Genomic DNA, 57,671 nt, shown 5'->3' with positions numbered 1-57,671 from the left:
CCGGGGAACATCAGGTCCTCGTTGGTGTACTCGTGGTTGACCACGAGCAGCGCGCGCTTGCCGCGCCGGTCCAGCGGGAGCACCCCGACGAAGTCGTTGTTGTAGCCGAACTGCTTCGACTGGCGGGCCCCGGTCTGGTTGTGCACGTCCAGGTCGGGCGCGCCCGGCACGACCTCGTCGCCCCAGCGGATGACCACCGCGTGGTCGTAGCCGTTCGGCACCACGAAGGTGTCCAGCTTGTTCGGCGGGATGGCCCGGAAGGTCAACGCGCCGTTGCCGGTCCGCTGGCGGGCGGCGAAGTCCTCCACCTCGGGCAGCGTGGGAGCGGCGGCACCGGCCGGGGCGGCGGAGGCCACGCCGGCTCCGGCGAGCGCGCCGCCGACCCCGAGGACGAGCGCGCCGACCGCGCCGGCCCGGACGACACCGCGCCGGGACACCTCGGCGCTGACGATGTCACCGAGGTACGGGTTGTCGGAGGTGTTGGGTACCGGGTGGTCGCAGGCGTTGCCGCAGCGGTACAGGCAGGTCATCGAGTCGCGGCTGCCGTGGCGGTTCGCGCCCAGCAGGGGAAGCAGCCGGCGTCGGTCGCTCATGGGGAGGAGCCTCCTGGAGGGTGGGTGCGCGCAGGACACGTCTGGGCGCGCGTACTGCCGGACGCTAGGAGGGCAGGTTGAGCGGGCGTCGGCCGCAGCGTTAACCGGACGTGAACACCTCCAGCTCAGTGAACCGGTCCGGCGGGTGACGCGTATCTTCCGGCGTACGCCCCGCTGCGGCGACTGCGAGGAGACCGCCATCAGCGACCACGACGCCCACCTGCTCCGTGCCCTGCACGACGAGCACGCCGACGCGCTCCACGCGTACGCCCTGCGCCTGGTCGACGGCGACCGGCAACGGGCCGAGGACCTGGTGCAGGAGACCCTGCTCCGGGCCTGGCGCAGTCCCGCGTCCCTGGACCCGGAACGCGGATCGGTGCGTGCCTGGCTCTTCACCACCGCCCGCAACCTGGCCATCGACGCCTGGCGGCGGCGGTCCACCCGGGTCGGTGAGGTGGTGACCGACGAGGTGCCCGAGCCGCCACCGACGGTCGACGAGACCGAGCGGGCGGTGGAGGCGTGGACGATCGCCGAGGCGCTGTCCCGGCTCAGCCCGAGCCACCGGGAGGTGCTGGTGGAGTGCTTCTACCGGGGGCGGTCGGTCACCGAGGCGGCGGCCCGGCTGGGGGTGCCGCCGGGCACCGTCAAGTCCCGCACCCACTACGCGTTGCGGTCACTACGGTTGGTGCTGGCCGAGATGGGGGTGACGCAGTGACGGGCTGCGAGTTCGCGTACGACGACGGCGCGTACGTGCTCGGTGCCCTCGCTCCGGCCGAGCGGGCCGCGTACGAGCGGCACCTGGCCGGCTGTCCGGCCTGCCGGGCGGCGGTGGCCGAGGTCGCCGCCCTGCCGGGCCTGCTCGGCCGGCTCGATCCGGCCGAGGTGGAGCACCTGGTGCCGGCGCCGGAGCAGCCCCGGGTGCCGGCGTTGCTCGCCGCCGCCGACCGGCAGCGCCGGCACGAGCGGCGGCGGACCCGCTGGCGGTACGCCGTGACCGTGCTGACCGCCGCCGTGTTCACGCTGGTCGTGGGCTTCGGCGTGGCCGCGCTGCGCTCCGTCGGGGAGCCCGACGGTGGGCCCCGGATGGTGGCGATGCGGCCGGTCGCCGGAGCCGCCCCGGTGCGTGCCGAGATCGGGCTGACCGGCACCGAGTGGGGCACCGAGATCACCATGCGCTGTGGGTACGATCCGCGCCCCGACTACGTCAAGGCGTACGTCTTCCGGCTGGTGGCGTACGGCCCGGACGGCGCGTCCGAACAGGTTGGGTCCTGGCGGGCCGCCCCCGGCGACGAGGTCCGGTTCACCGGGGCGACCCGGTTCACCGACGCGGAACTGGTCCGGCTGGAACTGCTCCGCGCCGACGGCACGCCCGTGCTCGGCTACGACGTCCGCTGAGCTGGCCGGGGCGACCCACGGGACCCGCCGTCCGGGGGCCCGGCGGCCCGTCCCCCGCCGTCCGGGGGCCCGGCGGCCCGTCCCCCGCCGTCCGGGGGCCCGGCGGCCCGTCCCCCGCCGTCCGGGGGCCCGGCGGCCCGTCCCCCGCCGTCCGGGGGCCCGGCGGCCCGTCCCCCGCCGTCCGGGGGCCCGGCGGCCCGTCCCCCGCCGTCCGGGGGCCCGGCGGCCCGTCCCCCGCCGTCCGGCTCGGGTCCGGCGTGGTTCCCGGCAACGGCGTCCGGGCCGGGCCCGGCGTGGTCCCCGACCCCGGGGGCGGGGGCGGGGGCGGTCGGAACGGTGGCGGCGCGGCGGCGGGCGTGCCGGAGCGCGTCCACGGTGAACACCACCAGCGCCGCCCACACCAGCCCGAAGCCGGCCAGCCGGGCCGGCGGCATCGGCTCGTGCAGGATCAGCACCCCGCAGGCGAGCTGGAGGGTCGGGGTGAGGTACTGCATCATGCCCAGCGCGGTCAGCGGCAGCCGGTTGGCGGCCCCGGCGAAGCAGAGCAGCGGAACGGCGGTGGCCGCACCGAGCAGCACCAGCAGCGCGGTGTGCCCGGCGGAGATCCGGCCGAAGGTCAGCCCACCGTCGGACCAGAGCCAGGCCAGGTAGCCGACGGCGGGCAGGAGCAGCACCGCCGACTCCACGAACAGGCCCTCTGCGGCGGGCAGCCCGAGCCGCTTCTTGACCAGGCCGTACCCGCCGAAGCTGAGCGCCAGGATCAGCGCCAGGTACGGCGGGCGGCCGTAGTCGACGGTGAGCACGGCCACGGCCAGCCCGCCGACGCCCACCGCCGCCCACTGCGCCGGCCGCATCCGCTCCCGCAGCACGGTCACCCCGAGCAGCACCGACACCAGCGGGTTGACGAAGTACCCGAGCGCGGTCTCCACCACCTGGTCGGTGTCGACCCCGTAGACGTAGACGCCCCAGTTCACCCCGATCAGCGTGGCCGCGAGCGTGATCCCGGCCAGGGCGCGGGGACGGCGCAGCAGGTCCCGCAGGACGGTGATCCGGCGCAGCGCGGCCAGCAGCAACGCCACCACGGCCACCGACCAGACGATCCGGTGGGCGAGCACCTCGACCGGACCGGCCGGGCGTAGCAGGCGCAGGTAGAGCGGGAAGAAGCCCCAGACCAGGTACGCCCCGAAGGCGTACAGGTAGCCCAGCCGCAGCGGGGTCACGACGGGTCGCGCCGGTCGAGCTGCATCCAGCGGTCCGGGTGGTCCATCGGGGCGAAGCCGACCTTCGCGTACACCCCGTGGGCGTCGTTCGTGGCCAGCACGAGCCGACGTACGCCGAGCCCGGTGACGTGGTCGCGGACCACGCCGGCCAGCCAGGTGCCCAGCCCGCGACCCCGCTCGGCCGGGTCCACGTAGACGTCGGCGAGCCAGGCGAAGGTGGTCCGGTCGGTGACCACCCGGGCCACCGCCACCTGGCCGCCGTCACCCGGCCGGTACACCCCGAACGGCAGGGAGTTGGCGAACGCGCGTTCCACCGTCTCCCGGTCCCGCCCCATCGCCCAGTACGTGTCGGTGGAGAGCCAGTGATGGACGCGGTCCAGGTCGATGCGGGTCGGGTCGGTGGAGATCCGGTAGCCGTCGGCGCGGGTCAGGTTCAGCACGAGCGCAGGCTAACCCCGATCACCGGCGTGGCTGAACAGCCAGTTCCCGGGATGCGGCTCGCGCCACCCGGTGGCCCGGGTCAGTCCCGGTCGAGCAGAGCGCCGAGGAGCCAGGTGACCACGCTGACCAGAAGCGCGCCGAGCACCGCCTCCGGCCAGAAGCCGTCCACCTCGAACGGCAGCCCGGCCTGGCCGGCGATCCAACTGGTGAGCAGGAAGAGCAGCCCGTTCACGACCAGCGCGATGAGACCGAGCGTCAGCAGGTAGAACCCGCAGCCCACGGTCTTGATGATCGGCTGGAGGACGGCGTTGACCACGCCGAAGATCACCGAGACCAGGACCAGCGTGGTGACCGTCTCGGTGGCCGAGTCGGAATTGAGGGCGATCCCCGGAATCAGGAGGGTGGCCAGCCAGAGGGCCACCACCGTGCTTCCCAGCCGGATCAGCAGAGAGGTCATGGCGGCGATGGTGCCATGCCCGGCCAACCGGCGGAACCCGCCCGGTGCGGGTCAGCGGCGGGCGGGAGCGCCGACGAGCTGCGCCTCGATCGGGGTCGGGGCGATCAGCGCCCAGCGCAGCGCCCGCCGGTTCACCACCGCGACCATGTCCTTCCGGATCCGGGTCAGCCACTCGGTGGAGCCACCCAACCCGAGCGCGGCACCGGCGACGGCGGCCTCCGCCGGGCCCAGGGGTTGCAGCACGGCCAGGTCGGCACGGCCGAGGGTGTCAGCGTCGGACGGGGTCAGCTCGTCCCGGACGACGAGGGTGGCCTGCCAACCCGGCCCGGGTGGGGGCTCGGCGGTCACCGGGCCGGCGTCCACCACCAGGAGCAGCGGGCGTAGCGGCGTGCCGGCCGCCCCGTCCGGGTGCCGTCCGGGCGGGAGCATCATGATCGCGCCGCCGGGAACACCCACGCCCCGGACGAACGGCTCCCACGTGCGGGGGCGTGCGGTCTGCACCACGACCCGGGCGCCGAGCGCCATCGCCCGCAGGACCACCAACTGGGCGGCGCGGACCCCGCCGACCAGGACGATCCGGGTGGCCTCCGGGCGGAACATCCGCAGGGTGATCGGACGACCGTGCCGGTTCGCGCCGATCATCAGACCGGCGCTGCCGAGCGGCAGCCCCACCCCGTCGGGGGGAGCGCTGGTGGGATCCGTGACTCCGGCGCGGGCCAGCGGCAGGGTGGCGGTGAGTCCGGGAAGCTGGTCGCCGTCGAGCCGGCGTACCTCCCCGCCCAGGCCGCCGACCAGCCGGCGCAACGCCTGTTCGGCGACGGAGAGGCCGCCGGGGGTGTCGGCGGCCAGCCGCACCGTCAACTCGACCGGTGCCGAGGCCGGGTCGCCGCCGCACGGGCCGGCGCAGAGCGAGACGGTGATCGCCGAGGCGGGCAGTTCCCGCAGCCGCGGCACCAACCGTCGGCCACCCTCGGTGTGTGGGTCGGGCCAGCGCCGCAGCCGGTGGGTGGACTGGAGCAGGCCGCCCAGACGGAGCACCTGCCAGCTCTCCCGCCCCGGCTGGCCGCCGTCGTGGTGGGCCAGCTCGGCGAGCACGCGCAGCACGGCCTGCTCGCCCAGCGGGCGGGCGGTGACCGGCGCGAGGCGCCGGACCACCTTGCGTACCGCGCCGGAGAGGGCACGCCGTAGCTCCTCGTCGGACCAGCCCTCGACCCGCAGCGCCCGGACGGCCAGCACCGCCCGTTCGGATCCGGGCACCCGCCCCTCGGTGAGCTGGCGGTAGGAGATCGCCACCTGACTGCCACCCGCTCCCGGGGCGGGAGCGGGCGTGCCGGCGAGCAGCAACTGGATCCGTAACGGCGGTGTGTCCGGCCCGGCCGGAGGGAGCAACGCCGCCGGGGTGGGCAGGTTCCGCTCGCCGTCCCCGAGCAGCCCGCCCGGATCGGTCAGTTCGAGCAGGGCGGTCAGCCCCTCCGCGTCGCCGACCACGGCGGCCGGGTCACCGGCCAGTTCGGCACCGTGGACCGAGGCGTCCGGCGCGACCAGGGTGAGGAGCGCGGTCGGGGCGGCGGCCGACGGCAGGACCCGCCGCCGGGTCAGGTGACCGGCGGCGGTGCCCAGCCACTCGAAGAGCCACCGCCGGCGGATCCGCAGCCAGGCGACCGCCAGCAGCAGCACCGCGACCAGCGCCGCACCGGCGGCGGCCGGCACGCCCCGGCCGAGGGCGGCAACGAGCAGGGCGAACGCCACCTGGGCGGCGACGACCTGGCCGGCCCGTACGCCGTGCGCCGGGCGACGGGGCACGGTCCACCGCGCCGGCGGTGTTGACCGGGACACGGGACCGGTGGTGGGCATCCCGCTGGGGTCCGGTTGCCCGGCCGGAGCCGGTTCCCCGGCTGCCGGGGTCGGCCGCCCGGTCGTCGCCACCGTCACCGTGCGCCTCCTCCGCCGTCACGACCGGTTGGTACGACGGCCCATGGTAGGGGGTTCGAACGGTCGGGAAGACAGCGCGTCTGTCCACAGGCGACGGGGGTGGGGTAGCAGAAGCAGATGGGGACCGCTACCGTCAGCGACGAGTTCCGCTGACCCGCCGCGGCTCGCCGACCCGGCGGGCGGCCGACGCGTCCGCACCGGGCGTCGGCGGGCAGCCACGACCACACGAGACGAGGTGACGTCCGGGTGTCCCAGACCCAGGCAGAAGCCGCGGTGATGCAGCAGACCGCCGCGAAGTTCGAGCAGGTCGACCAGTCGTTGCAGACGATGCTGACCCAGCTCATGACCGAGTTGGAGGTGTTGCAGCAGGCCTGGCGCGGGGCCGGTGGCCGGTCGTTCGAACAGGTCCGGCAGCAGTGGTCGCAGGACCAGGCGGCGTTGCAGCGGGCCCTGCGGGAGACCGCCCAGGCGATCCGCACCGCCGGCACGCAGTACGACACCGCCGACGCCGAGGCCGCCAGCCGGGTGGCCGGCACCAACCGTGGCATCCAGCTGCCGCTCTGACCGATCCGTGACCGAGGGGAAGATCCGATGAACAACGGTGTGCTGGTCGTCAATTTCGCCGCGCTCCAGCAAGCGGGCGCGGACATCCAGCGGGCGCTGAACACGCTCGACTCGCAGCTCGGCCAGTTGGAGCGGGACGCCGCCCCACTGGTCGCGAGCTGGACCGGTGAGGCCCGGGAGGCGTACGCGGTGCGTCAGGCGCGGTGGCGTTCCGCCTCGCAGGACCTCCAGGCGATGCTGCGCGACATCAAGCTCGCCGTGGACGATTCCGCCACCGACTACCTCGACACCGAGAAGCGCAACGTCAACCTCTTCCAGTGAGGCCCGGCCGGTCCCGGCGGGATCCCCGCCGGGACCGCGCCCACGGTGACGTGCCCCGGTCGGCCCGGCCGCCGGGAAGAGCGAGGCCGGGACGCACCGCCGGAGCGTGACGCGTCCCCGTCAGCCGGGCCGCCAGCGGCGGCGGGAGCCACGCGGCACGATCATCGCCAGCAGCAGCGCGGCGACGGCTAGGGCGGCGGCCACGGCGGCGACCAGCAGTGCCCGGCCCCGGGCGTCGGCCCGCCGGGCGTCCCGGGCCACCTCCGCCGGGTCGACCCACCGGGCCGGGAGCGCGTCGGCCCGTCGGGGCGTGCCGGCCGTGCCGGCCCCGGTCTCGGTGACCGCCCGGTACGGGTTGAGCACCCCGGCGCCGTACCCGGCTCCCCGTCCGGGAGCGGGGTCGGCGGTGGCCACGATCCGCTGCGTGACCTGGGCTGCGGTCAGCTCCGGCCGGTAGCCGCGGAGCAGGGCGGCGGTGGCCGCCACGAACGGGGTGGCGTAGCTCGTCCCCTCCGCCCGCCGGTGACCCCGGTCCGGCGCGGCCATCAGCACGTCGCTGCCCGGGGCGACCACGTCGACGTAGCCGCCGACCTGGGAGAAGTCGGCGCGGATCCCGTTCGCGGCGATCGCGCCGACCCCGATCACCCCGTCGTAGGCGGCCGGGTACGGGAGGGGGTCGCCCTCGGCGTGCAGGTTGCCGGCGGCGGCCACCACCACGACGTCGCGGTCCAGCGCGTACGCGACGGCCGCCCGGACGGCCGGATGGTCGGCGTACAGCACGACGGAGAGGTTGAGCACGTCCGCGCCCCGGTCGACGGCCCACCGGATCGCCCGGGCGAAGACCGCCGCGCTGACCGTACGCCCCGACTCCCGGCCGTCGACGATCTGCTGTTCGCTGACGCGTACCGGCAGGATGCGGGCCTCGGGGGCCAGCCCGCGGAAGGCAGTCCCCGCCCGTGGCGCGGCGGCGATGACGCTCGCCACGCCGGTTCCATGCCCGGCGCAGTCCCGGCTGCCGTCCTCGCCCGGGTCGAGGTAGTCCGTCCCGTCGAGGACCCGGCCGGCGAGCTGCGGGTGCCGGCGGTCCACCCCCGAGTCGATCACCGCGACGACCGTTCCCGCGCCGGTCGCCAACGGAGCCAGCCGGTCGGGGGCGTACCGTACCTGTGGCCAGGGTGCCTCGGTGACCGGTCGGGTCGGCGTGAGCGGGGCGGTGCAGCCCGGGGCGGCCACGGCCGGTATGGCCGGGAGCGCGGCCGTGAGGAGGGCGGCCAGCGCGGCGGCGACCGGGCGCGGAGTCGCTCGCGGCATTCGTCGCCTCCGTATCGTGTCGGCTCCGGGACGGCATGTTATCGACTCGAAGTCATCGATGCGGATCGCGCCGGTCAGACATTGTGATCTTGTTACTACCTTGTAGGTTGTACGCGATGCCTATGGCCTGTTCACGGGAGGAGAGGTGGCCGTGACCGACTGGGAGCCGGCTACCGAGGCCGAGGCGGCGATGCGGGACGCGCTTCGCGCCAATGACCAGGAACTCTACTTCCGGATCCTGGCCCGGACGGACCTGCTGCTGCCGGTCTCCGCCGAGGCCCTGGCGGGGCAGGCCCCGATGGGCTGGGGTACCTGGACCACCAACGGCCGGACCCACGTGCTGGCCTTCACCTCCGACGTCGCGCTCCGGGCCTGTCTGGGTGCCAACGGCGGGTCGAGCCGGCGCTGCGCGTACCACGACTTGGCGGCGGGCTGGCCCAACCACGAGTGGTGGCTGGCGGTCAACCCTGGCCTACCCATCGAGGGCTACCTGCCGGCCTGGTTCGTGTCGCAGCTCTCCCGGGGCGATGTCCGGCTGCCCGGCCGCACGCTGGGCGCGCGGGCGCGTCTGGAGCAGGTGGAACAGCTCGCCCGTAACCGGGCGGCCGGCGGCGAGCCGCCTGCGCCGGAACCGTCCCGGGGGTCGCCGCCGGCACCGCCGTACGGAACCACCCGGCCGCCGGTCGCGACGCCGCCCCGCCGAGGGCTGCCCGACCAGTCCGCCGAGGACACCGAGGCGCTCCGGGTGGGTCAGCCCGACGCACGTGGCGCGGTCGAGCCCCCGTCGTCGAACGGGGCTCCCGAGCCGGGCTCGAGCTGGTTGACCAACCCGCGCCGTCAACTCCGTCCGGACGCGGCGCACCCCGATCCGGGAGCGACCCCGCCGGCCAACGGCCAGCCCACCGGCCGGAACTCCTTCTTCGAACCGGCGCCGTCGGCTCGCGGCACCGGGCCGGCACCGGTCTCCCCACTGCGGGCCCAGGACCGGGCTGTTCCCCCGTCCCGGCTGGGCGAACCGGGCCGCGCCTTCCCCCGGCGGCGGCCCTACCGGCCGGACCAGGCCGCAGACGAGCCCACCCGGGCGTTCCGGTTCACCGACCCGGCTCCCGCCGAGCAGCCCACCCCACCGCAGAACCGGATCGCGGCGGGGGCCCCGGCCGCCGACCAGACCCAGGCACTGCCCCGACGTCAGCCGCGACCGGAGCCGGCGGTCAGCGAGCCGACCCAGGCCTTGCCCCGCCGGATGCCGCCCCCACCGGCCGGCGAGCCCCTCCAGGCGCCCGGCGAGCCCACCCAGCCGTTGCCCTGGCGGATGCCGCCGGGCGGCAGCGATCCGGTGGGCCAGGAGCCGACCCAGTCGATCCCGCAGCCCGCCGGGCCGGTGCGCCCCACCGACCCCCTGCCGGCCGAGCCGACCGTCCGCCTCGACCAGTCCGTGCCGGCGGGGCACGCCGACGCCGACGATGCCATGTCGGCCGGTCACGCCGACGCCGACGGTGCCGTGTCGGCCGGTTACGGGCACGTCGACGGTGCCGTGTCGGCCGGTTACGGGCACGCCGACGGTGCCGTGTCGGCCGGTTACGGGCACGCCGACGGTGCCGCGTCGGCCGGTTACGGGCACGTCGACCAGGTCGCGCCGGCCGGTTACGCCGGGGCCGAACGGGCCACCGAAGCGGCGGAGTTCGCCGGGCCCGAACCGGCCCGGTCGCCGTCGCCGCTGGTCATCGAGGGGACCGTCGTCGAGTCCCGCGACCTCGCCGACGCCGCTCCCGGGTATCCGGCCGAGCCGGACGCCGGTGCCGGGTACCCGTCGGACACCGTCGGCCAACCGGACCCGGTGACCGGGCCGGGGCCCGAGCCTGCCGGGTACGAGACCGCCACCTCGGCGTACGAGCCCACCGGACCGGCGTACCAGACGGGCGTGGCGCAGCCGGACCCGGCGGACGGACCCGGCGTCGACCCGGCGGAAACGCCTCCGCCGGCGACCCCGGCGATCGACTTCCACGCCGCAAACGACGTGGAGGAGGAACTGCTCGCCGCCGCCGGCACCGGCAGTACCGACACGTTCCTGTCCACCCTCCTCCTGGCCCGCGTGCTGCTGCCCGTCGCCCCGGACGCCGCGCCGGGCAGCCGCCCCGGCGAGAGCGGCTTCGTCTGGCGGACCGAGCAACTCGACGGCGAGCCGTACGTGATCGTCTACACCTCGCCGGAACGGCTGGCCGACCACGTCGACACTCCGGTCGAGACGGTGCAGGTCAAGTTCGTCCAGCTCATCCGGAGGTGGCCGGACGAGCAGTGGTCGTTCGCCGTCAACCCGGGCACCCCGGTCGGCGCGAAGCTGCCCGGGGAACAGATCGTCGCGCTGGCCAACTGGGCCGCCGAGGTCGGGCTGGGCGACGACGTCGAGCCGGAGCCGGTGGAGTCGGCGGTCGCCGCGCCGGCCGAGGAGCCGGCCGGTCCCGCCCGGTACGCCACCACACCGGAGGACCCGAACTGCCCACCGATGATGCAGAAGACGGTCGCCCCCAGCCAACTGGCCTACTACCTGGAACGGGGCTACGACCGGGTTTCCGGCTTCGTGCACCGGGCCGGCGAGGTCGGTCACCTGAACACCCCGGCGAAGCTGTACGCGGCGCTCGGACTCGGCTATCCCGACTCCCCGTACTCGCCGGACGCGGACGAGATCTACGTGCTGCGTTGGCCGGCGTACCGGCCGAGCCTCTACCGGATCCCCTACGGCGGGCAGAACGAGAGCGCGATGCGGGCCATGGAGGGCTGGGTGATCGAACGGCCACCGTTCCGGGGCAACGGGTTCGCCCCGGGCGAGAGCAGCGACGTGGTGGCCGAGTTCAAGGTGGACAGCGCCCGGCTGCCGCACGGCACGCAGCTCTGGCGGATCGGCGCGGACGGCAGCGAGCGGGTGGTCGCCACCCTGGACACCGACGCCCTGCTCTGGCGTCCGACCGGGGAGCAGTGATGCGCGACGGTTACGTGGCCCGCTGGCGCGGACGGGAGTACCAGGCCAGCCCGGACGGCAGCGACGTCCGGATCTACCAGCCCGAACCGGGCGACGGCTTCGAGGAGGTCCGGTCCGGCCGGTACGTGCGGGTGCTGCCGGCGGACGAGGTGGACGAGGTGGCGTACATCCGCACCACCTGCACCTGGCAGGGGCAGCCGTTCATCGTGCTCGCCGAGCACGACGGCTGGCTCCGGGTGGAGTACACCGGCGGGCGCTGGCCGGTCGCGCAGGCGATGGGGCTGGAGGTCTTCGACTTCGGCGTCTACCAGGGCTGGGCCCCGGCCAGCGAGGTCGCCGACCTGCGCGAGCACCGGATCTGACCCGGCGGTTGCCGATGCCGGGCCGGGTCGGTCAGGACTTCGCCCAGCGGAGCACCTCGCCGAGCACCACGTCCGGTGCCTCCAGGTGGGGGAAGTGCCCGACGCCGTCGAGGAGCCGCCACTCGTATGGGGCGATCACGTAACGACCGGAACCCTGGGCGGTGCGCGGCAGTGAGGCGACGTCCTCCGCGCCGTGCAGTTGCAGGGTCGGGGTGACCAACGGCTTCTGCATCAGCTTGACGAAGCGGTAGCCGTGCAGCCGCAGCACCGAACGGAACGCCCACCGGTACGTCTCCAGGGCGCAGAAGGCGGCCTGCGGGATCCGCATCGCCTCCCGGCAGCGGGCCGCGTACGGGGCGAAGGCGGCACTCTCCACCCAGCGCTGGCCGCCCCACCGGCGCAGCATGTGCTCGACCCGGACCGCGTCGTCCCGGGTGAGCATGTGCTCGTAACGGGGAAGCTGGAACTTCAACGTCGGGGTGGCGGCGCTGAACTGGCCCCGGGGGTCGGCGAAGATGCCCGCCCGCAGCCGTAGCGGGTGCGGCGCGCCGAGCACCACCAGTCGCCGGACGAGTCTCGGGTGGAACGAGGCGGCGGTCCAGCCGAGCAGCCCGCCGGCACCGGTGCCGACCAGGGTCGCGGAGCGTTCGCCGAGCGCCCGGATCAGGCCGGCGACGTCGGCGGCGAGGGTGTAGCCGTCGTACCCACGGGGTGGCTTGTCGGTCGCGCCGTAGCCGCGCAGGTCCACCGCGACGGCCCGGAAGCCGGCGTCCGCGACCGCGGGCAGCATCTCGTGCCAGGCCCACCAGAACTCGGGGAAGCCGTGCAGGAAGAGGACCATCGGTCCGGTGCCGGCCTCGACCACGTGGAACCGGCTGCCGTTCGCCCCGACGAACCGGTGCGTCCACGGTCCGTCGGTCAGGACGCAGGACTCGTCGATCGGCCCGTCATGCTGGTCGGTCATGTCGACAGCCTAGGACCCGGAGGCATCCGGCCTGCTCCTGCGGGTCGGCGGACCGGCGGAAGGTCGTCCGCGCCGGGGTCCGCGACGCCCAGGTGGGGGAGAAACGGGGACGGCGCCCGGGGCGGGTGCCCCGGGCGCCGTCGGATGACCGGTCGGATCAGGAGAAGCGGACCTTGATGGAGGTCCCGTCCTGCTCCAGCACCTTGATCTTGGTGCCGGTCGCGGGGAGCTTGACGCCGTGGTTCGGCAGCTCCGGGTACCAGTACTGCTTGGTGTCGTCGAACAGCGGCTGCGCCGCCTGGCCGCGGATGTACTGCGGCTGGCTGTTGTGGTGCAGCGTGAACGAGTCCGCCTTCTTCAGGCTGAACGGCGCGTCGTAGACCTGGACGCGGGCCCGCCAGGGCTGCCCGGTCAGGTTGTAGATCGGCCGCGGGTGCGCGTCGATGATCATGTTGCGACCCTCACCCGGGTGCTCGAACGTGTCGTTGTCCGGCCACCGCAGGTTCCAGTACGAGATCAGCAGACCCTCCTGGTACGCGTAGTGGTCCACGTAGTCCGGGCGGGTGTTCGCGTAGCCGAAGTAGTACGGGCCGGTCTTCAGGTACTTGTCGTACGAGACGTACGAGCGGTGACCGGCGATGTAGTAGTTGTCGAAGAGGCGCTTGTAGGTCTCCTCGACGATCGACCAGCCGGCGACGGTCCAGTCGCCCGTGCCGTTCTCGGCGCCGTCGGAGAAGACGGTGCCACCGTCGGCGGTCACCGTGATGGCGTCACCGAAGAAGCCACCCGAGGAGACACCGCCGTCGGTCTGGTAGCGGAGCCGGAACTGCACCGTCTTGCCGGCGGCGAAGTCCATCGGGATGACGATGTCGACCCACTGGTTGTTGCTGGAACCGTCCAGCGCGGGGCGGCCCGGGGTGACCTCGGGGAGCGGCTCGCCGTCCACCGTGCCCGGCAGGGCGGACCAGGTCTGTCCACCGTCGACCGACGCCTCGAAGAAGAGGTAGTCGTATCCGGCCTCGATGTTGTAGCGGCCCTTCATCGACAGCGACGCCGACGACTTCCCGGTGAGGTCGATCGTCCGGGTCATCGTGTTGTTCAGGTCGTCGTCGTTGCCCGAGAAGAACTGCTTGGTGCCCTCGAACGGCTTGCCGTTGTCGAAGGAGTACTCCCGCTGCGGGAGGACCACCACGGCGGCCTGCGGCTTGTCGGAGTTGTACTCCTGCGGGCCGAGGGTCATGGTGCGCTTCTGCCCGGCCACGACCACCTCGTAGTCGAGCCAGCCGAGCTGGAGCTTGTTCCACGCGCCGAGGTCGCCACCGCGCTCGCCGATGCCGCCGTCGCCCGTGGCGCCGAGCCGGCTCTGGGCCATCAGGGTCCAGTGCTCGTTGTTGTTGTCGCCGCCGTTGTACAGGTTGTAGTCGTCCGGCAGACCCAGGTCGTGGGCGTACTCGTGGTAGAAGACGGCCCGGCCGCCGTTCTCCGGCTGGATGGTGTAGTCACCGACCCAGATGCCGGTGTTGCCGATCTGGGTGCCGCCGGCCGGGAAGTTCGGCGGGCCGGTCACACCCTGGTCGCTGGCGAAGGCGTACCAGCGGTGGCTCCAGATGGCGTCCTCACCCTGCCACGGGTCGCCGTCGGCCTGGTCGCCACCGGCGTGCACGATCTGGAAGTGGTCGATGTAGCCGTCCGGCTCGTTGAAGTTGCCGTCGCCGTCGTGGTCGTACCGGTCCCACTTGTCGAAGGACTTCATGTCGGCGGCGATCTGCGCGTCGGTGCGGCCGGCGGCCTTCTGGTCGGCGACCCACTGGTTCGCGGCGTCCCGGACCAGCGCCCAGACGTTGCTGCAGGTGGTGTCCGGGCACGGGTAGCCGTTGGAGCGGCCGTACCGGGCCTCGTTGTACCGCACCTTGACCCAGTCGGTGACCTTGCCGTCGACGCTGTACCGACCCGAGGACTGGGCCTCGTAGTACTGCTTGACCGACTCTTCGCCCTTACCGGTGCCGAAGTAGAGGTTGCGGAAGTAGTCCGCGCTGTAGTCCTCCTGCCAGACGGTGGAGTTGTCCACCGCGCGGTTCGGCTGGGGGATCTCGTTGCGCAGCGGACCGTCGAACCGGCGCGGACCCTCGGTGTTCGGGTCGGTGTCCTGGTCCGGGTAGCTCGGGTGCCGCTCGTTGCCGAACTCGGCGAGGATCACGAAGATCCGGTCGGTCTGCTCGCGGGCCAGCTCGACGTACTGGTCCTTGGTCTGGCTGCCGCCCTTGGCGGAACGGGCGGCCGGCCCGCTCGCGGCCTGGGTCTTGCCGACCTTGACCACGGTGCTGCCGTTGATCCGCTCGGCCGTGGCGCGGCCGGACAGGACCTCGCTGAGGCCCTCCTGGCGCAGCGCGCGCCGCTTGCTCTCCAACGGGTTGGGCAGGTCGTGCTCGGCGTGAGCGGGCTCGGCAGCCGACGGGGCCGATCCCGGCGCGGCGGCCGGGGGCGCGGCGCTGGCGGTCGCACCAACCGTCAGGCCGGTGGCCGTCAGCGTCAAACCGAGCAGACCCACTGCGACTTTGCGCACGTGGTACCTCCGGTGTGAAGGAAAAACCGACCCCGTTCGGGGTTGGGGGGTCGGCGGAAGAGATCCCGAACGAGGGACCTGTGGTGAACATAGACACTGCTGGGACTGGTGTGAAGACGCTGACGTCGATTTGTTGCACAACCTTGTGACGGCGATGCGACAGCGTCACAAGTCGAGACGGTGTATCGGTGTCGCGGTTCCGCGCGACCGTCGCGCTAAGCCGGACTGACGGGTGGGCCGGGCTGACGGGTGGGCCGGGACGCTTCCCCGGGGGTGGGGAAGCGTCCCGGCCGGAACTCAGGGCCGGGCCGGGGTCACGTACACCGAGGCGTACGCGTTGTCCCGTGCGGTGCGCTTGATGGTGATCGAGACGCCGTAGCTCACGCCCTGGTCACCGGGGTTCCCCGTGCCCAGGATGGTGAAGCCGAGGTCCTGTCCGTACAGTCCGGTCGCCGGGGTGCCGTCCGGGTTCACCACCCGGGTCGTGTACGGCGCGCCGTCGCGCGACGGCACGACCACCGACGCGTCGCTGTCCCGGGCGAACAGCTGCGATCCGTCCCGCACCTCGATGCCCGGGTACCAGCCCTTGGCGTCGGTGAAGGTCTTCACCGCCGGCTGGGCCGGGAAGTTGGTGCAGTACTCGCTGAACGGCTCGCCGGCCGCCTCCAGGCACTCGGTGAACGGGGACGTCGGACGCAGCCCGAAGGCGGCGTTCGACGACTGCGGACGGCTCGGCAGGTTGTCCAGCGTCGACGGGTCCTTCACGGCCGCCTCGCCGGTGCGGCGCAGCGGGTCGAAGTGCGAGTCGACGATGAGCAGCCCGCCCTTGGCCCCGTAGCTGGGCAGCGCGGTCAGCTGCGCGGTCACGTGGTTGACGTCACCGAGCATGGTGTCCCGGTACCAGACCAGCATGCCGGGCGCGTTGTACGCGATCCGGTCGACCTTCCAGGCGTCGTTGGAGTACACCGTGTCGTAGGTGTACTTCAGGCCCTTGTCGAAGCCGTCGAGGTTGCGCCACTCGGCCAGGTAGTAGTGCGCCTGCACCCGGGTGCCGCCGTCGGTGCGCCAGCCCGCGCCGGTGGTGTCGGTGAACGTACCGCCGGTCTGGGTCCAGCCGTTCGTGCCGCCCTCGACGTCGTCGCTCCAGGTGGTGGCCCCGCCGCCGGTGACCGAGAAGTCGTCGGCGAACCAGCCCCGGTCCACGAACGCGGCGTCGGTGGCGTGGCGCAGCCGCACCTGCACGGTGCTGCCCGCGTACGCGGACAGGTCGACGTAGTCGTGCCGCCAGCCGTGCGAGTCACCGGTCAGGCCGTACTTCTTGCCGCCGTAGTCGGCCATCCGGCCGTTCGGGTCGGCGTAGTTGTCGTTCGTGCTGACCAGGTTGCCGGCCTCGTCGTAGACCTTCAGCTCGGTCCAGGTGGACCCACCGTTCGTGGAGACCTCGACGAAGCCGTAGTCCCAGTCCTCCTCGATGGTGTAGTTGTTCCACATCCAGAACTTCGCGTCCGCGGCGGCCGGCACGGCCACCTCGCGGCTGAGCTTGACGTCGGCCCAGTCCTGGTCGTTGCCGCTGTGCCACATGTTCGTCCCGCTGTGCGGGGTGGCCAGGTTGATCACCTTGTCCGGCAGGTTGATCTTGATGCCGTCCTTGGTGCCGCGCGGGGTGCGGGAGGTCTGCCCGAGCAGCACCGTGCGCGGGTCCGCGCCGACCGGGATCTCCAGCGGGTCGGCCCAGCCCAGCACCCACTTGTCCCAGATGCCCATGTGGGTGGGCAGCGCCTGGAACACCTCGCCGGCGTGCGAGCCCGAGCCCATCAGGTCCCAGAAGTCGATGTCCGAGTCGGCGTTGCCGGAGGTGTCGTAGAGGTCCGGCAGGCCCAGGTCGTGCCCGTACTCGTGGGCGAACACGCCGACCCCGGCGTCCTCCGGCTGCACGATGTAGTTCGAGACCTGGAGGTCGGTGCCGGGGATGCGGTAGCCGCCGGCCACCGCCGAGGAGTGCGCCCAGATGGCGTAGGTGCCCTCCGCGCCACCGCCCCGGGACTTGCCCTGGCCGGCGTGCACCAGCACCAGGTGGTCGATCACGCCGTCCGGCTCGTTGACGTTGCCGTCACTGTCCCGGTCGCCCTGGTCCTCGATGTCGTAGTCGGCCCACGGGAAGTCGGGGTCCATCGCGGCCAGCGCGTCGACCGCGTCGGTGGCGAGCCGCCCCGCGCCGAGCGGGTTGTCCGGGTGCCCGTTCATCGCCTGCTCGCGGCCGGCCACCCAGTTGCCGTTCTCGTCCTGGAAGCAGCGGGACGCGGCGTACCAGCCCTCCGAGCGCGGCAGCTTGATCCACGGGCTGGCCTGCCCGTCGACCGTGTACGCCCCCTTCGACATCTCCAGGTACATGTTGCGCATGCTGCGGCCGGAGATGTCGATGCCCGGCTTGCCGTCCGGCCCGATCAGGTCGGTCCGGATCCGCTGCGTGATGCCCGTCTTGCTGTACAGCATCTTGTTGTAGTGGGTGGGCGAGAAGTCCGGCACCCACATCGAGTTGTTGTCCTCGTTGGCGTACGAGGCCGGATTCGGGATGTTGTTGTGCAACGGCCCGTTCTGGACAGTCCCGGGAACGCAGCTCCGGTCCCCGAAGACCGTCTTCGGCACCATCGTCCCGGTGAAGTCGTCGTTCGCCTGGTCGTTGAACTCCACCAGCAGGGTCAGCAGCTTGGCGGTCTGCGTCTGCGGAGCCTTCTTGAACTGGCGTGGGCTCTTACCGGTACGGATCGCCCGGGCCTCGTTGCGCGCCAGCTCACGGGCGGCGGTCGGGTTCCCCCGGGCGTACTTGCGGTCGTACGCGCGAGCCGACTCGACCGCCGGTGCGTGGATGCCGCCGGCGCCCTTGACCTCCCGGCCCCGGGTGTCCGCCTGGACGGCGGGTTCGGCATAGTTGATGTAGAACTCGTCCGTGCCGATGACGGCGCGGACCCCTTCGGCCTCCTCGGCCGAGGCGTTGCCGGGCACGATCAGTGCCGAGGCGGCGAGCGCGATCGCGGGCAGCGCGACGAGCAGACGTCGCCGCGACCCACGTTGCAGACCAGTTTGGCGCATGCCACTCCATTTCTGGACAGGGGAGAAAGGTCGGAATCGCACCCGTCCGTGCAACGATGGACGTCAACGGCTCCGACGGCGTGAACGTAATTCAGAAATCGACCGGGGGACAGATCCCCGGTCGGTCTCCACCCGATCAGCCTCCTCCGGCTCCACCGACCGTCCGAAGCAGACGGCCCTCCTGGTCGTGGCAGCCACTGGGTTGGTAGCAGGGGCCCCCTGCTACCGCTTTCTGCGTAGCAGGGGACCCCTGCAACCACCTGACAAGCGTGCCCAACCACAGCAGAAACGACGGTGGGTGACGGTCCACGTGGACCGTCACCCACCGGAAGGGGTACGCGGAGCGTCAGTCCTCGTCGGACTTTCCGCCGCTCATGCCCGAGGAGATCAGCTCCATCACCGAGGAGTCCTGGAGCGTGGTGACGTCACCGAGAGAGCGGTTCTCCGCCACGTCCCGCAGCAGCCGCCGCATGATCTTGCCGGAGCGGGTCTTCGGCAGCTCCGGCACCAGCATGATCTGCCGGGGCTTGGCGATCGGGCCGAGCGTCCTCGCCACGTGGTTGCGCAGGTCCGCGATGAGCTGCTCGCCCGCGTCACCGGCGGTGTCCACGGTGCCGCGCGGAATGGCGAACGCGACGATCGCCTGCCCGGTCGTCGGGTCGGTCGCGCCGACCACCGCCGCCTCCGCCACCGACGGGTGCGACACCAGCGCCGACTCGACCTCGGTGGTGGAGATGTTGTGCCCGGAGACCAGCATGACGTCGTCCACCCGGCCGAGCAGCCAGATGTGCCCGTCGTCGTCGCGCTTCGCGCCGTCCCCGGCGAAGTACATGCCCTCGAACCGCGACCAGTACGTCTCGATGAACCGGTTGTCGTCGCCCCAGATGGTGCGCAGCATCGACGGCCACGGCTCACGCAGCACCAGGTAACCGCCTCCGCCGTTCGGCACCGACTGGCCCTGGTCGTCCACCACGTCCGCGCTGATCCCCGGCAGCGGGGTCATCGCGCTGCCCGGCTTGGCCTCGGTCACCCCCGGCAGCGGCGAGATCATCATCGCCCCGGTCTCGGTCTGCCACCAGGTGTCGACGATGGGCAGCTCACCCCGGCCGACGTGCTGGCGGTACCAGATCCACGCCTCCGGGTTGATCGGCTCGCCGACGCTGCCGAGCAGCCGCAGCGACGACAGGTCGGCCTGCGCCGGAATGTCCTCGCCCCACTTCATCATGGTGCGGATGAGCGTCGGCGCGGTGTAGAGGATGGTCACCTTGTACCGGTCGACGATCTCCCAGAACCGGCCCTTGTGCGGGGTGTCCGGGGTGCCCTCGTACATCACCTGGGTCGCGCCGTTGGCCAGCGGGCCGTACACGATGTAGGAGTGCCCGGTCACCCAGCCGATGTCGGCGGTGCACCAGTAGACGTCGGTCTCCGGCTTCAGGTCGAAGACCGCGTACGTGGTGTACGCCGTCTGGGTGAGGTAGCCGCCGGTGGTGTGCAGGATGCCCTTCGGGCGGGCGGTGGTGCCCGAGGTGTAGAGGATGAACAGCGGGTGCTCGGCGTCGAACGGCTGGGCGGTGTGCTCGGTCGAGGCGGTCTCCACCGTCTCGTGCCACCAGCGGTCCTTCTCCGACCAGGCGACCTCCTCGCCGGTCCGGCGGACCACCAGCACGTGCTCCACCGACGGGCAGTTCGCCAGCGCCTCGTCCACGGTCGGCTTCAACGCCGACGGCTTGCCCCGACGGAAACCACCGTCGGCGGTGATCACCACCTTGGCGCTGGCGTCCTGGATCCGGTTGGTCAGCGCGTCGGCGGAGAAACCGCCGAAGACCACGCTGTGCGTCGCCCCGATCCGGGCGCAGGCCAGCATGGCGACCGCCGCCTCCGGCACCATCGGCAGATAGATCGCCACCCGGTCACCGGCCACCACACCCAGGTCGGTCAGCGCGTTCGCCGCCTGGCAGGTGAGTTTGTGCAGCTCGGCGTAGGTGATGGTGCGGGTGTCGCCCGGCTCGCCCTCCCAGTGGATGGCGACCCGGTCACCGAGCCCGGCCTCCACGTGCCGGTCCAGGCAGTTGTACGCCACGTTCAACTGGCCGCCGACGAACCACTTCGCGAACGGTGGGTTGGACCAGTCGAGCACCTGGTCCCACTGCTTCGTCCAGGTCAGCCGCTGGGCCTGCCGCTCCCAGAAACCCAGCCGGTCGGCTTCCGCCTCGGCGTACGCGTCGGCCTTGACGTTGGCGTTCGCGGCGAGCGCGGCCGGCGGCGGGAACTGCCGCGTCTCGTTCAGCAAATTGGCCAAGGCCTCGCTCATGGGCGTGACTCCTCGTTGCTCGGATGACCTGCGTCTCGTTGCAGAGAGGTTAACTTCGTCGGCCAGCCGCCGCGACCACGATCGTCGGTCCGACGCGCCCAGCGGCCCGCCGCGCGCGCTCACCGGTGCCGGGGAGGGGCGTGCGTGGTAGCAGGGGACCCCTCCTACCGCTTTTTGCCGAGGAAGGGTCCCCTGCAACCACCTCAGCGGCGTGCTGCGTGGCACGACCGCCTCCAGCGGGTGGACGCGTGCGATGGCGGTGACAGGGGGATGGGGGAGCGTCGCGTACCGCCGGTCCTGACCGGTCGCTAGCGTGACGGGGTGACCTCCGATCCGCTCGCCCCGCTCCTCGCGCTCGCCGACATCGCTCCCGCCGTCGAGCGGGCCCGCGACCACGTCGACCAGGCGATGCGGCACCGTGCGTTGCGCCGGCACGGCGGCCAGGTGGCCGCCGAGGTGAGCCTGCGGTCCGCGGTGGCCAGCGCCGCCCTCGAGGGGTACGCCCACGAGCGTGAGGCGGTCCGGGCCGGCACGGTCACCGACCCGGTGCTCCAGGGGGCGCTGCGGGTGGCCGGCGCGCTGCCCGGGTTGACCGAGCGTTGGTCGCGGGCGCCCCGGCAGGTCCTGGCGAGGTTGCACGTCCTCGCCGCCCGGGACGTCGTGGCCGAGGCGGAGCTGGGACGACCGGTGGCCGATCCGGTGGTCGGCGCCCGACTGGACGGCCTGGCCGGGCTGGTCGCCGGGGGCACCAAGGTTCCACCGCTGCTGCTCGCCGCCGTGGTGCACGGGGAGCTGCTGGCGCTACGGCCGTTCGCCGGCCCGTCCGGCGTGGTGGCCCGCGCCGCCGCCCGGTTGGTGCTTCTGTCCACCGGCTTCGACCCGCGCGGACTGGTCGCGATGGACGTCGGGCACCGGGAGCGGGAGCCCGAGTACGTCGGTTCGGCCGGAGCCTTCGCCACCGGCACCCCGGACGGGCTGCGCTCGTGGCTGCGCCACTACATGACCGCCACCGAGCTGGCCGCCACCCAGCTCACCCTCATCGGCGACGAGATCCTCGCCGCCGCCTGACCTGCCGCGTCGGCATCTTTCGAACCGCCGCGTCGGCACCGCCTGAGCAACCGTCCCGCTCTCCGCCGTGTCGGTGCCCAGAACCGGGCGGTGCGGGACGTCAGGGCCGGCGGGCGGCCTTGTTGACCCGCCGTTGCAGGATCTGCCGGGTGACGGGACCGAGTTCGTCCACGACCTCGATGAGCACGCCGAGCTGGTCGAGCGCGGCCATCGCCCGCTCCGCGCCGGCGCTGTCCACCCCGTCGTAGAGTTCCAGCCCGATGAACGCGGCCGACACGGCGCGGGCGAGACCGGCGACGTCGGCGACCTCGGCGAAGGGCGATCCGGCCAGGAGCCGGCGCAGGACGGCCTCGATCTCGTCCACCCAGAGCTGGAGCGCGTCGGCGGTCGGTGCGGCGAGCCGCTCGTCGCTCTGTGCGCCGGCCAGCATCTGGGCCAGGAACGAGACGTTGCCCAGCGCCCGCTCCTCCTCGTGCAGGGCCCGCCCGACCTCCAGCAGCTCGCGCAGGCTGCCCACCCCGGCGAGCCGGGCCGACCAGCTCGCGACCCGCTCGGCGGTGCCGGCCCGGCAGGCCGCCGACAGCAGCTCGTCCACGCTGCCGAAGTGGTAGAACACCAGCGCCTGGTTCACTCCGGCCGCGGCGGCGATGGTGCGCGCGGAGACTCCGGCGATGCCGTGCTGGCGGATGGCCGTCATCGTCCCGTCGACGAGGCGGCGCTTGGTGTCGGACATCGCTCTCCTGGCGGTCGGCACGGGTGGGGCGGTGCGATCATCGCATCGGTCACGAGCTGCGCCAGCCAGGCGATCCCGGGTAGCCGCATGAGCCAACCCAGCCAGGCCCAGCCGAGGTGCAGGTGCTCGAGTGCGCGGGCGACGGCGGCCACCCCCCGTTCCCGGTGACCGTCGCCACCCGTGTACCCGGCCCGCCACAGCACCCCCGCCGGATGCCGCGCGGCAGGCAGGATCGTGAGGTTCACCGGGCGACGGCGTTCGAGGAACCGCCGGACCGCCGCGCACGGTCCGCAGTCGTCGTCCAGCCAGAGCACCGCAGGTTCCCCGGGAAGGTACGGCCGCCACCGGGGCCACCAGGGCCGGACCCGACGACGGTGGTCCCGCCAGCGCTCTCCGTACCGGCCGTCGAGGTCGTGGTCCTCGTGCGGGCCCGCCACCGCGGCGCTGAAGGCCACCGCCAACGCCGCTCCCACCGCCAGCGCGGCACTGCCCGTGACCAGCGCGGTGAGCATCATCAGGGCCACCGCGCCGACCTGCATCGGGTTGGCGAGATAGGCGTACGGGCCGGTGGTGACGAACCGGCCCGGCGGGTCCCACGGGTACGGTGTCCCGCCGCCCCGGACCGCGAACTCACGTACCGCCGCCAACGCCGGCGTGGCGAGCAGCAGGGCCACCTGCGCGACGAGGACCAGCCGGGACGCCGGCAGCCCGGCGAGCCGCGCCCAGGAACCGCCGCCGAGGGTGAGGGCCAGGGTGGGCAGGAGCCACAGCAGCAGGACGCCGAAGAGCCCGAGCTGGAGCAGCACCCGGGCGGACAGGTGTCGCCGGTCGGCGCTCCACCGGCCGAGCAACTGTGCCGGCAACGCCACACCGAGCAGCCCGACCGCCTCCCCGACCAGCCAGTCCGGCCCGAGGCGCAGCAGCGGGTCCAGGGCGGGCATGGTCACCACGTCCAGCCAGCCCAGCAGGCCGAGGGCGACCGGCAGCGGCAGCACCCGGCGCAGGAGCACCGGGAGCGGCCCCCAGAGCGCCGCCCAGCCGATCCAGAGGTCCACCGGTAGCCCCCGGTACGCCCCGTCCACCGGTGCGAAGGCGTACCAGCCGGTCGTCCGGGACAGCTCGTGCAGAGCGGCGACGCCGACGACGGCGGCCACGAAGGCCAGCAGCGCCGCCGCGCGGGCGGTGCGGTCCCGGTCCCACCGGGCGGCGGCCAGCACCGCCAGCAGGGGCAGAGCCAGGCAGAGGTACCGGGCGGTGGTCACCGCAGCGCCAGCATGTCGAGCAGGTGCCCGCCGCCCTGGTCGAGCAGGACGTCCTGGAGCGGCCCGAAGTACCAGGACGGGTCGAGCCCCCGCCGGTAGGCGACGGTGAGCCGGACCTCGGTGTGGCCGGCGTCCACCGCCTGCCAGCGCAGGTCGGCCCGCTGCCAGGTGAACCAGCGTCCGGTGATGGAGGTGTCTTCGACGAAGCGGAAGGTCAGGTGTCCCGGTGCGGTGGTCGCGACCTCGGCGACGAGGTGACCGCCCGGCCCGTGCGCGCTGCCGTGGTAGCCGAACGTCCACCGGTCGCCCGGGTCGAGGCCGGCTCCGGTGACGTGCCCGGGGACGGGCACTCCCAGCAGCCGCAACGCCGGTGACCGGACCGGGGCGGGGCGGGGACCGGCCGCCAGGCCGGCGGCCACCACGTCGGCGGGGAGCGCCACCACTCGGACCACCTCGATCGACTGCTCCGGGGCGATCCTCGGCCCGATCCCGCTGCCCTCCAGGCCGGGCACGAGCAGCAGCGGCACCAGGATCACGGAGTAGGTGCGGGACGAGCGCCGGACCAGGTTGATCAGAGCCATCGCGCCGTGTGCCACCGCGTAGACCAGGGGCGCGGCCAGCACCACGCAGATCGCGCCCTCGTGCAGGGCCACCGCCGCCAGCAGGAGGGCGATGGTGGTGGTGACGAAGACCCGGCCGTGCGAGGTGCGCCCCGGGGTCAGGGCCAGGGCCGCGGCCAGCAGGACCGGCAGTGCCACGAAGAGCAGGGCGCTGTCCGCCCGACCGTCATAGACGGCGATGGTGAAGACCACCAACCCGAAGGCCCCGATCAGTCCGGCGAGTATCCAGTTCGCCGCAGTCCGGCGCGGTGGTGGTGCCTGCTCCGTCATGCCCCGTCCTCCCGTTTGAGCGTTCGCTCAAATCAGCTTAGGAGTGTTTGAGCGTTCGCTCAAGATGGCCGTGGCGCCCGTTCCTGGCGACGCTGGCCCACCGTTCGCCGGGTCGGCGGAGATGAGCGGGCGCCGACCGCGACGAAACGACCGTGCCCACTGCGCAGGCGGCTCTGCCGGGTCCGGACATGGCGACGCCCGGTACGCGGGGCGTACCAGGCGTGAGGGTGAAAGAGGAGGTGTTGGTCAGGCGACCGGGGTGACCCGGGTGCGGCGGTGCCGGCCGTACCAGGCGATGCCGATGGCGACCCCGACGCCGACGCCGAGCGCGGCGGCGGCCACCGGCACCGCCGGGCGTTCCCGCAGGCGGCGACCCAGCGGGACGGGGTGCCGGAACTCCAGCACTGGCCAGGAGTTCTCGGTGGCCAGCCTGCGCAACTGTCGGTCGGGGTTCACCACGGTGGGGTGGCCGACGCACTCCAGCAGCGGTCGGTCGCTGTACGAGTCGGAGTAGGCGTACGACTCGGCCAGGTCGTAGCCACGCTCGACGGCCAGTTCGCCGACCGCGTCGACCTTGCTCGGCCCGGCGGCGTAGAACTCGACCTCGCCGCTGTACCGGCCGTCCTGCACCGTCATCCGGGTGGCGATGACGTCGGTGACGCCGAGCAGCTCCCCGATCGGGCGGACCATCTCCTCGCCGGAGGCGGAGACCAGGACGACGTCCCGGCCGGCGGCCTGGTGCTCCTCGATGAGGGCGGCGGCCTCGGCGTACACGTAGGGGTTGATCAGCTCGTGGAGGGTCTCCGCGACGATCTGACGGACCTGTTCCACCTGCCAGCCCTTGCAGAGGGCGGCCAGGTAGTCGCGAGTGCGGGCCATGGTCTGCTCGTCGGTTCCGCCGAGCCGGAACATGAGCTGGGCGTAGGCGGACTTGACCACGTCCCGTCGGGTGATCAGGCCATCGCGGTAGAACGGCCGACCGAACGCCAGCGCGCTTGACTTGGCGATGACGGTCTTGTCCAGATCGAAGAAAGCGGCACCTCGGCCCACGGCGCGAAAGTCTAGCCCGATGGTCTAGGGTCGGCGGGTGCCCGGGGGTGGCGAACCTCACTCACCTGCGCACACGCTCCCAAGGCGCCTCGCGAGAGTGACCACGGTCACATGGCGTCGGCGGGATTTCGCAGGGAGTGGAGGTTACGCCACTCGACGTGAGCATGTCTGCTACGGCATGCTTGTACTTACGACGACTTTTCACATCTGTACAACACCGGCTCTCAGCGGTTGCACCCCCCGTAACCGCTGAGCGAGTTCGGCTCAATCCCCCCCGGAGCCGAACTCCCCGACGACCCCCGTCTCCCCCCGACGGGGGTCGTCCCTTTTCCAGCCCCGGTTCACGTTCCCGGTCAGCGCCACCTTCCGCCCCCGATCCAGAATCGGACCGCGTGACAGGCCGGAAAGTCAGCAGATCGTCAGCGAAGGTCTGTCGAACCCGGTCGGCGTAGTCGTCGGGGGTGTGGGTGTACCGGTCGAGGGTCGTCGACGCCTGCTCGTGCCCCATCACCCGCTGGACGAGGTTGATCGGCACCCCGTCGGTCACGAGCCACGTCGCGTACGAGTGCCCCAGGTCGTGGAAGCGCAGCCCGCCGTACGCCGCCGCTACCTGGGCCACGGCCGCCGCCTCGCTGGGAAACTCCGCTTGGTGCTCGACGCCGGCCCGGTCGGGCCACTGTGCCAACCACCGGCCCGGCGCGACCTCGACCACCGGTTGCCGAAACGACGGCGGCTGTCCGGAGTCGGGCGGTGTCGAGGTCTGTGCGCCAGCGGATGCGTGCGGAGATGGCGCAGAGGAGGCGGTGTTCCAGGGGTGGCACGTCGGGGTCTTCCGGTCGGGCGAGTTCGAACCGGTACCGCTTCGGCCCGTCCGCCTCGTTGACGGCCTGGTCGTGTTGGTTGGTGTCGGCCATGCCGCCGGCGAGGATGGCGCGGATCCAGGCCCGGTTGTCGGCGCGGTGGTCGGCGAGGGTTTTGCCGGACCACTGGCGGGAGACGAGGACGCGCCGGCCGGTGAAGCCGAGGGTGGTGCGTTGGTGGACCTTCCCGGTGCGCGGCCGGGGGGCAAGCCTGGCCTGACGCCGTCGGGTTGGACGCCGTCGGCGGCACCTGGAGTCGGTACGCGCGTGCCGACCGCACGCCGTCACCTTGACCGCCTGAGCCAGGGACTGAGCCGCGATCGGACACGACGGCCCCATCGGCCGACCAATCGCGAAACGGCTACAGCTCCGGCATCGCGCCTTGCGCTAACCGGCGCCTGGTACGTCGCCTGACGGTTTCCGCGATGATCAGCAGACCAGGGAGGGCGCCGAGCAAACAGATCGCGATCAGCGGCCAGTGAATCAGCGCGCTCACCGCTCCGCGGATCTGCGGGACTTCTCCGACGGTGTACGACGCCTGCTGGTCGTAGGTCTGGCATGACAGCGAATAGGTACCGGGCACGGGAACGTCGAAGGAAGCGACCCAGGTATAGGTGGCCGCGTCACCGCCGTAGTCCCCGGGCGCGATGGTGATCAACTTTGCCGGCACGACAGCCCGGTCGGCGCCGATGATTTGGCAGTCAGGATGGCTTGGGGAGAAGCCGACCGCGAAGATCGCATACTGGCCTGCCGCCGGCAGCCTCAATTCCCCCAGCTCATTGGCCGAGGCCGCATACCGGCCCACTGTCCCGTACTCGACCGGGTCGTACGACACGGTGCTGCCCTCAGCGCCAAGTTGCACTGTCGGCTGCGCGAGAAGGGCACCCACCATGGCGACAATTCCGCCAGTGACATAGCCACGTCGAGTCGACACTTGGCTACGCCGCACCCGACCTCGTTCGAGCAGGTGACCGACCGCCGCACCGCAGATTGCCAAGGGAATGCTGCCGAACAGGACTCTCCACCACTGAGCCGTGCCAGTGAGCGGGATTACCCACCGATAGACGGCCATCGTCGCGCCCACAAATACTGCACTGATCACCGTGGCCGCGACGACAGCCGCCACCGCGGCCGAGGCAGCGCGACGCTGACCGGTGTACCAGGTCCATCTCGCTGCCACCACGGCAGCGAGCACAGGCACTGCCCCCACGACCCACCACAGCGCCGTCGAAACCTTGATGTCCTCTTCCCACGGATGAGTCCCCTCGAAGAAGATCAATGGGGCCGGCGCAGTCACGAGCACCCACACCGCCAGAACCCTCGGGCCGGGAAACGCCCGCCCCACCACCCGCCAGGTTGCCGCGATCATCCACCGATCATCGGGCACGGTACTGCTTCTCGAAGGCCCCGATCTTGACCAACCAGCAGCGCCTGACACCAAAGGTGCTACACAGAGTCGTCGCGAACCCATCGAATCGCCGGAATTCGCCACGATCGAATACGCAGCTCTACCGGTCTATCACCTGAGGCATAGGCGAGCAGGGCGCCTATGCCCTGAGAGCGCGTTTCACTTCTCTGTCGGTCGGGTGTTTCACTTCTCTGTCGGTCGGGTGTGTTGAAGGTGCGGCGTTGCCGGCGGGTGGCGGGTCCGCCTCGGGTGAGGCGGGCGAGCATGCCGGCGATGGCGGCCCAGCGGATCATGGCCTCCGAGGTGGCGGGGTGGGTTTCGTAGTCGCGGGCCAGGCGGCGGTGGGCGGTCAGCCAGGCCAGGGTCCGCTCCACCACCCACCGGCGGGGATGGGCGACGAACCCTTGCAGGCCACAGCACAGCACAACCGCATCACCCTGTACCGGTCCGGCTCAGTCGGGAAGGGGGAACCGGGCCCAGGTAGAACCGTCCGTGGTGGTCATGACGTGGTCCGGGCCGATCGCCGACTCGTCGTCCCGGCCGTAGAGCCAGGCGTGACCGGGTGCGGCCCCCACCGATCCGTCGCCCCCGTGGTACTCCCGTGCCTTGGTGAAGTGCCGGCCCCCGTCCCGGCTCACCAGCAGGGACGTGACGAGAGCCGGCGACGTGGTTCCCGACTGGGCGACCAGCAGGCTGCCGTCCGAGCCGATGGTGAACGGCCTGTTCGCCGGTGTCGAGGGCAGGTCCGTGCCGACGTCCGTCCAGGTCGTTCCGCCGTCCGTGGTGCGCAGCACCTGAGACGGACCGGTGACCTCCACCGGCTGGGCGCCGGGCGGCGGCGGAGGCTCGATCAGCAGGTACGCCTCCCGCCCGCTGACCCCGGCCACCGCGACGACGTTCGCTCCCTTGACTGGTCGCCAGGTGTTCCACGTGGCACCCCGGTCGATGCTCCGGGCGACGACCATGACGCCGCCGACGTCACCTGGCCCGTAGGTCACCCAGATCGTCCCGTCCGCACTCGGGTAGATGCTGGACGGCGGATAGGGCGAGGGCGGTTCTCCGTTGAGCCGGTACACCGTCCCGGTCGAGGGATCCACGGCGAGTGGCTGGCGCAGTGCGCCACACCCTCCCTGACAGAAGACGGCACGGGCGTGCGGCGGGAACGTGGACACCGTCACCATCGCCTGCTCCGCGTCCCGCCAGGTCCGGCCGTAGTCGGTGGTGAGGCGGGACGTTTCGCCTTCGAGGACCAGGTAGGAGCGCTCGCCGAGGACGGAGAACTCATGGATGGAGACCGGGGGATACCCCTCCGGGTCCAGCGGAGGGCAGCTCGCCGCCTGGTAGCTGGCCGCGTCCCGGTCGCTCCAGGTCCGGCCGCCGTCCCGGGTGTGCGCGAACCGCAGGGTGCACCCGTTGCCGACCTGGTCGACGCCGACGGCGGAGTCCGGACCGGTCATGAAGAGCTGAGTGCCACGCACCCGGGCCTCCGGAAGCGGGGTCGGACCGGCCTGGTCGACCCGGTGCGGGCCAGCGGCCAGCGGCAGGGCCGCCATGCCGGCGAAGACCACCACGAGTGCCAGCGCGACCCCGCCGGTACGCCGTCGCCGCCGGGCCCGGGCCGCCGACCAGAGGTCGTCGAGAGGTGGCTGCCGGACGGCGGCGGCGACCGTGTCGACGTCGAACCCGGTGATTTCACGATCGGACATCGGCTCTCCCGTTGTTCGCGTAGTCGTTGACGTCGGGGTCGGGGTTGACGTCGGGGTCGGGATCGGAGTCGGTGAGAAGTTTCGCCAGCGCCTGCCGTCCCCGTGACAGGCGGGACTTGACCGTGCCGGCGGAGACGCCGAGGGTGGCTGCGACCTCGGTCACCGGCAGGTCGACCAGGTAGTGGAGAGCCAGCGTGTGCCGCTGACCCTCCGGCAGCTCGCGCAGGGCGGCCAGCAGCGCGAGGTGCTCCGGGGATCGGTCGACGACAACGGGTGAGGGGCCGATCCGGCGCATCAGCCTGTTCAGCACCTGGCGCCGGCGGTGTCGGCTGCGGACGACGTTCACCGCCACCCGCCGCAGCCACGCTTCCGGGTTCTCCAGGCGGGCAAACCGCCGGGGCGCGACCAGCGCCCTGACGAAGGCCTCCTGGACTGCCTCCTGGGCCTCGTTGACGTCCCCGCTCACCGCATACAACTGGACGACCAGCCGCCGGAAACAGCCTGCGTACAACTCGGAGATCAGATCATCGTCGGACACCGTCACCCCCCTCTCCACAACTCCCACTCACCAGCGGGGTGTGAGGTTCCGGGAGAATCGGTCACAGATTCCGGCCAGCGGGAACATGTCCGGAAGCGGTGCAGCCGGAGCAGAAAGTCGGCGATCGGTCAGCGACGGCCCGCTGGCCGGCACAATGACCCCTGGACGGCCGAAAGCCGAGCCCGGAGGGGGCGGCCCGTCCCGTTGGCCGTGCAGAGGAGCAACCATGTGGGACGCTGCGGAGCCGGGCCTCGTACCCGAGCACCTGGGGACCATCAGGTACCAGGGTGAGCCAGTCCTGCTCACTGTCGACGGGCAGGACTTCCGGGTTCGTACGCGTGCCGAGGAGCCCGGCGTGTACGACTTCGACTGGCTCAGCGGGCCGCACGAGTACGGCTTCACGCTCTCCGGACCGGCCGACCCCGTGATGAGCCGGATCGAGATGGAGCAGAACATCCGCGACTTCCTCGCCGGCATCGACCCCGCCACCGGATACCTGGCGGACTGACCGGCACTCCGGGCACGAGGGCGGACACCGGCTCGACCGCTGGGGCCGCCGGGACCGCCCGGGGCCGCCGGGACTGCCTCCTGGTGGGGACCGGCGAGTTGCCGGATCAGGGCAGGCTGGTCGGAAGGCCGAAGTGGGGGAAGACCCCGGGGTCCAGGAACGAGGTGATCGCCGCGACGCGGTCGCCGCGCAGCGTCAGCACGTTGATCGACCAGGCGAGGTGGGTACCAAAGCCGTCGGCGTCGAGGTAGCTCGCCACGGCGGGCTGCCCGTTGGCGTGCGTGGGCAGGTGGCGCCACGTCCCGCACCCGGTCAGCGGCACCCGTACCGCGAAGTCGGTGACCGCCCGGATGCCCGTGTACCAGGCGGGCAGCGGCGGCATGGACCAGGTGACGTCCTCGGTCAGCAGGGCGACCAGGGCGTCCGCGTCGGCGTTCTCCAGCGCCGTGGCGTACCCGTCGACGATCTGCCGCAGCCGCGCGTCACCGATTTTCCGCAGCGTGTGCTGCTGGCTGGCCGGGCCGACCCGGTCCGCGACGAGCCGGCGGGCGCGCGCGAGCGCCGAGTTCACCGACGTGGTCGAAGTGTTCATCATGGTGGCGATCTCGGCGGCCGAGAAACCGAGCACCTCGAACAGCAGCAGTGCGGCCCGCTGGTTGCCGGGCAGGACCTGGAGGGCGGCGACGAAGGCGAGTTCGACGGCTTCCCGCTGCTCGCAGCGCGCGTCCGGATGGGCCGGGCCGTCCGCCAGCTCCCGATCCGGGTACGGACCGAGCCAGGCGACCCGACCCAGCGGTACGTCGCCCAGGACGGCGCGGTCGCTGGCCGGCCCGAGATCCACCGGCAGAGCGCGTCGGCCCCGGGCTGCCACCGTGTCCAGGCAGACGCGGGTCACCACCGCGTACAGCCACGAGCGCAGCGAGGCGCGTCCCTCGAAACGGGGCAGCCCCCGCCAGGCGCGCAGCAGGGCGTCCTGGAGAGCGTCGTCGGCGTCGTGGGTCGAACCGAGCATCCGGTAGCAGTGGGCGTGCAGTTCCCGGTGCAGCGGCGCGACGAGATGGTTGAACGCCTCGTCGTCACCGGCCCGCGCCCGCTCCAGGACCGGATTGTTCGCCACGTCGGTGGGCCGCTCCAGGACCGGAGCGTTCGCCACGTCGGTGGGCCGGTCCGGGGCCGGATCGGTCGACACGTCCACGAGTTGGTCCGGGGCGGTTCGAGAAATGTTCCCCACGAGCGACGATTCTGCCCCACGGCGGGAGTCACCCCTTCGACCGAACGATCCGCACCGCACGCCGGAGGACCTGATGAACCGCACCGCGACCAGCGCACCCACCGTCGGAACCCTGCGCGTCCCCGACGCCACCCTCTACTACGAGGTACGCGGGCGAGGGCCGCTGGTGGTGCTGGTCGGCGCGCCGATGGACGCCACGTCGTTCGCGCCGCTGGCCGACCTGCTCGCCGTCGACCACACCGTGCTCACCACCGACCCCCGGGGCATCCGCCGGAGCCCGGTCGACGACCCCGACCGGGACTCGACGCCCGAGATGCGCGCCGACGACCTCTCCCGGCTGCTGGCCCACCTCGACGCCGGACCGGCGGCGGTCCTCGGCTCCAGCGGCGGGGCGGTCACCGCGCTGGCGCTCGCGCAGGCCCACTCCGGAGGGGTGCACACCGTCGTCGCGCACGAGCCTCCCGTCGACGAGCTGCTCGACGACCGGGAGGAACTGCGGGCGCGTACCGAGGAGATGGTCGCCACGTACCTGGCCGGTGACCCGGTCGGCGCATGGCGGCAGTTCCTGGCCGTGGCGAACATCCAGATGCCCGAGGAGGTGACCGAGGCGATGTTCGCCAGTGAGCGCGACCCGCAGGACGTGGCGGACGAGCATTTCCAGTACGCGCACATGCTGATCCCGACCACCCGCTGGCAGCCCGACCTTGCGGCCCTGCGCGCCGGCGCGACCCGGATCGTGGTCGGCATCGGGGAGGAGTCCACCGGTCAACTCTGCGACCGGACCTCGCGGGCGCTCGCCGCCGGGCTGGGCGTGGCGCCGACCATGTTCCCCGGCGACCACATCGGCTTCGTCGGCGATCCGGAGCGGTTCGCCGTCCGGCTCCGGGAGGTTCTGGCCGAGGGGTGAGGAACCCGCCGACCCGGGCGGTGCACCGCGACGGGCCGGCGTGGTTGGTTGCAGGGGTCCCCTCCTACCGTTTTCTGCCGAGGAGGGGACCCCTGCAACCACCTGACACCCCGGCCCACCACGGGAGAACGCCCCCGGTCTGACACCGGACGACGGCGCGGTTGCTACCGGACGAAGGGCGCAGGCGCTACCGGACGAAGGGCGCGGGTGCTACCGGACGACGGCGCGGGCCGGTGCGGCGACCGGCTGGTAGACGGCCAACGCCCGGCCGTCGCCGTCGGTCACCACCCAGGGATGACCGACCTGCGTGTCCCGCTGGTGGGACTCGCCCGGCGACAGCCGCTCGACGCGCACCCGGTACCCCCAGTGGTTCAGCCAGTAGACGGTCACCTGTCCGGTCCGCTGGTTGACGAACTCGACCGTGGTGTCCGCTCCGCCGTCGACCGAGCGGAGGTCGCGTTCCTTCTCGGCAGGAAGTGGGGTCAGCTCCACGACGTCCGGCGTGGCAGAGCGGGTCGGGGCGGAGGTGGGTCGGCCGCTCGCGGTGGCGTTCCGGTCGCGGGATGGCGTCGGACTGCCCGGTGACGGGGAAACGGAGGCCGGGGAGACGGTCGGGGAGGCCGTCGTGGCGGCCCGCGCCGGGGCTGCCGCCGGCCTCGGTGTCGTGCCGACGAAGGTGGGCAGCGGGAGCGCCGGCACCGACGGGTCGGCCACCGGCCGGGGTACGGGCTCGGTGGCGGTGCCGAGCGCCCAGATCACCGTGCCGGTCACCACTCCCACCATCGCCGCCACCAGCGAGTACGCCAACCAGGGCGAGCGGAACCGCCGTCCGCCGGTCTCCTGTGGCCCGGATGCTTCCGCACGAGTCATGGGTGGCCGATCTCCGCTCGGGTGCAGCCCCGGAAAGGCGGCACGAGTCCACGATTATCCAGATGTGATCTTTGCATGCGTCAATGGACCCCTCGGTCTCGGTCAATCGTGATCACGGCCGGGGGCTGCGGGGACAGACGATCCGACAGCCATCCCCATAGCAGATCGACTTCCCGAACGGGCGCTGTCCACAGGCGCTCCGGTTGTCCACAGGTACGGCCGTCGCACCAGCGGGAGAGGGGCATCTCGGCGCAGTCTCTCGGCAGCACCCCCGAGCCTGACTGCTGGAGGCCGCGATGCCACCCCGTACCGATGTCCGGCCGCGCCGACGACTTCCGCTGGTCGTCACCGCGGACGTCGACCTCCTCGACGACCTCCTCCGGCTCGCCGCAGCCGGCGGTACGGAGGTGGAGGTGGCCGCCGACCCGGCGGCGGCCCGGGCCCGGTGGTCGCCGGCGCCGTTGGTGCTGGTCGGGGGCGACCAGGCGCAACCGTGCCTGCGGGCCCGGTTGCCACGTCGGGCCCGGCTGGTGCTGGTCGGCCGCACGGGCGCGGCCGACCCCGGTTGGGAGGTCGCCGAGCTGATCGGCGCGGAACACGTCGCGACCCTTCCCACGGCGGAACCCTGGCTCATCGACCGGTTCGCCGAGTGCGTGCCACAGCAGGACGCCGTGGCCCGGGTGGTCGCCGTGCTCGGCGGTCGGGGCGGAGCCGGCGCGAGTGTCCTCGCCGGTGGCCTGGCGGTCACCGCCGCCCGGGCCCGGCTCCGGACCCTCCTCGTCGACGCCGACCCGCTCGGCGGCGGGCTGGACCTGGTGCTCGGCTGGGAGCAACTGGAAGGGCTGCGCTGGCCGGCGCTCACCGACGCCGACGGCCGAGTCGACCCGCCCGCCCTGGTCCAGGCCCTGCCCAGCCGGGGGGACCTGGTGGTCCTCTCCGGGGACCGGGGCGACCCGCTGCCGCTGCCCGCACCGGCGATGGCCGCCACGCTCGACGCCGCCCGCCGGGGCCGGGACATGGTCGTGGTCGACCTGCCCCGCCAGCTCGACGACGCCACCGTGCTCGCCCTCCAGGCCGCCGACCGGGTGTTCCTGGTGGTCCCCGCCGAACTGCGGGCCACCGCCGCCGCGGCCCAGGTGGTCACCTCCGCCGCGCCGCACTGCACCGACCTCGCGGTGATCGTCCGGGGGCCCGCGCCGGGTCGGCTCAAGGCCGCCGAGGTGGCCCGGGCACTCGGCCTGCCGCTCGCCGGCACGCTGCGACCCGAGCCGGGCATCCCGCGGGGCCTGGAACGGGGCGAGGCTCCGGCGGCGACCGGCCGTGGCCCGCTCGCTGCCCTCTGCCAGCGCATCGTCGCCGACCTGACCGGTCAGCACGTGGAGGGCGCGGCATGAGGGACCATCCCCGTTCGTCGGACCATCCGGCCGCCGTCGTCGGTGAACTCTCCGCCCGGGTACGCCAGCGCTTCGCCGCCGAGGCCACCCCGGTCACCCCCGCCACGGTCGTCTCCGCGGTGCGCGCCGAGCCCGCTGCCGCCGTCCTCGGTGACACGGTGGTGCTGCGGATGGCCGACCGGGTGCACGACGACCTCGTCGGTGCCGGGCCACTCGGACCGCTGCTAGCCGATGAGCGGGTCACCGATGTGCTGGTCAACGGAACCCGGGTCTGGATCGACCGGGGCGACGGCCTGCGGCAGGTGGCCGTCCCGGTCGGCACCGTGGACGACGTACGTCGGTTGGCGCAGCGCCTCGCGGCCGGCGCGGGCCGGCGACTCGACGACGGCTCTCCGTTCGCGGACGCCCGGCTCGCCGACGGCACCCGGTTGCATGCCGTCCTGCCTCCGGTGGCGACCAGTGGGCCCTACCTGTCGCTGCGGACGTTCCGGCAGCGTCCGTTCACCCTCGACGAACTGGTGGACCACGGCACGGTGTCCCGGCCGGTGGCCCCGCTGCTCGCCGCCGTCGTGGCGGCCCGATTGGCGTACCTGGTCACCGGCGGCACCGGCTCCGGCAAGACCACCCTGCTCAACACGCTGCTCGGGCTGGTGCCGACCACCGAACGGATCGTGCTGGTCGAGGACGCCGCCGAACTGCGTCCGGTGCATCCGCACGTCATCGGGTTGCAGGCGCGGACCTCCAACGTGGAGGGGTCGGGCGCGGTGGGCCTCGCCGACCTGGTGCGACAGGCGCTGCGGATGCGACCGGACCGGCTCGTGGTCGGGGAGTGCCGGGGCGGTGAGGTGGTCGACCTGCTCGCCGCTCTGAACACCGGCCACGACGGTGGGGCCGGAACGCTGCACGCCAACGCCCCGTCGGACGTACCGGCTCGGCTGGAGGCGCTCGGTCTGCTCGGAGGGCTGCCCCGCGCGGCCCTGCACGCCCAGGTGGCCGCCGCCCTCCAGGTGCTGCTCCAGATGCGGCGGGGGCGTAGCGGCCGCGTGCTGGAGTCGGTCTCGCTGCTCCTGCCCGACGGGCCGGACCGCCTGGTCACGGTCGTGCCCGCGTGGGTGCGCGGACGCGGTCCCGGGCCGGCGGCCCGTACCCTCGGCATGCTGCTCCAGCAGCGCGGCGTGCCGGTGCCGCAGATCCTGTCCGAACCGTGGCCCGGCTCGTCGGGGACGTCGTCGTGAGCACTGCGGCCTGGCCGGTGGTGGCGCTGGTGCTCGTGGCCACCGTCGTCATCGGCTGGCCGACGGGCACCGGGCGGTCCCGGTACCGTGCGCTGTTCCGGTCCGGGCGACGCGTCACTCTGCCGGCCGACGGGAACACGACGGCCAACTCGGGACGCGTCACCCACGTCCCAGGGTTCCGGCGGTCCGGCCCGTCGCGCGTCACCGGTCGGCGGCCCCTGGCGGGACCACCCAACCGCCGCGATCCGTGCCGCCCGGCCGGCGTCCCCGTGGGGCCGGCCACCGCTCCAGCCGGTGGGCACACCGGGAGCGGTCCGACCCCACCGGAGCCGGCCATCGAAGCCGCCCGACAGGTCGACGACGCCGGTGGCGGCTTCACCGGCCGCTGGGCGGTGTCGCGCAAGCGGAGCGTCGTTCTGGCGGCCGGTGTCGGAGCGGCCGGCGGCGGGCTGCTCGCCGGGCCGGCGGCCGCCGTGGTGGCTGCCGCGTACGTCGCCCTCGGTGTGCGGGCCCTGCTCCGGCGTCGTGCGATCCGATCGGCGGAACGGCTCCGCCGCCATCGGTTGGATCAGCTCGGCGCGCTCGCCGCCGACCTACGGGCCGGTCTGCCGGTCCCGACCAACCTCACCGACGAGCCCGCCCTGCTGGAGTCCGCCCTGCCGGAGCCCGGCCCGCCGGTCCCGGGCACCGCCGCCGACGGTCCCGCCGTCCCGGGCGGCACCGATCCGGCCGACCGGCGGCAGCGCTTTACCTCCGACACCGTCGGGCCGGTCGGCCCCGATCGGATCGACCGGCTGACCCGTGCGGCGATCCGCCTGGCAGACCGGACGGGTGCGCCGTTGGCGGAACTGGTGGAGCGGATCGAGGCCGACATGCGGGTGATGGACCGTGGCCTGGCCGCTGCGGCCGCCCAGGCCGCCGGGGCCCGGGCCACCGCCTGGCTGCTCGCCGCGTTGCCGCTCGGCGGCATCGCCCTCGGGTACGGCATCGGCGTCGACCCGCTCCGGGTGCTGCTGCACACCCCGGTCGGTGCCGGGTGCGCGGTGGCGGCCACCGCGCTCCAGGTCGTCGGCCTGCTCTGGGCCGAACGGCTCGGCGCCACCCCGGGTGGGGCAGCCTGATGTGCGCCCTGCTCACGGTTCCGGCCGACGGTCACGTCGTCCTGGCCGGCGGCTTCGCTGTGCCGGCCAGTGGTGCCACTGTCCTGACGGGCGGTTCCACCTCCGTCGGTGGTTCCACCGTGCTCGCTCCCGGTCCCGTGGTCGCCGCCGGTCCGGCCGGTGCCGGTACCGCACAGCTCACCGCGGCCGGCCTCCTGCTCGTCGCGGCGCTGGTCGTCGCCGTGACACACCCGCGCATCCACCGCCGGTTCGGCCGGCGGGCACGCCTTTCAGGTGCGGAAGTGAAGGCGACCTCCGGACGGCTGCCGGACGTCATCCGGCTCAGCGCCGGCCTGGCCGGCGTCGCCGTCACGGTGGTCGTCGGCGGGTGGGCCGGAGTGGCCGGGGGAGTGCTGGCTGCGGTGCTCCTCGACCGGCTGCTCCGGAAGATCGAGCCGCCCGCCGTCCGCAACCGGCGGCTCGTGGAGGTCGCCGACCTGCCGCTCGCCGCCGACCTCCTTTCGGCGGCGATGCGGGCCGGGGCACCCGTGGACCGGGCGGTCATCGCCGTGGCGGAAGCGCTCGGCGGGCCACTCGCCGACCGGCTCGGCCGGGTCGGCCGCACCCTTTTGCTGGGCGGAACACCGGAGGAGGCCTGGGCCCACCTCACCCCGGTGAGCGGGGCGGACCGACTGGTGACCGCCGCCGTCCGGTCGGCGCAGAGCGGGGCGGCGCTGTCCGGGGCCCTGAGCCGCCTCGCCGACGACCTGCGGACCGACCGGGCGGTGGCCGCCGAGGCGTCGGCCCGTCGGGCGGGCGTGCTGATCGTGCTGCCGTTGGGGCTCTGCTTCCTACCGGCCTTCGTTCTCGCCGGCCTGGTGCCGGTGATCGTCGCCGTCCTCGGTGACGTGCTCTGACAACTGTCGAGAAAGGACACCCACCGTGCGTAAACTGATGGCCCGCCTGCGCGGGGACGCCGGGATGAACACCGCCGAGTACGCCGTCGGAACCCTTGCCGCCGTCGCCTTCGCCGGCATCCTGTTGAAGGTCCTGACCAGCGGTAACGTGCAGTCGGCGTTGACTGCGGTGATTGACCGGGCGCTGAAGTGACCGGGCGCCGGCGGGTCGGCCGTGCCCGTGCCCGTGCCCCACACGTCACCACGCTGCCCGTCGGCGGTCGAGGAGCCGTCGCCGGGACGGCGGCCGGTGCTGGCCGAGGCTCTGTCGCCGGGGCGAGAGCCGGTGGCGACCGAGAGGCCCTCGCCGCACAGGCGGCGGCCGGTGGTGATCGGGGTTCCTTCACGGCCGAACTGGCGGCCGGCCTGCCGGCGCTGATGCTGCTGCTCCTGGCCGGGCTGACCGTGGTCAGCGCGGCGACCACGAAGGCCACCTGTCTGGACGCGGCCCGGGAGGCGGCGCTCGCCGCCTCCCGGGGCGAGAGCGGGAGGGCGGCCGGCGTCCGGGTCGCCCCGGCCGGGGCCGACATCTCGGTCGAGGTCGGTCAGGAGCGGGTGACCGTGACGGTGCGGGCCCCGGTGCGGACGCTCGGCGCGAACCTGCCCCGGATCACGGTGGCGGCGACCGCCGTGGCCGCCGTCGAGCCCGGCGTCCCGCTTCCCGCGTCGTGACGGTCCCATGTCGACGAGGGGGTGGCGGTTGATCGGCATGAGGAACGAGGAGACGCGGACGGCCGGCCCACACACCGGCCGGCACCCGTGCCGGGCCAACCCACACACCGGCCGGCACCTGTGTCGGGCCAACCCACATGCCGGCCGGCACCTGTGTCGGGCCAACCCACATGCCGGCCGGCACCCGTGTCGGGCCAACCCACACGCCGGGCGGCACCGGTGCCGGGCCGATCGGGGTGGGGCGAGCATCCTGCTGCTCGCGGTGGGCCTGGTCCTCCTGCTGGTCGGGTTGTTCGGTGCGGCGGTGGGGGCGGCCCGTGCGGCTCGACAGCAGGCGCGGGTGGCGGCCGACTTCGCGGCCCTGGCCGGGGCGGGCATCAGCTTCCGGGGCGAGGAGGCCACCTGCCGCCGGGCCGCCGAACTCGCCGCCGCCAACGGTGCCCGGCTGGCCGGGTGCCACCTGGACGGACTTGACGTCCAGGTCACGGCGGAGGTGACGGTCGCCCCGCTCCCCGGGCTGCACCGGAAGGCCGCCGTCACCTCCCGCGCCGGCCCGCTACGCGGCTGAGCCGGAACGCGGGCACTCCGGGGCGGCGGGGTCAGCGGCCCTGGAGGGCGTCCAGTCCGATGGCCATCGCGATGACGAGGCGGCGGTCGATCTGCGGGTGCGCCACCTCGACGGTGTACCGGTCGCGCAGCCCCCACTGCTTGACCACCGAGAAGACCGGCTGGCCACCGGCGGTGAAGTCGAAGTGGTAGGGCAGCCAGGAGAGCGACTCGACGAAGCGTCGCAGCAGGGCCACCGGCATGCTGCGTTCCTGGCCGGTCGTCGGGGGCAGGCCGGGCTGCTCGACGTGCCAGGTGGAGCGCAGCAGCGACTGGGCGAAGTCCTTGCGGAACAGCCCGATCGGGTTGCCGAGGTGGTCGGTGACGTCGTACGTGGCCCCGACGTCGAGCCGCTGGCGGGCCTTGAAGCCGAGCAGGGGCTGCTGCTTGCTGTCGTCGGTGTAGATGGTCACCTGCTCCTTGAAGGCGAGCCGCTTCTGCTGCGCGAAGGCGAGCAGCCCGCCCTCCGAGCCGTCCGGCGCGACCGCGTGGACCTCGTACTGGTTGACCATGAACCGCAGACGTTGCCGAATGTGGAACCGCTGCTGGGCCTGGAGCTGGTTGAGCTGCATGAAGGTTCCTTCCGTCCGATGCGCCCGACTCTCGCACACCTCTTACCCACCGGCACAGTCGATCATCAGATCGACACCGCGACCGATCATCAGATCGGCACCGCAGCTGATGGTCAGATCGGCACCGCGACGCCTCGGGCGGTGCGTACGTCACGGTTGGTTGCGCCGGGGCGGGAGCAGAAGTCAACGGGGGTCGGTGGTGGCGCGCAGGGCCCAGCTGTTGAGGACCTGGTGGATGGCACGCAGGCGTTCGTTGATCTGTTCCAGCCGTTCGGCCTGGGCAAGTTGGGCCAGCGCCGCGCCGAGGGCGATCTGCTGGTCACGGGTCAGGTTCTCCTGGTCGACCGTGTAGAGCAGGTCGACGGTCTCGGCGATGGTGTCGGCCACGACTCCTCCTCGGGGGCATGGAAGCGCTCCCAGAGCAGATGCCCCGAACGGGAGCGGTCTATTCCTGCGTCCTGTCGGCCAGGTTGGCCAGCACCACGTCGAGGACCCGTACCGCGTCCACCCGGCTGAGCGGGTTGTTACCGTTGCCGCACTTCGGGGACTGCACGCAGGACGGGCACCCGGTCTCGCAGCCGCACTCGACGATCACGTCCCGGGTCGCCCGCAGCCACGCCGTCGCCGTCCCGTACGCCCGTTCGGCGAACCCCGCCCCGCCGGGGTGGCCGTCGTACACGAAGACCGTGGGGGCCTCGGTGTCCGGGTGCAGCGCGGTGGAGAGTCCGCCGATGTCCCACCGGTCGCAGGTCGCCACCAGCGGCAGCAGGCCGATCGCGGCGTGTTCGGCGGCGTGCAGCCCGCCCGGCACGTCGGCCGGCTCCACCCCCGCCCCGGTCAGCGCCTCCGGCGTGACGGTGAACCAGACCGCGACCGTCCGCAGTTCCCGGGCCGGCAGGTCCAGCGGGCGGGTGTCGATCACCTCGCCGGAGGAGAGCCGCCGCCGCTGGTACGAGACGACCTGGCTGGTCACGTCGACCTCGCCGAGGAACAACCGGACCGGGCCGGCGTCGACGGACGAGCGGACCGACACCACCGACAACGAGGTGACGTCCCGGGCGTGGGTGGACCAGTCCGGCTCCTCGGCGTGCACCAGCGCGCAGCCGTCCGCCAGATCCAGCTCGTCCACCACGTACGAGACGCCCTGGTGCAGGTAGACCGCGCCGGGGTGGACCAGGAAGTGCGACGAGCCGCCGTCGACCGTGCCGAGCAGGCGTCCGGTCGCCGACTCCACCACGCAGACCGGGGCGCCCCCCTCGCCGCGCAGGTCCACGTCCGGTCGTTCCCGGTGCCGCCAGTACCAGCCGGTCGGCCGCTGCCGCAGCGCCTCCGCAGCGACCAGCGCGTCCACCGCCTCCTTCGCCCCGTCGCCGAAGAGGTCCAGGTCGTCGGGGGTCAGCGGGGCCTCCGCCGCCGCGCAGGCCAGTTGCGGGGCGAGCACGTACGGGTTGGCCGGATCGAGCACGGTCGCCTCGACCGGTGCCCCGAACAGTGCCTCCGGGTGGTGCACCAGGTAGGTGTCGAGCGGGTCGTCCCGGGCCACCAGCACGGCCAGCGCCTCGCCACCGGACCGTCCGGCCCGACCGGCCTGTTGCCAGAGCGAGGCCCGGGTGCCCGGGTACCCGCAGATCAGCACCGCGTCCAGCCCGACCAGGTCGACCCCGAGTTCCAGCGCGTTGGTCGAGGCCAGCCCGAGCAGGTCGCCGTCGAGCAGCGCCCGCTCCAGCTCGCGCCGCTCCTCACGCAGGTAGCCGGCCCGGTAGGCGGCCACCCGCGCGCCGAGCCCCGGCACCGCCTCGTCGAGGGCACGGCGGGCGGTGCTCGCCACCACCTCGGCACCCCGCCGCGACCGGACGAACGCGAGGGTGCGTACCCCCTCGGCGACCGTGTCGGCGAGCAGGTCGGCCGTCTCGCGCAGGGCCGACCGGCGGGTCGGCGTCAGGTCCGGCGACGCGTCGTCGGCGGTGGCGGGCAGCAGCGGCGGCTCCCAGAGGGCGAAGGTCACCCCGCCGCGCGGTGAGGTGTCCTCGGTCACCGCGGCCACCGGCAGGCCGGTGAGCCGTCCGGCCGCGGTCGCCGGGTCACCGGAGGTCGCCGAGGCCAGCACGAACGTCGGCGTGGCCCGGAACCGGGCACACTGCCGCCGCAGCCGGCGCAGCACGTGGGCGACGTGCGAGCCGAAGACGCCCCGGTAGGTGTGGCACTCGTCGACGATCACGTACGTCAGCCGGCGCAGGAAGCCGGACCAGTGCGCGTGCCCGGGAAGGATCCCGTGGTGCAGCATGTCCGGGTTGGTCAGCACGAACCGGGAGTGCCGGCGGATCCACTCCCGCTCGGCGCGCGGGGTGTCCCCGTCGTAGCAGGCGGGGCGTACCCCGGCCAGCTCCAGCCCGGCGACGGCACGGAACTGGTCGGCGGCGAGCGCCTTGGTCGGCGCGAGGTAGAGCACGGTGGCCCGGGGGTCGGCCAGCAGGGTGGCCAGCGCGGGAAGCTGGTAGGCCAGGGACTTGCCGGACGCGGTGCCGGTGGCGACCACCACGTGCTGACCGTCGTACGCCAGGCTCGCCGCCTCGGCCTGGTGCCGCCACGGCGCGACCACGCCGCGACCCTCGAACGCCGCGCGCAGTTCCGGGGTGGCCCACTCCGGCCACGGCACGGGTATCCCGGGCCGGGACGGCACCCGTTCGACGTGGGTGACCGGGTCGGCGACGCTCCGGGCGCGCAACCGGCGCAGCAGCTCGGCCGGGGAACGCCCGGGACCGGAGCCGGTCGACACGGTGGCGGCGGTGGTCACCCTGGCACTCTCGCACCGGGGACCGGCTTTCGACCACCCGGGCCCGGGGTAAGGAGGTGCCCGCCACCGGTGACCTGCTCGGCGCGGCGGCGGAGATGGTTAGATGCCCAGGAGAGTTTGCGGCTCTTGCGAGGGAGGACCGATGGAGCTGTCGCTGGCGACCCACGGCGAGGGCGAGCACACGGTGCTCGAGGTCGGCGGTGAGGTCGACGTCTACACCGCCCCCCGCCTGCGTGAGCGGCTCATCGAACTGATCGACGGTGGTGCCCGTAAGGTCGTGGTCGACCTGGGCCGGGTCGACTTCCTGGACTCCACCGGTCTGGGGGTGCTGGTCGGCGCGCTGAAGCGGCTCCGGTCGGTCGGTGGCAGCTTCGCCCTGGTCTGCGACAAGGAGCCGCTGCTCAAGATCTTCCGGATCACCGCGCTGGACCAGGTCTTCCCGCTCCACCCGACGGTCGCCGCGGCGATCGCCGCCGACCCGTCCGCCCCGGGGGCGTGATGGCGACGGTCCGGCTCTCCTTCTCGCCCGCGCCGGTCCACGTCCGTACCGCCCGCCTGGTGGGGGTGGCGGTCGCCCGGCGTGCCGGCGTACGCGAGGATCTGCTGGACGAGGTGCGGCTCGCCATCGGTGAGGCGTGCACCCGGGCGGTCGCGCTGCACCGGCAGTACGACATCCCCGCCCCGGTGCTGGTGGAGATGTCGGACGGCGGGACGTACGCGGTGCGGGTGGTCGACCGCGCCCCGATCGAGGCTGGTCTCGGGCTGGCGGCGCTGGACGCCGACCAGTTGGCGAACGAGTCGCTGACCGACGAGGCGCTGACGACCGGGGTGGGCTTCGCCCTGCTCGCCGGTTTCGTCGAGGACCTCCAGGTGCGGCCGGTCGACGAGGGAATCGGCACCGAGGTGCGGATGGTCTGGCCCGTGGGTCGCTGACCGGAACCCCCGAAGCCCCGAAGTCCTCGAACAGCAGACCGCCGAGCCCCGACGAACAGCAGACAACCGAAGGTCGTGTCCCCGCGCGGGGACACGACCTTCTTGTCGTGACGCCCGCCTATATCAGATTTCCTCACATATCACAGCGATGAAGATCATCCACATGAGGCGTACCCTCGGTGTGACCTCCGACACTGGATGGGGCTACAGTACGCGAGTTGTCAGCAAGTGTCCCGCCCGTCACCAGCGGCTATAGCTGATCTTCGCTGTCCGCGTCCCGGTGGTGGGCTGGCTCCGCTTGCGAGTCCGCATCCAGGCGTCCGGTCGGTACGTCCCATCGGCCGGCGCGAGTGTTCGGTACAGGAGGACACAGATGTCCGGGATCTTGGCCGCCGACGGCGGCGAGCTCTCCCTTACCGGCGCCAACGTGTCGTACGTCGTCATCGCCGCGGTCATCGCGCTGGTGGCGCTCGTCTTCGCCGCCGCCTTGACCAAGGCGGTACTGGCAGCCGGTAAGGGCACCACCAACATGCAGGAGATCTCCGGGGCGGTCCAGGAGGGCGCCTCGGCCTATCTGCTCCGGCAGTTCAGGACACTCGCGGTGTTCGTGGTCGTCGCCGTCGTACTGCTCTTCCTGCTGCCGGTGCACGACACCGACGGCAGCGAGACCATGGTGAAGATCGGCCGGTCGGCCTTCTTCGTCGTGGGCGCGGCGTTCAGCGCCTTCATCGGCGGGGCCGGGATGTGGCTGGCCACCCGCGCCAACCTGCGGGTCGCCGCCGCGGCCCGGGAGCGGCAGGGCGGTCGCGAGGCGGCGATGAAGATCGCCTTCCGCACCGGTGGCGTGGTCGGCTTCCTCACCGTCGGCCTCGGCCTCTTCGGCGCGGCGCTGGTCGTCCTCGTCTACCGGGGTGACGCCCCGACCGTCCTGGAGGGCTTCGGCTTCGGCGCCGCGCTGCTGGCCATGTTCATGCGGGTCGGCGGTGGCATCTTCACCAAGGCCGCCGACGTCGGCGCGGACCTGGTCGGCAAGGTCGAGCAGGGCATCCCCGAGGACGACCCGCGCAACGCGGCCACCATCGCCGACAACGTGGGCGACAACGTCGGTGACTGCGCCGGCATGGCCGCCGACCTGTTCGAGTCGTACGCGGTCACCCTGGTCGCCGCGCTGATCCTCGGCCGGGCCGCGTTCGGCGAGGAGGGGCTGGTCTTCCCGCTGATCATCTCCACCATCGGTGTGCTCGTCGCGATCATCGGCGTCTTCATCACCCGGCTGCGCGCCTCGGACCGCTCCGGCCTGACCGCGATCAACCGGGCCTTCTACCTCTCCGCCGTGATCTCGGCGGTGCTGGTGGCGATCGCCGCCTTCGCGTACCTGCCGGCGAGCTTCGCCGACCTGGACGGCGGCCTCACCGACGCCGACCAGAACCCGCGTCTGGTCGCCATCGGCGCGGTGGTCATCGGTATCGTGCTCGCCGCCGCCATCCAGGCGCTGACCGGCTACTTCACCGAGACCGACAAGCGCCCGGTGCAGGACATCGGCCGCAGCTCGCAGACCGGCCCGGCCACCGTCATCCTCGCCGGCATCAGCGTCGGCCTGGAGTCGGCGGTCTACTCGGCGCTGCTCATCGGGGCCGGCGTGTTCGGCGCGTTCCTGCTCGGTGGCAGCTCGATCACCCTCTCGCTGTTCGCGGTGGCGCTGGCCGGCACCGGCCTGCTCACCACCGTCGGCGTCATCGTGGCCATGGACACCTTCGGCCCGATCTCGGACAACGCTCAGGGCGTGGCCGAGATGTCCGGTGACATCGACGAGCACGGCGCGCGCATCCTCACCGAACTGGACGCGGTCGGCAACACCACCAAGGCGATCACCAAGGGCATCGCCATCGCCACGGCGGTGCTCGCCGCCACCGCGCTGTTCGGTTCGTACACCGACACGCTGCGCACCGCGTACTCCGACGCGGGGGTGGGCGACGTCGGCGCGGAGATCCTGAACGCGCTCAACGTCGCCAACCCGCGCAACCTGGTCGGCCTGATCATCGGCGCGGCGGTGGTCTTCCTCTTCTCCGGTCTGGCCATCAACGCCGTCTCCCGGTCGGCCGGCGCGGTGGTGATGGAGGTCCGCCGGCAGTTCCGCGAGCTGCCCGGGATCATGGACCGCACCCAGCGCCCGGAGTACGGCAAGGTCGTCGACATCTGCACCCGGGACGCGCAGCGCGAGCTGATGACCCCCGGCCTGCTCGCCATCATGGCCCCGATCGCGGTCGGGTTCGGCCTCGGGCCGGGCGCGCTCGCGTCGTACCTGGCCGGGGCGATCGGCGCCGGCACGCTGATGGCGGTCTTCCTGTCGAACTCCGGCGGCGCCTGGGACAACGCCAAGAAGATGGTCGAGGACGGCGCGTTCGGCGGCAAGGGCTCCGAGTCGCACGCCGCCACCGTGATCGGCGACACCGTCGGTGACCCGTTCAAGGACACCGCCGGCCCGGCGATCAACCCGTTGATCAAGGTGATGAACCTGGTCTCGCTGCTGATCGCCCCGGCCGTGGTGGCCTGGAGCATCGGCGACGACCGGAACACCCCGCTGCGGGTGACCATCGCGGTCGTGGCGACGCTGGTCATCGTCGCGGCGGTGCTGCTCAGCAAGCGCAAGGGCGTGACGATGTCCGACGCCGACGGCGGCTCGGGCGGCACCGCGTCCGGCAGCCCGGACCAGCGCTCGGAGCCGGTCCGCGCCTGAGTCGCGCCCCGGTTCCCCGGTCGGCACGCCGCCGGCCGGGGGACCGGGCGGTTCCGTCGATGTCCGGGACCCCGGTGGTCGTCGATGACCGGAGCTACGACGGTCCGTCGATCACCGGACCCGGCGGCCCCGTCGGCCGGGTGACCGGAGCGGGTCCGCCCTCGGGCGGCCCGGACGGGTCGACCCCGGGTCGGCATCGACGGGTGGGTGGCGCATCACGACGGAGGCCGTACGCTGCAACGCATGCGTACGTGCCGGGCGGCGACCGCCGGAAAGCTCACGGTGGTCCTGGCCACGATCGTCCTCGTGGCCGGTGCGTGCGGTGCCGGTCCGACGCCCCGGGTCTGGGCCGCGACGGTCTGCGAGGCCCTCACCCCCTGGCGTATCGAGATCAACAAACTCACCAGCAGCACCCAGCAGCAGATGACCGCGCAGACCACCCCCGCGCAGGCCAGGGAGAACCTGGTCCGGCTCTTCGCCGGGGCCGAGGAGGCCAGCGAGACCGCCCGCCGTGCGGTCGAGGCGGCCGGCGTGCCGGACACCGAGCACGGCGAGCAGGTCTCGGCCGGTTTCCTCGACTCGCTGGCGAAGGTCCGGGACGCCTACGGCCGGGCGCGGAGCACCATCGCGGGGCTGGGCACCGGCCAGCCGGCCGCGTTCTACGACGGGGTACGGGCCGCCGTGGACACCCTCAACAAGGAGTACGACGCGAGCGCGCTGGACACCAGCAAGCTCAACTCGGAAGAACTCAAACAGGCCTTCGACGAGGTCCCGGAGTGTCGCTGACGCCGCCATCCGACGCGCCGACCGGTCCCGGTCCGGTCCGGCAGCTCTCCCTGTTCGGTACGGAGGCGGCCGACCCGTCCCCCGCCGACCTGGCCGGACTGCTCGCCGGGCCGGCCCAGATCGTCCGGATGGGCGGCACCGCCCGGCTGTCGGTCGTGGTGGACGTCGCCTGGCGGGTGCACGTGCTCGTCGCCGAGCTGGCCCGGCGTGGACTGAACGCGAGCTGGGAGGCGACCGGGGACGGGCACCGGGTTCGCACCTCGTACACCAGCGCCCTGGCCCCGCTCGCGGCGTCCTGGCTCTCCGACGGCCCGGTGCCCGACGGGCCGCCGCCGGGCACCCCGGCGTCCCGTGCCGCGACGGCGGACGGGGACGACGGTGCAGGCGGGCGACCGGACGCGGCCGACCGGGCGGGCAGTGGACCCGACGGGGACGGTCGAACAGGCGGGCGACCGGACGGGGCCGACCGGGCGGGCAGTGGACCGGACGGGGACGACGGTGCAGGCGGGCGACCGGACGGGGACGGCCGCGTGGCGGGTCCACCGGCCGCTGCCGAGGATCCGGTGCGCAAGCGGCCTCCCGCCACCTTCCATCTCAACGGCCGCCGGCTCCGGCTCTGGGTGGCCGCGGCGGGGGTCGCCGAACCGTCCGGCTTCCGGCTGCACCTCGGCCCGGCCGACGAGCCCTGCTGGGAGACCGTCGGTCGGGCGCTGGCCGCCGTCGGACTCCCCTCGACGTTCCTCGACGCCGGAGCGGAGGGGCCGGCCTACCGGATCAGCGGGCGGCGGCGTCTGGCCCGGCTGGCCGAGCTGGTCGGTGACCGACCGGTGGCCGCACCGGTGACCGGATGGCCGTCCGGTCCGGCCTAGTGTCGGTGACTGTAAGTAGCGACTCGCCCGCAGAAAGTGCGAACCGGACCGGGTGTGGCCGCCCGCCGCGCCATCCGAACGATCTTGCCTCGGCGTCCCACGCATGGCCTGGCCTGCTGTCGGGTAGGGGACAGCGGGTGGTCGGACGGCCTCCCCGGGTGATCCCCCACGGTGTCGGTCCCGGGCCGACGTTCGACACAGTGGCCCGCCCGAGGGCGGATCCGCGGTGTACGGTGACGCCGTCCGGCACATGCGTCCGCGCCGCGTCGGGGGGCGACCGCCGCTGTCGGGTGGCTTCGCCGCCCACGAAACCCCGAACGCGGGCAGCGCGTTACGTTGGACATCCGGACCGTCGGCGGCCCGGTAGTACGGCGGCGCCGCCCGGAGGCGGTCGGCCACGAGCAGGAGTGAGGTCGCAGGAGACGTGCCGAGCAACGCCAGGACCACCCGTCTGGTCATCGTCGAGTCACCGGCGAAGGCCAAGACGATCTCGGGCTACCTCGGCCCGGGATACGTCGTGGAGGCCAGCTTCGGGCATGTCCGCGACCTGCCACGCAACGCCGCCGACGTGCCGGCGAAGTACAAGGGCGAGCCCTGGGCCCGGCTCGGGGTGGACGTCGACAACGGCTTCCACGCCCTCTACGTGGTCTCCGCCGACCGTAAGCAGCAGATCACCAAGCTGACCCGGCTGGCCAAGGAGGTCGACGAGATCCTCCTCGCCACCGACGAGGACCGCGAGGGCGAGGCCATCGCCTGGCACCTGGTGGAGACGCTCAAGCCCAAGGTGCCGGTCAAGCGGATGGTCTTCCACGAGATCACCAAGCCGGCGATCCAGGCGGCGGTGGCGAACCCGCGTGAGATCGACCGCGCCCTGGTCGACGCCCAGGAGGCCCGGCGGATCCTCGACCGGCTCTACGGCTACGAGGTCTCCCCGGTGCTCTGGAAGAAGGTCATGCCGAAGCTCTCGGCGGGCCGGGTCCAGTCGGTGGCCACCCGGATCGTGGTGGAGCGCGAGCGGCAGCGGATGGCCTTCCGCAGCGCCGAGTACTGGGACATCCTCGCCACTCTCGCGGTGGCCGAGCCGGGCGAGGGGCCGCGCACCTTCTCCGCCACCCTGATCGCGCTGAACGGCGACCGGATCGCCAGTGGCAAGGACTTCGAGCCGACCACCGGCCGGGTCCGGCCGGGCGCGGGCGTGGTGCATCTCGACGCCGGTGGGGCACGGGGGCTCGCCGCCCGCCTTCAGGGGCGGCCGTTCGCCGTCACCCGGGTCGAGGAGAAGCCCTACCGCCGTCGCCCGTACGCGCCGTTCATCACCTCCACACTCCAGCAGGAGGCGGCCCGCAAGCTGCGCTTCTCGTCGCAGCAGACGATGCGCACCGCGCAGCGGCTCTACGAGAACGGCTACATCACCTACATGCGTACCGACTCGGTGAACCTGTCGGAGACCGCCATCGCGGCGGCCCGCCGGCAGATCGTCGAGCTGTACGGCGAGCGCAGCGTGCCGCCGGAGCCGCGCCGCTACACCGGCAAGGTGAAGAACGCGCAGGAGGCGCACGAGGCGATCCGTCCCGCCGGGGACAACTTCCGCACCCCGGGCGACGTGCGCAACGAGCTGTCCACCGAGGAGTACCGGCTCTACGAGCTCATCTGGCGGCGCACCATCGCCTCGCAGATGACCGACGCGGTCGGCTCCAGCGTCTCGGTGCGGATCCGCGCGGTCTCCAGCGCCCAGGAGGAAGCCGACTTCGGCGCCACCGGCAAGACCATCACCGATCCGGGCTTCCTGCGGGCGTACGTCGAGTCCAGCGACGACGAGAACGCCGAGGCCGAGGACGCCGAGCGCCGGCTGCCCAACCTGGTGAAGGGCCAGCCGCTCACCGCCGACGAACTGGCCGCCCAGGAGCACCACACCCAGCCGCCGTCGCGCTACACCGAGGCGTCGCTGGTCAAGGCCCTGGAGGAGCTGGGCATCGGCCGGCCGTCGACGTACGCGTCGATCATGCAGACCATCCAGGACCGTGGGTACGTCGTCAAGCGCGGCCAGGCGATGATCCCGTCGTTCCTGGCGTTCGCGGTGATCGGGCTGATGGAGCGGCACTACCCGCGCCTCATCGACTACGACTTCACCGCCAGCATGGAGAACGAGCTGGACGAGATCGCCGGTGGCGACCACGCCGCCGTCGACTTCCTGACCGCGTTCTACTTCGGCAGCGCCAACGGTGCCGGTGACCAGGACATCGCCCGTTCCGGCGGGCTGAAGAAGCTGGTCACCGAGAACCTCACCGAGATCGACGCACGCAGCGTCAACTCGATCCCGTTGTTCACCGACGACGAGGGCCGCGAGGTGGTCGTCCGGGTCGGCAAGTACGGGCCGTACCTCCAGCGGGCGGTGCCCGGGGAAGCCCCGGTGGCGCACGCCGAGGGCGAGGAGGGCGGCACCCCCGGCGACCGGGCGCCGATCCCGGAGGGGCTGGCCCCCGACGAGCTGACCCCGGAGAAGGTGCACGAGCTGTTCCTCGGCGGCGGCGGTGAGCGCAAGCTCGGCGACGACCCGGCGACCGGTGAACCGATCCTGCTGAAGTCCGGCCGGTTCGGCCCGTACGTGGCCAGCGGGGAGCGCAAGTCCTCGCTGCTGCGCTCGCAGTCGCCGGACACGCTCACCTTCGACGAGGCGCTGAAGCTGCTCAGCCTGCCCCGACTGGTCGGCGTCGCCCCGGACGGCGTCGAGGTCTTCGCCAACAACGGCCGCTACGGCCCGTACGTCAAGCAGGGCGAGGAGTTCCGGTCGCTGGACTCCGAGGAGAAGATGTTCACGGTCACGCTGGACGAGGCGTTGGCCCTGCTCGCCGCCCCCAAGAACCGCCAGCGGCGGGCCGCCGCGCCGCCGCTGCGCGAGATGGGCGTCGACCCGCTGACCGAGAAGCCGCTGGTGATCAAGGACGGCCGGTTCGGCCCGTACGTCACCGACGGCGAGACCAACGCGTCCCTGCGACGTGGACAGACGCCGGAGGCGTTGAGCATCGAGGAAGCCTCCGAGATGCTCGCCGAGAAGCGGGCGAAGGGGCCGGCGCCGAAGAAGACCGCGCGGAAAACCGCCGGGGCGAAGAAGGCCCCGGCGAAGAAGACCACGGCGGCCAAGAAGACCACCGCCACGAAGAGCACGTCCGCCAAGGCCGGCGCGGCGAAGGCCACGTCCGCCGCGAAGGCCACCGCCGCCAAGAAGGCCCCGGCGAAGAAGGCCACGCCCCGCAAGGCGGCGGCGGAAGCGGAGTAGCGCCGGATCGTGGTGGCGAACGGCCCTTCTGCGGGCCTCTCGCCACCACGATCGGGTTGGTCAGGAGCCCCACCGGGACGGTCAGGAGCCGAGGACGCGGGTCAGGTAGGGGTTGGTGAAGACGCGGGCGGGGTCGAGGGTGTCCCGGAGGGCCTGGAAGTCCGCGAAGCGCGGGTAGGCGGGGGCGAGCGACCCGGCGTCGCGGTAGTGCAGTTTGCCCCAGTGTGGACGTCCGGCCAGGCCCCGGGCCACCTCCTCGAACGCCCGGAAGTACGGCTCGTACGGCATGCCGACGTACTGGTGCACGGCGATGTACGCGGACTCCCGCCCGTACCCGTGGGACAGCCAGATGTCGTCCGGCGCGGTGAACCGCACCTCGGCCGGGAAAAGTACCGGGAACGGCAGCCCGTCGACGATCCGGCGCAGCGCGTCGAGCGCCTCGCCCAGCGCGGCGCGGGGCAGGGCGTACTCCATCTCCACGAAGCGGACCCGGCGCGGGGTGCAGAAGATCCGGTCGGACCGGCCGGTGTACCGCCGTTCGGTCAGTGCCCGCGCGCTGACCGCGCTGATCGTCGGCACCAGTCGGGGCGACGCCCGGCCCAGCCGGCAGGCCCGCTCGAAGACGGTGTTCGCCAGGAACTCGTCGTCCAGCCAGCCCCGCCACCCCGGCAGCGGCCGGTCGTCGACGGCCACCCGGTCGTTGGTCTTGACCTGCACCCGGTCGGTGTACGGGAACCAGTAGAACTCGACGTGGTCGTGCCCGTCGACCAGAGCGGGCAGGTCGGTCAGCACGTCGGCCAGCCGCGCCGGGCGTTCGTGGGCGAGCAGCGTGAAGGCGTCCACGCAGCGCAACGTCACCTCGGTCAGCACGCCGAGCGCGCCGAGGCCGACCCGGGCGGCGGCGAAGACCTCGGGGTGCGTGTCGGCGGAGCAGCGCAGCACCTCCCCGGTGCCGGTGACCAGGGTCAGCGCCTCGACGGCGGTGGCCAGGCAACCGAGTCGCGCGCCGGTGCCGTGGGTGCCGGTGGAGATCGCCCCGGCGATGGTCTGCGCGTCGATGTCGCCCAGGTTGGGCATGGCCAGGCCGTGCCCGGCGAGCAGGTCGTTGAGCGTCCGCAGGGTCATCCCGGCGGGTACGCTGACCAGCCGACGCTCCCGGTCCACCCGGACCGGCTCGGTCAGGTCGGCCAGTTCCAGCCGGTGACCGTCGGTGGCGGCGATGGCGGTGAAGGAGTGGCCGCTGCCCACCGGCCTGATCCGTGCGCCCGCCTCGGCGGCGGCCCGTACCGCCTCGGCGACCTCGCCGGTGTCGCGTGGTCGGGGCACTGCCCCGGCGACGCTGCGCTGGTTACCCGCCCAGTTCGTCCAGGCGGTGCCGGCAGGAATCGTCCGCGTCATGTGCGCCTCCGTGCGCCAGGGAACCATCAGAACGTTGTGCCTGGTAAACACCACATTGCCGGCCGGCTCGTTAGTACCGGTAGCGTCACGCTTCCGTGACGTGCAGAAATGTTCATCCGTCGAAGGGGGGTGGCGTCGAGTGTCCACACCAGCCGCCACGACCGGTCCGCTGCGTCGGGTACCGGTGCAGGGGCGAAGTGTCGCGCGGGTTCAGCGGATGCTGGACGCCTGCGCCGAGCTCGTCGACGAGGTGGGGTACGAAGGGTTGACCACCACGCTCCTCGCCGAACGGGCCGAGGTCGCGATCGGGTCGGTCTACCAGTTCTTCCCGGACAAGCGGGCGATCGTGCAGGCGTTGACCCTGCGCACGATGGAGTCCTATCTCCAGCGGCTCGACGCGCGGTTCGCCTCGGACGACCTGACCGACTGGTGGGACGGTGTCGACGCGGCGATCGACGAGTACATCACCATGCACCGCACCGTTCCCGGTTTCCGTACCCTGCACTTCGGCGACGTGGTCGACCTGCACCTGCTCGACGAGCAACGGGACAACAACGGCGTGATCGCCGACCAGTTGGCCCGGGTGCTGACCGAGCGGTTCGGCCTGACCGACGGGCCCCGACTCCGCTTCATCCTGGAGATCGCCGTCGAGGCGGCCGACTCGTTGATCAAGCTTGCGTTCCGCCGTCAGCCGGAAGGGGACGAGCGGGTGCTGGACGAGGCGAAGGCGCTGATCCGGGAGTACCTGCACCGCCAGGTCAAGGCCCCCGAGGGGGCCGGCGAGGTGGGCGGCGCGGAGGGGAACGGCAGCGCCGGGACGGACGGCGACGAGCCGACCGGCTCCCCGGCCGCCGCGGTGACCGCCGACGCCGGGTGACGTCCGCCCGGTCACAGGAACGCCCATCCCGCACCCCGGTAGGTGGGGACGGCCTCGACCACGGTGTCCCCGTCCACCAGGTGCAGCTCGTTCACCCGTTCGCAGACCTCGCCGGCCTTGGCGTGGCGGAACCAGACCCGGTCACCCACCCGGAGCCGGTCGGCCGCCGCGCCGGTCAGCGGGGTCTGCACCTCGCCCGCGCCCTCGGTGCCGACCAGCCGCAACCCGGCCGGCAACCAGGGTTGGGGGAGGCGGCTGCGCTCGGCGGGACCGGAGGCCACCCACCCGCCGCCGAGCACCGTGGCCACCCCGGGGGCGGGGCGGCGGACCACCGCGCAGGCGAAGAACGCCGCCGGGGTGGGCCGCCAGGCGCGGTACGCGTCGAAGAGCGTCGGCCCGTACAGCCCGGATCCGGCGGTGACCTCGGTGACCGCCGGGTCGGCGCTGGTCGCGGCGAGGCTGCCGGTGCCGCCACCGTTGACGAACTCCAAGTCGGCGTGTTGCCGTACGGCGTTCACCGCCGCGCCGCGGCGGGCCAGCAGCTCCCGGTACGACCGGCGCTGCACCGCCCGGATCGCGGTGCCCCGCAGCGCCTGCCCCGGCGGGGCGTCGCCCAGCCCGGCGATCTGTGCCTCGTACGCCATCACCCCGACCAGCCGGAAGCCGCGTCGCCCGGTGACGGTGGCGGCGAACGCGCCGGCGGCCGTCGCGCTGTGCACCGGCGAGCGGCGCACCCCGACGTGCACCCGTCCGCGCAACGGTCGCCACGAGGCGTCCAGGTCTAGGCAGACCCGCAGGTCGGGGCGCTGCCCCGGGGCGCGTACCGCGTCGACGAGGTCGAGTTGTGCCGGGTCGTCCACCATCAGGGTCACCGCCGCGGCGAGTTCCGGGTCGCCGGCCAGCTCGGCCAGGGCGGCCCGGTCGGCGGTCGGGTAGGCGACCACCACGTCGTCGCTGACCTCGGCCCGGACCAGCCGGATCGCCTCGGGCAGGGTGAAGGCGAGCACGCCCCGCCAGCCGGGCCGGCGCAGGACCCGGGTGAGCAGGTCGTGGCTGCGGACCGACTTGCTGGCCACCCGGACCGGCTTGCCGGCGGCCAGGTCGACCAGCGCGGCGGCGTTGGTGTCGAGGGCAGCCAGGTCGACCACGGCGAACGGCGGGTCGAGGTGGGCGGTCGCCCGGTCGAGGCGGTCGCGGAGCAGGTCGCGTTCGATGGCCACGTGAGCACGCTAACTGTGGGAACGGGTAATGCGAAACACCCTCGCGTCCGACCGGGGTCGGTGATCGTGTGCGCCGAGGCCCTAGGCTCGCGAGCAGCAGGATGTCACTTCAGCGGGATGACTGCCCACCGCGACTAGAGTGTGACACCGGGAGACGCCCAGGGATGGGCCGCCACTGGAGGTACGGCCATCGAAAGCCAGAAGAACGGCGAGTCGGCCGGCGTGTCGTCGTCGAACCAGGTCGACCGGACGGGCTACGCCGCACTCCGCTCCGTGCTGCGCATCCGGCCGTTCCGCCGGCTGTGGATCGTGCTCAGCGCCGCCTCCTACGGAGACTGGCTCGGCCTGCTCGCCACCTCCATCTTCGCCGCCGACCAGGTCGAGGGAAGCACCGCCAAGGGCGCCGCGTTCGGCACCGTCATCGCGATCCGGCTGCTGCCCGCGCTGGTGCTCGGCCCGCTCGCCGGGGTCTTCGCCGACCGGTTCGACCGGCGCTGGACGATGGTCATCTGCGACGTGCTCCGCTTCCTGCTGTTCGCCTCCATCCCGTTGGTCGCGCTCCTCGGCGCCAGCGGCGGAGTGGTGGTCGGCTGGGCCACGGTGGCGACGTTCCTGATCGAGACGATCACCCTGATGTGGCTCCCGGCCAAGGAAGCGGCGGTCCCGAACCTCATCCCGCGCGCCCGGCTGGAGATGGCCAACCAGCTCAGCCTGATCAGCACGTACGGCCTCACCCCCGTCCTGGCCGCGTTGAGCATCGCCGGGCTGGACGCCAGCGTCCGGGCCGCCACCGGTGGTGAGATGCCCGACTGGGCCGAGCCCGCACAGCTCGCGCTCTGGTTCAACGCCTTCTCCCGGCTGGCCACCGCGCTGGTGGTGGCCTTCGGCATCAAGGAGATCAGCCAGGGCAAGGACGAGCGGGAGTCCCGCGCCGAGCAGAGCATGCTCCGCCAGTTCAAGGAGGGCTGGCGGTTCATCGGCCACACGCCGCTGGTGCGGGGGCTGGTGCTGGGCATCTTCGGCGCGTTCGCCGGTGGCGGCATCGTGATCGGCACCGCCCGTTTCTTCGCCGCCTCGCTCGGGGCCGGCGACGCCGCCTTCTACCTCCTCTTCGGTGCGATCTTCATCGGTCTGGCGATCGGTATCGGGCTCGGCCCGATGATCGTCCGGGACCTCTCCCGCCGTCGCTGGTTCGGCATGAGCATCGTGTTGGCCAGCGCGTCCGTGCTGGCGCTCGCCTTCGCCATCCACCTCTCCATGGCGATGCTCGGGGCGATCCTGGTCGGCGCGGGCGCGGGCATGGCCTTCCTCGCCGGCACCACCCTGCTCGGCGGGGAGATCGCCGACGAGGTCCGGGGCCGGGTCTTCGCCGTGGTGCAGATCGGCACCCGGCTGGTGCTGATCTTCGCGATCGCGCTGAGCAGCCTCCTGGTCGGCGTCGGCGGCTCCCGGGAACTGCGCATCGCCGACCTCGGCATCTCGATCTCCTCCACCCGGCTGCTGCTGCTCGCCGCTGGCCTGGCCGGCATCTTCGCCGGGATCAGCGCCTTCCGGCAGATGGACGACAAGAAGGGCGTCCCGGTCCTGGCTGACCTGTGGGGCTCGATGCGGGGTCGTCCGCTCACCCCCGCCGAGCCCTTCGTCTCCGCCGGTCTCTTCGTGGTCTTCGAGGGCGGCGAGGGGGCCGGCAAGTCCACCCAGGTCACCCGGATCGCCGAGACCCTCGGGGGGCAGGGGCACGAGGTGGTGGTCACCCGGGAGCCCGGGGCCACCCCGGTCGGTCAGCGGATCCGCACGCTGCTGCTCGGTGCCCCCGGCTCGGACACCCCGTCGCCGCGCGCCGAGGCGCTGCTCTACGCCGCCGACCGGGCGCACCACGTGGCCACCGTGGTCCGGCCCGCGCTGGTCCGGGGCGCGGTGGTGGTCAGCGACCGGTACGTCGACTCCTCCCTGGCGTACCAGGGGGCCGGGCGGACGCTGCCGGTCGACGAGGTCTCCTGGCTCTCCTCCTGGGCCACCGGCGGTCTCAAGCCCGACCTGGTGGTGCTGCTCGACGTCGACCCGCGCACCGGCCTGGCCCGGGTCGCGGCCCGGGGTGGGGAGGCCGACCACGTCGAGGCCGAGTCGCTCGCCTTCCACGAGCGGGTCCGGTACGCCTTCCTCGATCTCGCCGCCGCCGACCCGAAGCGCTACCTGGTGCTCGACGCGTCCCGTCCGGCCGAGGAGATCGCCGCCCAGGTGGCCGCCCGGGTCAAGGAGATGCTGGTCGACCCGTCCGCGATCGTGCACCCGGCTCCGGCGAAGCAGCCGGACACCACGACGCAGCCGGAGTTATCCGACGAGGAGCTGGTGACGATGGAGCAACGCCGCTGATGTCGGAGGTCTTCGCCGAACTGGTCGGGCAGGACGAGGCGGTCGACACGCTGCGCCGGGCCGCCGCGGCCGCCGCCGTGCTGCGTGCCGCCGGCGCCCACCCCGACCCGACCGGCGGGACCGGGCCGGACGGTGACGGCGGGACGGGACCGGATCCGGGTGCGGGGATGACCCACGCCTGGATCTTCACCGGCCCGCCCGGTTCCGGGCGTTCGGAGGCCGCCCGCGCCTTCGCCGCCGCCCTCCAGTGCGTGGACGGCACCGGCTGCGGCAGCTGCGCCGGCTGCCACACCACCAGGGCCGGTACCCACGCCGACGTCCGGCTGGTCGTGCCCGAGGG

General features: G+C 72.9%; 48 protein-coding genes and 4 pseudogenes (2 of these 52 running past the window's edge). 25 read left to right on the top strand and 27 right to left on the bottom strand.

Translation table 11 applies throughout. The features are described 5' to 3' along the window. Positions 1–593, bottom strand: partial view of a PhoX family protein gene (locus GA0070618_RS08010; RefSeq protein ID WP_088981069.1) — the beginning only. It extends 1,528 nt beyond the left edge of the window; the window shows 593 of its 2,121 coding nt (coding positions 1–593); the start codon lies at positions 591–593; its stop codon lies off the left edge, out of view. Positions 594–813: 220 nt separating this feature from the next. Here GA0070618_RS08010 and GA0070618_RS08005 point away from each other — a divergent pair, with 220 nt between their 5' ends. Then, entirely contained in the window at positions 814–1,308 is a 495-nt protein-coding gene (locus tag GA0070618_RS08005; protein WP_231931816.1) for a sigma-70 family RNA polymerase sigma factor, read from the top strand. After that, positions 1,305–1,988, top strand: a complete 684-nt coding sequence (locus GA0070618_RS08000; RefSeq protein ID WP_088981067.1) for an anti-sigma factor family protein — start codon at positions 1,305–1,307, stop codon at positions 1,986–1,988. Before GA0070618_RS08005 ends, GA0070618_RS08000 begins: the two co-directional genes overlap by 4 nt. Before the next feature lie 281 nt (positions 1,989–2,269). On the opposite strand, the pseudogene rarD reads toward GA0070618_RS08000, so the two are convergent. The 4 genes and pseudogenes from rarD to eccE form a co-directional block, all read right to left on the bottom strand. Continuing rightward, a pseudogene (gene rarD, locus GA0070618_RS07990) lies at positions 2,270–3,208 on the bottom strand (EamA family transporter RarD); the annotation flags it as partial. Continuing rightward, positions 3,205–3,648 (bottom strand): GNAT family N-acetyltransferase, encoded by a 444-nt coding sequence (locus GA0070618_RS07985; protein WP_088981066.1) that lies wholly within the window; start codon positions 3,646–3,648, stop codon positions 3,205–3,207. The pseudogene rarD and the gene GA0070618_RS07985, both read right to left, overlap by 4 nt. Before the next feature lie 80 nt (positions 3,649–3,728). After that, positions 3,729–4,106: a phage holin family protein gene (locus GA0070618_RS07980; protein WP_088985368.1), complete on the bottom strand. Its 378-nt coding sequence runs from the start codon at positions 4,104–4,106 to the stop codon at positions 3,729–3,731. Positions 4,107–4,157: 51 nt separating this feature from the next. Further along, entirely contained in the window at positions 4,158–5,960 is a 1,803-nt protein-coding gene (gene eccE, locus GA0070618_RS07975) for a type VII secretion protein EccE (protein WP_088985367.1), read from the bottom strand. A 324-nt stretch (positions 5,961–6,284) separates the two neighbouring features. Between eccE and GA0070618_RS07970 the strand changes: the two genes are divergently transcribed. Together GA0070618_RS07970 and GA0070618_RS07965 are read left to right on the top strand one after the other, a co-directional pair. Next, complete coding sequence (locus GA0070618_RS07970) at positions 6,285–6,602, top strand: WXG100 family type VII secretion target (protein WP_088981065.1); 318 nt, start codon at positions 6,285–6,287, stop codon at positions 6,600–6,602. 27 nt (positions 6,603–6,629) lie between these two features. After that, entirely contained in the window at positions 6,630–6,923 is a 294-nt protein-coding gene (locus GA0070618_RS07965; protein ID WP_088981064.1) for a WXG100 family type VII secretion target, read from the top strand. 120 nt (positions 6,924–7,043) lie between these two features. Here the strand turns inward: GA0070618_RS07965 and mycP are convergent, their stop codons facing one another. Beyond that, complete coding sequence (gene mycP / locus GA0070618_RS07960) at positions 7,044–8,234, bottom strand: type VII secretion-associated serine protease mycosin (protein ID WP_088981063.1); 1,191 nt, start codon at positions 8,232–8,234, stop codon at positions 7,044–7,046. 151 nt (positions 8,235–8,385) lie between these two features. Between mycP and GA0070618_RS33965 the strand changes: the two genes are divergently transcribed. Together GA0070618_RS33965 and GA0070618_RS07945 are read left to right on the top strand one after the other, a co-directional pair. Further along, entirely contained in the window at positions 8,386–11,211 is a 2,826-nt protein-coding gene (locus GA0070618_RS33965) for an SseB family protein (protein ID WP_231931653.1), read from the top strand. Next, positions 11,208–11,573, top strand: coding sequence for a hypothetical protein (locus GA0070618_RS07945; protein ID WP_088981062.1), 366 nt, complete (start codon positions 11,208–11,210; stop codon positions 11,571–11,573). Before GA0070618_RS33965 ends, GA0070618_RS07945 begins: the two co-directional genes overlap by 4 nt. A gap of 31 nt (positions 11,574–11,604) precedes the next feature. Here GA0070618_RS07945 and GA0070618_RS07940 read toward each other — a convergent pair whose 3' ends face one another. From GA0070618_RS07940 to acs, 4 genes are all read right to left on the bottom strand, one after another. Further along, complete coding sequence (locus GA0070618_RS07940; protein ID WP_088981061.1) at positions 11,605–12,537, bottom strand: alpha/beta fold hydrolase; 933 nt, start codon at positions 12,535–12,537, stop codon at positions 11,605–11,607. Positions 12,538–12,694: 157 nt separating this feature from the next. Beyond that, a complete protein-coding gene (locus GA0070618_RS07935; RefSeq protein ID WP_088981060.1) occupies positions 12,695–15,085 on the bottom strand; it encodes an immune inhibitor A domain-containing protein in 2,391 nt (796 codons plus the stop codon). A gap of 312 nt (positions 15,086–15,397) precedes the next feature. Continuing rightward, positions 15,398–18,190: an immune inhibitor A domain-containing protein gene (locus GA0070618_RS07930; protein WP_088981059.1), complete on the bottom strand. Its 2,793-nt coding sequence runs from the start codon at positions 18,188–18,190 to the stop codon at positions 15,398–15,400. Between the two features lie 346 nt (positions 18,191–18,536). Continuing rightward, entirely contained in the window at positions 18,537–20,501 is a 1,965-nt protein-coding gene (gene acs, locus GA0070618_RS07925) for an acetate--CoA ligase (protein ID WP_088981058.1), read from the bottom strand. 321 nt (positions 20,502–20,822) lie between these two features. On the opposite strand from acs, the gene GA0070618_RS07920 reads away from it, so the two are divergent. Further along, positions 20,823–21,569 (top strand): Fic family protein, encoded by a 747-nt coding sequence (locus tag GA0070618_RS07920; protein ID WP_088981057.1) that lies wholly within the window; start codon positions 20,823–20,825, stop codon positions 21,567–21,569. A gap of 100 nt (positions 21,570–21,669) precedes the next feature. On the opposite strand, the gene GA0070618_RS07915 is transcribed toward GA0070618_RS07920, so the two are convergent. The 10 genes and pseudogenes from GA0070618_RS07915 to GA0070618_RS07870 form a co-directional block, all read right to left on the bottom strand. Then, entirely contained in the window at positions 21,670–22,242 is a 573-nt protein-coding gene (locus GA0070618_RS07915) for a TetR/AcrR family transcriptional regulator (protein WP_231931815.1), read from the bottom strand. Next, a pseudogene (locus tag GA0070618_RS07910) lies at positions 22,197–23,564 on the bottom strand (methyltransferase). The gene GA0070618_RS07915 and the pseudogene GA0070618_RS07910 overlap by 46 nt, the downstream one beginning before the upstream one ends. Then, positions 23,561–24,454, bottom strand: coding sequence for a hypothetical protein (locus GA0070618_RS07905; RefSeq protein ID WP_088981054.1), 894 nt, complete (start codon positions 24,452–24,454; stop codon positions 23,561–23,563). The pseudogene GA0070618_RS07910 and the gene GA0070618_RS07905 overlap by 4 nt, the downstream one beginning before the upstream one ends. A 246-nt stretch (positions 24,455–24,700) precedes the next feature. Beyond that, positions 24,701–25,504, bottom strand: a complete 804-nt coding sequence (locus GA0070618_RS07900) for an HAD family hydrolase (protein WP_088981053.1) — start codon at positions 25,502–25,504, stop codon at positions 24,701–24,703. 61 nt (positions 25,505–25,565) lie between these two features. Further along, positions 25,566–26,039, bottom strand: a complete 474-nt coding sequence (locus GA0070618_RS34585) for a hypothetical protein (protein ID WP_331253131.1) — start codon at positions 26,037–26,039, stop codon at positions 25,566–25,568. Next, a complete protein-coding gene (locus tag GA0070618_RS35320; protein ID WP_331253130.1) occupies positions 25,924–26,703 on the bottom strand; it encodes a replication initiator in 780 nt (259 codons plus the stop codon). Before GA0070618_RS35320 ends, GA0070618_RS34585 begins: the two co-directional genes overlap by 116 nt. 22 nt (positions 26,704–26,725) lie before the next feature. Further along, complete coding sequence (locus GA0070618_RS07885; protein ID WP_088981052.1) at positions 26,726–27,733, bottom strand: hypothetical protein; 1,008 nt, start codon at positions 27,731–27,733, stop codon at positions 26,726–26,728. Between the two features lie 77 nt (positions 27,734–27,810). After that, a pseudogene (locus GA0070618_RS34580) lies at positions 27,811–28,185 on the bottom strand (hypothetical protein); the annotation flags it as partial. A gap of 39 nt (positions 28,186–28,224) precedes the next feature. Beyond that, entirely contained in the window at positions 28,225–29,478 is a 1,254-nt protein-coding gene (locus tag GA0070618_RS07875) for a hypothetical protein (RefSeq protein ID WP_088981051.1), read from the bottom strand. Beyond that, on the bottom strand, positions 29,465–30,016 hold the full coding sequence (locus GA0070618_RS07870; RefSeq protein ID WP_088985365.1) for an RNA polymerase sigma factor: 552 nt from the start codon (positions 30,014–30,016) through the stop codon (positions 29,465–29,467). The genes GA0070618_RS07875 and GA0070618_RS07870 overlap by 14 nt, the downstream gene beginning before the upstream one ends. A 226-nt stretch (positions 30,017–30,242) precedes the next feature. Here GA0070618_RS07870 and GA0070618_RS07865 point away from each other — a divergent pair, with 226 nt between their 5' ends. Next, positions 30,243–30,524, top strand: a complete 282-nt coding sequence (locus tag GA0070618_RS07865; RefSeq protein WP_088981050.1) for a hypothetical protein — start codon at positions 30,243–30,245, stop codon at positions 30,522–30,524. Positions 30,525–30,630: 106 nt separating this feature from the next. Here GA0070618_RS07865 and GA0070618_RS07860 read toward each other — a convergent pair whose 3' ends face one another. Next, positions 30,631–31,755: a sigma-70 family RNA polymerase sigma factor gene (locus tag GA0070618_RS07860; protein WP_231931652.1), complete on the bottom strand. Its 1,125-nt coding sequence runs from the start codon at positions 31,753–31,755 to the stop codon at positions 30,631–30,633. 73 nt (positions 31,756–31,828) lie between these two features. Between GA0070618_RS07860 and GA0070618_RS07855 the strand changes: the two genes are divergently transcribed. Next, positions 31,829–32,662 (top strand): alpha/beta fold hydrolase, encoded by an 834-nt coding sequence (locus GA0070618_RS07855; protein ID WP_088981049.1) that lies wholly within the window; start codon positions 31,829–31,831, stop codon positions 32,660–32,662. A 210-nt stretch (positions 32,663–32,872) separates the two neighbouring features. Here the strand turns inward: GA0070618_RS07855 and GA0070618_RS34575 are convergent, their stop codons facing one another. After that, positions 32,873–33,532, bottom strand: a complete 660-nt coding sequence (locus GA0070618_RS34575) for a hypothetical protein (protein WP_231931651.1) — start codon at positions 33,530–33,532, stop codon at positions 32,873–32,875. A 296-nt stretch (positions 33,533–33,828) separates the two neighbouring features. Between GA0070618_RS34575 and ssd the strand changes: the two genes are divergently transcribed. The 7 genes from ssd to GA0070618_RS35310 all read left to right on the top strand — a co-directional run bounded on the left by ssd (position 33,829) and on the right by GA0070618_RS35310 (position 39,457). Then, positions 33,829–34,926, top strand: a complete 1,098-nt coding sequence (gene ssd, locus GA0070618_RS07845) for a septum site-determining protein Ssd (protein ID WP_088981048.1) — start codon at positions 33,829–33,831, stop codon at positions 34,924–34,926. Beyond that, positions 34,923–36,161, top strand: a complete 1,239-nt coding sequence (locus GA0070618_RS07840) for a TadA family conjugal transfer-associated ATPase (protein WP_088981047.1) — start codon at positions 34,923–34,925, stop codon at positions 36,159–36,161. Before ssd ends, GA0070618_RS07840 begins: the two co-directional genes overlap by 4 nt. Then, entirely contained in the window at positions 36,158–37,282 is a 1,125-nt protein-coding gene (locus GA0070618_RS35315; protein ID WP_331253129.1) for a type II secretion system F family protein, read from the top strand. Before GA0070618_RS07840 ends, GA0070618_RS35315 begins: the two co-directional genes overlap by 4 nt. Before the next feature lie 281 nt (positions 37,283–37,563). Next, entirely contained in the window at positions 37,564–38,178 is a 615-nt protein-coding gene (locus tag GA0070618_RS33960) for a type II secretion system F family protein (RefSeq protein ID WP_231931813.1), read from the top strand. A 37-nt stretch (positions 38,179–38,215) separates the two neighbouring features. Further along, on the top strand, positions 38,216–38,371 hold the full coding sequence (locus tag GA0070618_RS07825; RefSeq protein WP_172900371.1) for a DUF4244 domain-containing protein: 156 nt from the start codon (positions 38,216–38,218) through the stop codon (positions 38,369–38,371). A 53-nt stretch (positions 38,372–38,424) separates the two neighbouring features. Beyond that, positions 38,425–38,889 carry a TadE family type IV pilus minor pilin gene (locus GA0070618_RS07820; protein ID WP_331253154.1) on the top strand — a complete coding sequence of 155 codons (465 nt, stop codon included), beginning with the start codon at positions 38,425–38,427 and terminating at the stop codon, positions 38,887–38,889. A gap of 151 nt (positions 38,890–39,040) precedes the next feature. Further along, the gene (locus GA0070618_RS35310; RefSeq protein WP_088985361.1) at positions 39,041–39,457 is read left to right on the top strand and encodes an Rv3654c family TadE-like protein; all 417 of its coding nucleotides are present in this window, start codon (positions 39,041–39,043) and stop codon (positions 39,455–39,457) included. Positions 39,458–39,488: 31 nt separating this feature from the next. On the opposite strand, the gene GA0070618_RS07810 is transcribed toward GA0070618_RS35310, so the two are convergent. The 3 genes from GA0070618_RS07810 to GA0070618_RS07800 all read right to left on the bottom strand — a co-directional run bounded on the left by GA0070618_RS07810 (position 39,489) and on the right by GA0070618_RS07800 (position 42,861). Continuing rightward, complete coding sequence (locus GA0070618_RS07810) at positions 39,489–40,067, bottom strand: LURP-one-related/scramblase family protein (RefSeq protein WP_088981044.1); 579 nt, start codon at positions 40,065–40,067, stop codon at positions 39,489–39,491. 183 nt (positions 40,068–40,250) lie between these two features. Then, complete coding sequence (locus GA0070618_RS07805) at positions 40,251–40,454, bottom strand: hypothetical protein (RefSeq protein ID WP_088981043.1); 204 nt, start codon at positions 40,452–40,454, stop codon at positions 40,251–40,253. A gap of 58 nt (positions 40,455–40,512) precedes the next feature. Next, entirely contained in the window at positions 40,513–42,861 is a 2,349-nt protein-coding gene (locus GA0070618_RS07800) for a DEAD/DEAH box helicase (RefSeq protein WP_143740439.1), read from the bottom strand. 142 nt (positions 42,862–43,003) lie between these two features. Between GA0070618_RS07800 and GA0070618_RS07795 the strand changes: the two genes are divergently transcribed. The 6 genes and pseudogenes from GA0070618_RS07795 (at position 43,004) to topA (ending at position 51,463) form a co-directional block, all read left to right on the top strand. Continuing rightward, positions 43,004–43,360 (top strand): STAS domain-containing protein, encoded by a 357-nt coding sequence (locus GA0070618_RS07795; protein WP_088981042.1) that lies wholly within the window; start codon positions 43,004–43,006, stop codon positions 43,358–43,360. Next, a complete protein-coding gene (locus GA0070618_RS07790; protein ID WP_172900271.1) occupies positions 43,360–43,794 on the top strand; it encodes an ATP-binding protein in 435 nt (144 codons plus the stop codon). Before GA0070618_RS07795 ends, GA0070618_RS07790 begins: the two co-directional genes overlap by 1 nt. Positions 43,795–44,167: 373 nt before the next feature. Further along, complete coding sequence (locus tag GA0070618_RS07785) at positions 44,168–46,531, top strand: sodium-translocating pyrophosphatase (RefSeq protein WP_088981040.1); 2,364 nt, start codon at positions 44,168–44,170, stop codon at positions 46,529–46,531. Positions 46,532–46,774: 243 nt separating this feature from the next. Beyond that, the gene (locus GA0070618_RS07780) at positions 46,775–47,317 is read left to right on the top strand and encodes a hypothetical protein (RefSeq protein ID WP_088981039.1); all 543 of its coding nucleotides are present in this window, start codon (positions 46,775–46,777) and stop codon (positions 47,315–47,317) included. 11 nt (positions 47,318–47,328) lie between these two features. Continuing rightward, positions 47,329–47,634: pseudogene (locus GA0070618_RS07775) on the top strand (hypothetical protein); the annotation flags it as partial. 976 nt (positions 47,635–48,610) lie between these two features. After that, positions 48,611–51,463: a type I DNA topoisomerase gene (topA, locus tag GA0070618_RS07765; RefSeq protein ID WP_088981038.1), complete on the top strand. Its 2,853-nt coding sequence runs from the start codon at positions 48,611–48,613 to the stop codon at positions 51,461–51,463. A gap of 81 nt (positions 51,464–51,544) precedes the next feature. Here the strand turns inward: topA and GA0070618_RS07760 are convergent, their stop codons facing one another. Next, entirely contained in the window at positions 51,545–52,861 is a 1,317-nt protein-coding gene (locus GA0070618_RS07760; RefSeq protein ID WP_088981037.1) for a D-arabinono-1,4-lactone oxidase, read from the bottom strand. Between the two features lie 217 nt (positions 52,862–53,078). Here GA0070618_RS07760 and GA0070618_RS07755 point away from each other — a divergent pair, with 217 nt between their 5' ends. Then, positions 53,079–53,738 carry a TetR family transcriptional regulator gene (locus GA0070618_RS07755; RefSeq protein WP_231931812.1) on the top strand — a complete coding sequence of 220 codons (660 nt, stop codon included), beginning with the start codon at positions 53,079–53,081 and terminating at the stop codon, positions 53,736–53,738. An 11-nt stretch (positions 53,739–53,749) separates the two neighbouring features. Here GA0070618_RS07755 and GA0070618_RS07750 read toward each other — a convergent pair whose 3' ends face one another. After that, on the bottom strand, positions 53,750–54,958 hold the full coding sequence (locus tag GA0070618_RS07750; protein WP_088981036.1) for an amino acid deaminase/aldolase: 1,209 nt from the start codon (positions 54,956–54,958) through the stop codon (positions 53,750–53,752). 309 nt (positions 54,959–55,267) lie between these two features. Here GA0070618_RS07750 and tmk point away from each other — a divergent pair, with 309 nt between their 5' ends. Beyond that, positions 55,268–57,331, top strand: coding sequence for a dTMP kinase (gene tmk, locus GA0070618_RS07745; protein ID WP_088985359.1), 2,064 nt, complete (start codon positions 55,268–55,270; stop codon positions 57,329–57,331). Then, on the top strand, positions 57,331–57,671 hold the 5' end (the start) of the coding sequence (locus GA0070618_RS07740; RefSeq protein WP_088981035.1) for a DNA polymerase III subunit delta'. 904 nt of this gene lie beyond the right edge of the window; 341 of the gene's 1,245 nt are visible here — the first part of the coding sequence; it begins with the start codon at positions 57,331–57,333; its stop codon lies off the right edge, out of view. Before tmk ends, GA0070618_RS07740 begins: the two co-directional genes overlap by 1 nt.

The organism is Micromonospora echinospora (genome assembly GCF_900091495.1).
Taxonomy (GTDB): Bacteria; Actinomycetota; Actinomycetes; order Mycobacteriales; family Micromonosporaceae; genus Micromonospora; species Micromonospora echinospora.
This window is presented reverse-complemented; position numbering and strand designations above follow the sequence as displayed.

Coding starts and splice junctions, on each gene's coding strand:
- GA0070618_RS07940 (WP_088981061.1), bottom strand. CDS start 12,537: ATGACCGACCAGCATGACGGGCCGATCGACGAGTCCTGCGTCCTGACC.
- ssd (WP_088981048.1), top strand. CDS start 33,829: ATGCCACCCCGTACCGATGTCCGGCCGCGCCGACGACTTCCGCTGGTC.
- GA0070618_RS07855 (WP_088981049.1), top strand. CDS start 31,829: ATGAACCGCACCGCGACCAGCGCACCCACCGTCGGAACCCTGCGCGTC.
- GA0070618_RS07885 (WP_088981052.1), bottom strand. CDS start 27,733: ATGATCGCGGCAACCTGGCGGGTGGTGGGGCGGGCGTTTCCCGGCCCG.
- eccE (WP_088985367.1), bottom strand. CDS start 5,960: ATGCCCACCACCGGTCCCGTGTCCCGGTCAACACCGCCGGCGCGGTGG.
- GA0070618_RS07755 (WP_231931812.1), top strand. CDS start 53,079: ATGCTGGACGCCTGCGCCGAGCTCGTCGACGAGGTGGGGTACGAAGGG.
- GA0070618_RS34575 (WP_231931651.1), bottom strand. CDS start 33,532: ATGACTCGTGCGGAAGCATCCGGGCCACAGGAGACCGGCGGACGGCGG.
- GA0070618_RS07965 (WP_088981064.1), top strand. CDS start 6,630: ATGAACAACGGTGTGCTGGTCGTCAATTTCGCCGCGCTCCAGCAAGCG.
- GA0070618_RS07875 (WP_088981051.1), bottom strand. CDS start 29,478: ATGTCCGATCGTGAAATCACCGGGTTCGACGTCGACACGGTCGCCGCC.
- GA0070618_RS07825 (WP_172900371.1), top strand. CDS start 38,216: ATGGCCCGCCTGCGCGGGGACGCCGGGATGAACACCGCCGAGTACGCC.
- GA0070618_RS07790 (WP_172900271.1), top strand. CDS start 43,360: ATGGCGACGGTCCGGCTCTCCTTCTCGCCCGCGCCGGTCCACGTCCGT.
- GA0070618_RS07780 (WP_088981039.1), top strand. CDS start 46,775: ATGCGTACGTGCCGGGCGGCGACCGCCGGAAAGCTCACGGTGGTCCTG.
- GA0070618_RS07980 (WP_088985368.1), bottom strand. CDS start 4,106: ATGACCTCTCTGCTGATCCGGCTGGGAAGCACGGTGGTGGCCCTCTGG.
- GA0070618_RS07905 (WP_088981054.1), bottom strand. CDS start 24,454: ATGACGGAGCAGGCACCACCACCGCGCCGGACTGCGGCGAACTGGATA.
- GA0070618_RS07785 (WP_088981040.1), top strand. CDS start 44,168: ATGTCCGGGATCTTGGCCGCCGACGGCGGCGAGCTCTCCCTTACCGGC.
- GA0070618_RS07795 (WP_088981042.1), top strand. CDS start 43,004: ATGGAGCTGTCGCTGGCGACCCACGGCGAGGGCGAGCACACGGTGCTC.
- GA0070618_RS07840 (WP_088981047.1), top strand. CDS start 34,923: ATGAGGGACCATCCCCGTTCGTCGGACCATCCGGCCGCCGTCGTCGGT.
- GA0070618_RS07760 (WP_088981037.1), bottom strand. CDS start 52,861: ATGACGCGGACGATTCCTGCCGGCACCGCCTGGACGAACTGGGCGGGT.
- GA0070618_RS07865 (WP_088981050.1), top strand. CDS start 30,243: ATGTGGGACGCTGCGGAGCCGGGCCTCGTACCCGAGCACCTGGGGACC.
- acs (WP_088981058.1), bottom strand. CDS start 20,501: ATGAGCGAGGCCTTGGCCAATTTGCTGAACGAGACGCGGCAGTTCCCG.
- mycP (WP_088981063.1), bottom strand. CDS start 8,234: ATGCCGCGAGCGACTCCGCGCCCGGTCGCCGCCGCGCTGGCCGCCCTC.
- GA0070618_RS07930 (WP_088981059.1), bottom strand. CDS start 18,190: ATGCGCCAAACTGGTCTGCAACGTGGGTCGCGGCGACGTCTGCTCGTC.
- GA0070618_RS07810 (WP_088981044.1), bottom strand. CDS start 40,067: ATGCAGCTCAACCAGCTCCAGGCCCAGCAGCGGTTCCACATTCGGCAA.
- GA0070618_RS35320 (WP_331253130.1), bottom strand. CDS start 26,703: ATGGGGCCGTCGTGTCCGATCGCGGCTCAGTCCCTGGCTCAGGCGGTC.